The following is a 57,671-nucleotide window of genomic DNA, read 5'->3' on the forward strand; positions in this document are numbered from 1 at the left end:
CAGCATGCTTGAAAAAATCACAGATTATAAAGAGAACTGGATTACTAAGACGATATTAAAGTTGATGAAGTAATACTTCTCAAACTCAAAATAACTAAGCACTGAAATATGTGCTTTTTATTGAATTAAATGTTTCATTATTTTCTGAAAGTATAATATTATGAGAACTATCTACAAAATCAACAAAGTCACTGTAATCATTAATTTGATTCTATTTATTATACCATATTTTGGATTGATATTTATGATGGCTACAGGCGCTGCTCAGATCATTCTTTATTTAATTCACCTGTGCTATTGGAAAAAGATGCCTACCCTATTTAAAAAACATCTTATTCTTTATGGATTACTAGTTACGACTACATTGTCTTTTCTATACTTTGGTGAAGAGTTTGTTTATGCAAAAGACTTTGTTTTTGTAGTCAGTTTAATTTCAGCTGGACTCCTTGCATTTTACTCTCTTTATATCTCAAGGACACTTAGTCTCAATGATGAATTAAAATCTACTTGTCATGTACTATAACATCATCGAATACAGTATTTATGGTCTTCTAATGAGTACAATTATCATAAGAGTAGGTACAATCTGCTATCGCAATGGCAATGTGTTTGTGGCAAGCTTGATGCCAGACAATCTTGAATTATGTTCCTATATCAATAAGGTATTACTAGTAGGTTATTACCTCGTAAATCTAGGCTACTCGGTGTATATGATTTCTACTTGGACTGCAATCACCACTCCTCATGATATTATATCAAACATTGCTTCTCATGCTGGACAAATAATTATGCTTCTTGCAGCGCTTCATTATATAAACATCGCAGGCGTACAATTTCTTTTTAATAAACAATCACTATCTAAATTTTAAATTATGGAAACTTCTAAAATCATCATCGGCTATTTTATTTACTTACCTGTTATTCTATTGTTGACATTTTTTGTCTCGCGCACGCTTTTTAAGAATGGAAAAACATTTATGCTTGACATTTTTAAAGGGAAAGAAGAGATTGCAAATGCTACAAACAAGCTTTTTGAAGTAGGGTTCTACCTCCTTAATCTTGGGTTTGGACTACTTATCTTAAAGATTAGTGATTATCGCTTTGATGAAACTTACCAGAGTCTCATTGAGATTTTAAGTAGTAAAATAGGTGGTTTCTCAATTTACTTAGGAGCTATGCTGTTCCTTAACTTATTGCTATTTTTCAGAGGTCGTAGAAAATCTAGAGCTATACAACCTCAACAAGTGTAAACTATAACATCATGAAAAAATTAATTATATCAGGTGGGAGCGGCTTTTTAGGGTCGCTCTTAACTGATTATTTCGGAAGTAGCTTTGAGGAGATTGTTTTGCTTTCGCGAAAGCAAAAACCACAGCATAACAACGTGAGAACGGTTCTTTGGGATGCAAAAACCTTCTCTGGTTGGGAGCGAGAATTTGAAGATGCAGATGTAGTTATTAATATGGCTGGACGCTCTGTAGACTGCCGCTATACGGATAAAAATAAAGACCTCATCATGAACTCCCGTGTAGACACGACTACGATTATAGGGAAGACAATTGCACAATGTAAAAACCCTCCTTCCACTTGGCTCAACTCATCTACAGCGACTATATATCGTCACTCGCTAGATAAGGAAATGACCGAACGCACTGGAGAAATAGGCACTGGATTTTCTGTAAGCGTGGCAAAAGCATGGGAAGATGCATTGTTCTCAAGCACGACGACGCAAACGCGTAAGATTGCGTTGCGCACATCTATCGTGCTGGGCAAAAATGGCGGAGCCTTGCAACCAATTAAAAAAATCACCCAACTAGGACTAGGAGGAAAACAAGGTGATGGAAAGCAGAAATTCAGTTGGATTCATGAAGAAGACTTTTTACGTAGTCTTGACTTTCTAATCACTAATTCCCATATAAAAGGACCAATTAATATAGTGGCACCTAAGCCCACCACAAATGCACATCTTATGTCATTGATGCGTGATACTCTTAAAATACCTTTTGGCATCCCTTCTCCTAAACCATTATTGGAAGTTGGTGCCTTTGTAATAAGAACAGAAACCGAATTGTTACTCAAAAGCCGCAACGTAATCCCAGAACAATTACTAAAAGAGGGCTTTACATTTAGGTATGAGCAACTAGATAAGGCATTAAAAGATTTGTTACGTTAAATTACATCACTCTAACCTAAAATTTAATTAGTGGATAACCTATAATAACAGAACAGAAACCCTTGATTGCTCTAAAAATCAATATGCTAATCAGTTTTATGTTATTTTTGAAAAAATATACGACAGATTACTTATGTCCACTAACCAAATAGACCCCACAAAATGGGTAGACCAGTACTCGGACTACCTATTTAATTATACCATCGCCCGCGTTAATGATCGCGACATGGCAAGAGACTTAATTTCTGAGACTTTTCTCGCAGGTCTTAAGTCAATGAAAAACTTTAAAGGAGAAGCTACAGAACGTACGTGGCTCATTTCCATTTTAAAGCGTAAAATCATTGACCACTACCGCAAGACAAACTCTAAGAAAGGAAAGGCAGAAGTTCACATCAATTACAAAGATGATGAGAGTGAAGGCGACTGGCTAGAGGAGCGCGTTGCAGACCCCTTTGACAAAACTGCCGAAGATAGCATCGAAAATGAAGAGCTAGGCGAGGCGATTTTTAATTGCTTAAGTAAGTTACCAGAAAAGCAAGCTCGTATTTTTAAGATGAAAACTATAGACGACTTTGATACTGAAGCAATTTGTAATGAATTTGATATTACTCCGTCTAACTTTTGGGTAATTATCCACAGAGCCCGTACAGCCATGGCAAGCTGTATGGAGAAAAATTGGCTATAAGTATCTAGAATAATTAAAAGTAAAAAAATGAAATTAAAAACTGAATGTCAAGAGGCTAACCACATCTGCGACAAGAACCAGTATAACGAGGCTTCATTAATAGATAAAATAAAATTAAGTTTTCACCTTATCTATTGTAGAGCTTGTAGAAAATATTCTTCTCGTAATGGAAAGCTTAGTAAAGCAATAAAAAATCCATCGGTAGAAACAGTTTCTATGTCTGATAAAGAACTCATGAAGCAACGCCTTCAAGAGCAACTCAATCAAGTAAATAATTAAATAACAACGCTAGACTTAACCAAAGTAGTGGGATTCCCTCTACCCAAAAGGATGTAAAATAACTCTTAGCTGAAGCACGCTTTCGCGAAAGCGTGATACAAACCACTACCACTGCTACAATTATTAAGTGTGTAGTTAACATCGGCATAGATAAGTCGTACTTTAAAAAGTCTAGAATTAAAAATAAGAAAAGCCAAATCACACCGATGATTTTGGCTTTTTTTATGCCTACTACTTGAGGCAGCGTACGTAAAGAGGCGAGGTCATAACTCGCATCTCTTATCTCAAATGGAATCATGATAGCGATTACAAAAAGAAAGCGCTGTACACATACAATCCACACATCCCAATACATCGAGAGACCTTGCTCGAGAACTGGTAATAACACCGTCACTCCTGCCCATACAAGACCTATGATGTAGATTTTTACACCAGAGATGCTTCTCAAATTCCCCTTATTATTATCTGTGCTTGTTGCTGGGAGAAAAAATGGAACTGCATACAGTAGCGTGATTAACCCCAAAATACCACAAGCCACCCACACTTCTAGTGGGAGCCAAAATGCCGTTACAATCATCCCAATTCCGCAAAAAACAGAAAAAACTTGTATTGATTTTAATGATTTTGCTAGGCTCCGATGGTGTAAACCAGCTATTTCGGCATATTTAACAAAATTATAGCCAGTCACTGTGCTAAAAAATAAAAACGCAAGCAACTCGTAATTAACGTTTATGTCTAAAGACAAGCAAGTCACCCACCCTAATGCAACCACGGCTAAGCTCACGTGGATACTACTGTTTATATAAAAGTCAAAAACACGTTTAAACAACTGCATTAGACAAAAATACTACAACTGTTAATAAGGTTGCATTTCCGTTGAAAACATTAGCTCGCTATGAGGCAAATAAGTCGTAAAAATCGATTTCGTTGCCTTATTTTTGTGACACCTAAAAATATTCAATACGATGAATACAGATTCGTTTGCATTACGCCATATAGGCCCGCGTAGAAGTGATCTTCCTGAGATGCTTAAAACCGTAGGCGCTGAAACTATCGAGCAACTCATATTTGAGACTATTCCTGATAACATTAGACTTGAGAACAACCTTACGCTAGACCCTGCGCTAAGCGAGCATGAGTTTGCTGCACATATCACAGCACTGTCTAATAAAAACAAAGTTTTTAGATCTTTTATAGGTCTAGGATACAACCAAGCGATTACACCAGCGGTAATACAGCGTAATATTCTAGAAAATCCGGGATGGTACACGGCTTACACGCCTTACCAAGCAGAGATTGCTCAAGGGCGTCTAGAAGCATTGCTTAACTACCAGACCATGATCACAGATCTTACAGGTATGGAGCTTGCAAATGCATCTTTACTTGACGAGTCTACCGCAGCTGCAGAGGCAATGGCATTGCTGTTTTCTGTACGTAGCCGTGATCAGAAAAAGGCAGACGTAAATAAATTCTTTGTATCTGAAGAGATTTTACCTCAAACGCTTTCTTTATTACAAACACGTGCAACCCCAATTGGTGTTGAATTAGTAGTAGGAAATCACGAAGAATTTGATTTTTCTAAAGAGTTCTTTGGAGCCATCTTACAATATCCAGGTGTATCTGGAAAAGTATTTGACTACGCAGATTTTGTAGCAAATGCAAATGCAGCAGATATTAAAGTAGCTGTAGCAGCAGATATATTGAGCCTTGTAAAACTGCGCGCTCCAGGAGAATTTGGAGTAGACGTGGTAGTAGGTACTACGCAACGTTTTGGTATTCCATTAGGATACGGAGGTCCTCACGCAGCATACTTTGCTACTAAGGAAGAATATAAAAGAAGCATCCCAGGACGTATCATTGGAGTAACAAAAGATACTGATGGTAAGCGTGCCCTGCGTATGGCGCTTCAAACGCGTGAGCAACACATCAAACGTGATAAGGCAACTTCAAACATCTGTACTGCTCAGGTATTACTTGCTGTTATGGCGGGAATGTACGGTGTATATCACGGTCCAGAAGGATTAAAAAATATAGCAAATAAGGTTCACAACACTACAGCTACTGTTGCAGATGCACTTGAACAACTAGGATTGTATCAAACAAACGAGAGTTATTTTGATACCATACAAATAAAAGCAGATGCTGCTAAAGTAGCTGCCGTAGCACAAGAAATGGAAATCAACTTCCATTACCCAGATGCAGAGACCGTGGCAATCTCTATACATGAAGCTACCACCTTACAAGATGTAAATGATATCATTTCCGCTTTCGCGAAAGCGTACTCAAAAGAAACTATCGTTATATCTGAAATTGCCGAAGGAAACGCGATTCCTGCAAGTGTAGCTCGTGAGACTTCATTTTTACAACTTCCAGTATTTAACACCTATCATTCTGAAACAGAATTGATGCGTTACATCAAAAAACTAGAGCGTAAAGATTTATCATTAAATCACTCAATGATATCCCTAGGTTCTTGTACAATGAAGCTTAATGCAGCGTCTGAAATGTTACCACTTTCTGATCCGCAATGGGGGAATATGCACCCATTTGCACCATTAGATCAGGCAGAAGGATACCAGACTATGCTTAAAAAACTTGAAGATCAACTTACGGAGATTACAGGTTTTGCAGGTACATCATTACAACCTAACTCTGGCGCTCAAGGAGAGTATGCCGGACTGATGGTAATACGTGCATACCACGAATCTCGTGGAGACAGCCACAGAAACATCTGCCTTATCCCATCATCTGCACACGGAACCAATCCTGCAAGTGCAGTAATGGCTGGTATGAAAGTAGTAGTTACAAAAGCACTAGAAAACGGAAACATCGATGTAGATGATTTACGTGAAAAAGCAGAGAAGCACAAAGACAACCTTGCGGCACTTATGATCACATACCCATCTACGCATGGAGTATATGAAAGCGCTGTAAAAGAAATCACATCACTCATACATGAGCATGGTGGTCAAGTATATATGGATGGTGCAAACATGAATGCACAAGTTGCCCTTACAAATCCAGGAGCAATTGGCGCAGATGTATGTCACTTAAACCTACACAAAACGTTTGCTATTCCTCACGGAGGAGGTGGCCCAGGAGTAGGACCTATATGTGTTGCAAAGCAACTAGTTCCTTTCTTACCTACTAACCCAGTAATTACTACAGGTGGTGAGCAAGCCATTACTGCAATAAGCGCAGCTCCATGGGGATCTGCACTTGCATGTCTTATATCTTACGGATACATCACTATGCTAGGTGAGCCAGGATTACGTCACTCTACTGAGTATGCTATTCTTAATGCAAACTACATCAAAGAGCGTCTTGACGGCGCTTACCAATGTTTATATGTAGGAGAACGCGGTCGTGCTGCACACGAGATGATTATAGACTGTCGTCCATTTAAAGCTCATGGTATCGAAGTAACAGATATCGCAAAGCGTCTTATGGATTATGGTTTCCACGCTCCTACGGTTTCTTTCCCAGTAGCAGGAACTATGATGATAGAACCTACAGAAAGTGAAAGCAAAGAAGAACTAGATCGTTTTTGTGAAGCAATGCTTTCTATTAGAAAGGAAATTGACACAGCAAGTTCTGATGAGCCTAACCACATTATGAAAAATGCACCGCATACACTAGCTATGGTCACTGCAGATACTTGGGAGTTCTCATACTCTAGAGAGAAAGCCGCTTACCCGCTAAGCTATGTTGCAGAAAATAAATTCTGGCCTACTGTGCGTCGTGTAGATGACGCTTATGGTGATCGTAATTTAATATGTACTTGTGCTCCTATTGAGGAATACATGGAAGCATAAATGCACAATAATTGAAACATCTATTATTTTGATAAAAACATCGTCAAAATTGAGATGATCTCATAAGTAAAGGTCAAAATCTAGCATTTTGACCTTTGCTATTTTATACATACATCAAGATTAATTTAATAACGGTAAAGTTCTCGCTGATAAGTAGCTAAAAAGAGCTAATTATTATGGATTTCACAAAATAAATAGGAACAGTTATGACATCGGGCAATCCCATTCTGTTTCATTAACTTTACTTCCTTACAAAATACCCTATATGGCAATTAAGATAACAGGTTTAGGCAGCTACATTCCAGAAGTCGTAACAAAAAATGACAACTTTCAAAAACATCAATTTTTGAATATGGATGGCTCTGCCATTAAATCTAAAAATGGTATCATCATAGAAAAGTTTAAAGCCATTACTGGTATTTCAGAACGACGCTATGCACCTGCTGGTATGCAATCCTCAGACATGGGGACGCAAGCAGCCCTAAAAGCTATTAAAGACTCAGGAGTAGACCCTGAAACACTAGACTATATTATCTGTGCTCACAATTATGGTGATGTGCAAAAGGGATCAAACTTTAGCGATATTGTACCTAGTCTTGCATCACGTATTAAACACAACTTACGTATACAAAACCCAAAGTGTGTTGCTTACGATATTCTTTTTGGGTGTCCTGGATGGATAGAAGGTGTGATTCAAGCACAAGCCTATATCAAGGCAGGAATGGCCAAGAAATGTCTTGTGATTGGTACTGAGATGCTTTCTCGCGTGGTAGATGATCACGACAGAGACAGTATGATTTACAGTGATGGTGCTGGAGCATCTATCATCGAGCAAGATGATAGTGATACTGGAATATTATCTTTTGAGACAGCTACATTTACTTATGATGAGGCATATTTCCTTTTTAACGGATCTTCTTATAACACCGAAGCAGAACAGCAAACTAAGTACATAAAAATGTATGGTCGCAAGATTTATAACTTTGCGCTTACACAAGTACCTCAAGCCATGAAAACATGCCTTGAAAATAGTGGCTGTACAATTGCTGATGTAAAGAAAATATTTATCCATCAAGCAAACGAGAAGATGGATGAGGCAATTGTAAGTCGTTTTTACAAACTTCACGACTTAGAAATGCCTGAGCATATCATGCCTATGAGCATCAACACACTAGGTAACAGCTCTGTTGCTACGGTTCCTACAGTATTTGACTTAGTACGTCAAGGAGCTCTAGAAAATCACGAAATCAACAAAGGTGATGTCGTTATTTTTGCAAGTGTAGGTGCTGGAATGAACATCAACGCTATGGTATATCGCTATTAATTTAGAGACAAGCACCCTCTTTTTTTTAAGTGTTACTAACTGTAAATTATCATTAAACGTGTACGAAAACACTTTTCCAAACAAACGATACAAACACACAATCAATTTTCTCAAGGAAGTAATTCCTGACACAAATGAGCAAATTCTTGATCTCGGTGTGCGTAACCCATTTGTAGATTTTATGGAACGTGAAGGATATACAGTACAAAATACATCGGGAGAAGATCTAGATATAGACACGAGTGCTGTACAACAAGCAGATGCAACGGTGATTACTGCGTTTGAGATTTTTGAACATCTACTCGCACCTTTTAATGTCCTGCAAGATATAAAGGCAGATAAAATAGTAGCGAGTATCCCTTTAAAACTATGGTTCTCCCCTGCCTATCGTTCCAAGACTGATATGTGGGATAGACATTACCATGAGTTTGAAGATTGGCAATTTGACTGGCTTTTTGAAAAAGCAGGATGGGAAATTAAAAAACGTGAGAAGTTTACAAATCCCGTTAAGAAAGTAGGTATTAGACCATTATTGAGAATCTTTACTCCGCGCTACTACCTGATTTACGCCGAACGCAAGTCATAATGAATTTCTACATCGTCATACCTTGTCACAATGAGGCCGAGTTTATAAAACAAATGCTAGACTCCTTAGTTGCACAAACATTGCTTCCTAAAAAGGTAGTTGTGGTCAATGACCAAAGTACAGATAACAGTGAGAAGATAATTTCCGCTTTCGCGAAAGCGCACTCCTTCATAGAACTTCTCAATACAACCAGCAGCGATATACATCTACCCGGCAGTAAAGTAATACAAGCCGTTCAAAAAGGTATAAACACGCTTGATGAAGACTATGATATCTTTTGCAAATTTGATGCAGATCTTATTTTTCCAGTGAATTACCTAGAGACCATTGCTCATGAATTTGAAAAAAATCCTCGCATCGGAATGGCTGGAGGATTTTGCTATGTAGAAAAAGATGAAAATTGGGTTCTTGAAAACCTAACTAACAAAGACCACATACGCGGCGCACTTAAAGCGTATAGAAAAGAATGTTTTAAAGAAATAGGAGGCCTCAAACCAGCAATGGGGTGGGACACCATCGATGAGCTTCTTGCAAAATATTATAACTGGCAGGTTATCACAAACGACACCCTGCATGTAAAACACCTGAAACCAACAGGCAATACCTACAACAAAGCAGCACAATTTAAACAAGGAGAAGCATTCTATGGAATGAGATACGGCTTTTGGCTTACTTTGATAGCGTCAATCAAGTTAGCAAATCGCAAAGGGAACTTGCTTTTAACTAAGGATTATTTGCGTGGATATTTTCGCGCAAAGCGATCTAAAAAAGATCACCTTGTAAGTGCACAAGAAGGCACATTTATAAGAAACTTACGATGGAAAGGAATAAGATCTAAGCTTGGTGTCTAATTCTTAACCTAATCTTTAAAATTGTCATTGAGACATTAATTACTTTTGCTTAAATCTTTACTACAATGAATATACAGTCAATATCAAAATATCTATCGCTATGTGTAATAGGTATGACCATATCTTGTGCATCTGTAAGCAGTACAGCACAAAATAAAAAACCTAAGAACATTATACTTATGATAGCAGATGGTACTGGTTTGAGCCAGATTTCTGCTAGTCAATATTATAATACGCAGCCGTCTAATTATGATCGCTTCAAAACAATAGGACTCATTAAAACTTCTTCGGCAAGTGATTTAATTACAGACTCGGCTAGTGGAGCTACGGCTTTTTCTACAGGTTTAAAAACGTATAACGGAGCCATTGGAGTTAATACAGACACCATCGCTGCACCAACTATTCTTGAAGATTTAGAAAAAAGAGGTTTTGCTACAGGTGTTATCGCAACTTCAACCATCACTCATGCGACTCCTGCTAGTTTTTATGCTCATCAAAAGTTTAGAAAGATGGAGTTAGAAATTGCCGAAGATATCATTAACTCTGGCGTTGACTTTTTTGCTGGTGGAGGACGTAAATTTTTTGAAAATAGAGAAGATGGAAATAATCTCGTAGCAACACTCGAGTCTAAGGGCTATGAAATATACTTAGACAGACTCGATCCTATGCTTTCATTAAAAAAAGATAAAAACTATGGTTTCTTACTAGCAGACAGTGGGATGCCTAAATTTTTAGACGGTCGTGGTTCTTTCTTGTATGACGCTACTAAACTTGGAATCAAGAAACTTTCTCAAAATAAGAAAGGCTTTTTCTTAATGGTAGAAGGTTCTCAAGTAGACTGGGGCGGACATAATAATGATAGTGAGTACTTAATAAGCGAACTTATAGACTTTGACACGGTGATAGGTCAAGTGCTTGATTATGCTGAAAAGGATGGCAACACACTCGTTATTGTAACTGCAGATCATGAAACGGGTGGCTTTACACTTGCATCAAAAGCGGGAGATTATAACACGATAGAACCATCATTTTCTACAGGCGGACACAGTGCTACGATGGTACCAGTTTTTGCTTACGGACCTGGCGCTTCTGAGTTCATGGGAATCTATGAGAATACTGCTATTCATGCCAAAATGAAGAAATTACTAAAACAGCAGTAGTCATAAACCTATCTTAAATACTATTTTAACAATCGTATTAATACCTACATTAGCCACTTAAACATCGTCAATGTCATACCTACACTCTATAGGTGAATATTTCTTAATGATAAAAAATACCTTTGTAAAACCTACAAAGGGCAAGGTTCTTCGTGATCTTATTTTTAAAGAAATTGATGATCTAATCATTGGGTCATTAGGTATTGTTGCATTTATATCCTTCTTTGTAGGTGCTGTTGTTGCCATACAAACGGCACTCAACTTAAACAACCCGCTATTGCCAAAATCGCTAATAGGCTTTGCTGCAAGACAGTCTATTATACTTGAATTTGCTCCTACATTTGTATCTGTTATTATGGCTGGTAAGGTAGGATCATTTATAACTTCAAGCATAGGTACCATGCGTGTTACAGAGCAAATAGATGCACTAGAAGTTATGGGAATCAACTCTCTTAATTACTTAGTATTTCCTAAAATTGTTGCGATGTTAATCTATCCATTCCTTATTGCAATAGGGATGTTTTTAGGAATTATAGGTGCTTATACAGCCGCAGTATATGGAGGCTTTGCCCCTAGTAATGACTTTTTATCTGGACTTCAACAAGACTTTATACCTTTCCAACTATTCTATGCGTTTTTCAAGACATTCTTGTTTGCCTTTTTACTAGCTACTATTCCTGCATACCATGGATATTATATGAGAGGCGGAGCTCTGGAAGTAGGAAAAGCGAGTACAACTTCGTTCGTATGGACAAGTGTGGCGATTATACTAGTGAATTTTATAACCACCCAATTATTACTAAGCTAGATGATTGAAGTAAAAGAAATACGAAAGTCATTTGGTGACAACGAAGTCTTAAAAGGATTCTCAACCAAGTTTGAATCTGGTAAGACTAATCTTATTATAGGCACTTCTGGATCTGGTAAAACGGTATTCTTAAAAACGATGTTAGGCCTTTTTAAGCCCGACAGCGGACAAATAATCTACGATGGTAATCCATACTCAGAACTTGATGATGAGCACCAACGTGATCTTAGAGAGCAGATAGGGATGGTTTTTCAAGGCAGCGCCTTGTTTGACTCCATGACTGTAGAAGAAAACATCGCTTTCCCGCTCAAGATGTTCACAAAGATGAAAAAGAAGGAACGCATAGAAAGAGCAAATGTGGTCATCAACCGCGTTAATCTAGAGAATGCAAACCATAAGTTACCTTCAGAAATATCTGGAGGAATGCAAAAGCGTGTAGCTATCGCTAGATCTATTGTAAACAATCCAAAATACTTGTTTTGTGATGAGCCTAACTCTGGACTAGATCCTAATACTGCTACCGTAATTGATAATCTTATTAGAGAGATTACCATAGAGCAAGATATTACAACCATCATTAATACGCATGACATGAACTCTGTGATGGAAATAGGGGATCATATTGTGTACCTTCAAAAAGGCCACCTAGCCTGGGAAGGAACTAAAAATGAAATCTTTAAAACAGATAATAAAGACGTTACAAATTTTGTGTACTCCTCAAACCTATTTAAAATGGTAAGAGAAGCTCAAAACTCTTAATTGTTACGCTTTCGCGAAAGCGCCATTATAAAGAATTATAGCCCTTTAATATTATACCTAGGTAATTAAGAAACTGTGTTATAGACTAATGAACAGTGATGTTATTTCTTTCTCCAAACATTACCATTTACTACTACGGTATCGAGACTAAAACGCTCTTTTATCCATTGCCCTAGTTTTTCCTGCTGTTTATTTCTTGCGCTTTGGGACAAGCTATCTGCCCATTCTACTCGAACTACCGTTAAGGTATCAATACCACCAGAAAAGTCTGTAGTAATCTCTGTAGCATAACCAAATCTTTTAAGCCCATCATAATTAATTTTTGCCTCATTGCGCATAGATGCAAATGGTAAGGCTGTCCCACGAAGTTGGGTCACCTCATTCTCAAGAAGACGAATTTGCTCATCTTTAGAAGTCATTGCTTCTTGATTTTTTACATATAAATCCTCAAGAATACCAGAGCGCACCTCTGTACTTAATCTTGCTGCAAGTTCGCCACTTTGATCTGCGCCTTGATGTACAACTAGGGTACAATTCTCACAGTCTTCAGTCTTCTTAAATTCATCCTCCCATTGAGCAATGAGATTTTGCGGGACTAGCTTCCCTATAAGATAAAGATCTACACGTCTATTGTCGGCATCATCTGTTTCTTTTACAATCTCTGCACCTTCATATTTAATAGTATTTGTAACAAAAGCCTTTGCTTTAGTTATAAAAATTTGCTGATTAAGCAATCTTAAAAATGTCCAAACACTAGGTACTAAAACTAATACAGCAATAAGAGTTGCCATACGCGTCGTACGCTTTCTAGTCTTTTGGTTTGCATATTTAACTAACGGAAATTTTAGAAGTTTTGATACGGTAAATGTAGCAAGTGCTATAAACACAGCATTAATGGAGAAAAGATATAATGCTCCTAACGCCCAGTAAAGTCCTTCGCTATTTCCTATAATGGATTGAGAAAGACCATAACCTACAGTACATAGTGGTGGCATTAAGGCAGTAGCAATTGCAACACCAAAGATCACACTAGCAATAGTACCTGATTTTGTCTTAGCAACAATAAGCGCAAGACCACCAAAAATTGCAATAAACACATCTAATATAGTAGGCCAAGTACGCGCCATTAATTCTGGTGTGACTTCTTTAACCGGCGATAAACTAAAATATAAGGTAGCCGTAAGCACACTTAGCACTATCATCACTGCAAGGTTTACAAATGATCGCTTCATCATGATAGCGTCATTTATCGCTATAGAAAGCCCAATGCCAACTATAGGTCCCATAAGCGGACTTATAAGCATGGCGCCTATTACTACAGCGGTACTACTTACATTGAGTCCAATACTCGCAACAAAAATGGAAAAAATAAGAATCCACGCGTTATGACCTTTAAAAGGTATGTCTTTACGAATAGCCTCTACCGTAGTAGATCTATCTGTATCTTCTCTAATATCAAGAAGATCACTTAAAAATTCCTTTATACTTTCCCAGAGACCCTTTGCCTCATCTCTCATATTCTCGTTAGGATCAATATTGAGTTCGCTGGGCTTTGGATCTGGATTTGCCCCTATATTATCTTTGTTTTCCACTATCCTAAGTTATTACCAAATTTAGACTGCACCTCATTGCGTATTTCTTTGATGTCTTGCTCCTTGCTTTTAGGTACAATAACGAGAACATCTTCTTTTTCGACGATAATATAATCTTTAAGTCCGTCTACTACTACCACTTTATTACTAGCAGTTCTAATGATGTTTCCTGAAGTATTTGTTGCGATGATACGCGCATTTACAACGGCATCTTTTCCAGAAGCCCCTTCCATTTTATCATAGAGAGATCCCCAAGTACCTAGGTCATTCCAGTCAAAAGTTGCTGGGACTACTTTTACATTTTGATGCTTCTCCATCACTCCAAAATCGATACTTATATTCTCTGCTTTGGGGTACGCCTCATTTATAAAATCTTGTTCTTCTGGGAGATTATACACTGCATTACCCTCATTGAGTAAACCGTACATATCCGGCAAAAAAGACTTAAAACTGTTTACGACAGTTTTTACACTCCATATAAACATACCTGCATTCCAGAGATATTCTCCACTTGCTACAAATTCTTTGGCAGTAGGATAATCGGGTTTTTCTGTAAAACGTTTTACCGCTTTCGCGAAAGCGTTATCACTTTTATCATAATTTATATAACCGTAACCCGTATTTGGAAAGCTAGGCTGTATGCCTAAAGTGACTATAGTTTCTTCTTGTTGAGCTGCATCAAAAGCTTTCTGAAGATCTTCTACAAAGGCGTCTTCATCTTCTATCCACGCATCACTAGGAGCTACGACCATCACCGCATCAGGGTTTTCTTTTTCCACCTTTAATGCAGAAAGAAGGATACAGGGTGCCGTGTTACGCATTGCAGGCTCAAGAACGATGTTTTTTTGTTTGATATTAGGGAGCTGCTCCTTTACGAGATCATTATAATCTGTATTAGTAAGTATGAGAATTTGATCTTCTGGAACAATCTTAGCTAGACGATTGAATGTCTTTTGCAACAAGGTTTCCCCGGTGCCAAGCATATCATGAAACTGTTTTGGAAAAGCCTGAGTACTCACGGGCCAAAATCTAGAGCCTACACCTCCAGCCATTAACAATGCGTAATAATTCTTAGTATTTTCCATAATTTCTAATCTATGATGTCTACCTCTGCGTTAGGCTGAAATAGATATGTTCTACCTGTACTTACCTCTATGCATTCATAACGTTTTACACGTTTTTTACCCTTTTTAAATATCTTCCCATTATAAATCTGGAATGTAGATCCCATGGGTAATTCAAATATATAATTTTTATCACTAGGTGGGTCATAGTTCTTTAGCGCTACAGAAAGATGAGCATCTGTATCACTACTCGCTTTAGGATTTTTAAAATGCCTTGCTAGATAAGGTAATAAATCTGCTGGAAAGATTTCTGGCCTTATAAAGGGTAACATCAAGAATTGAAACGTATGTTTCCATTCTTTACCATGAGGTTTTATCGCTCTCCCATACTTTTTAAAAGCAACTAAGTGCGCTATCTCATGCACTAAAGTGACTAAAAACCTGTATTGATTAAGACTTACGTTTATGGTGATTTGGTGCTGTCCATCTGCCAGTATTCTATAATCTCCATGCCTTGTTACTCGCTCATTTACAATCTTGAGATAAACAGCATGTTCCTTTATTAATGCAAAAACTGGAGCAGCCGCTCTTTCTGGGATATATTTCTTGAGGACTTCTACCACGTCAACTATAAATCGTTTTTAAAATTACTTGCTACTTACGGCGTGCTAGCAGAAACTTGCAATACTTTACCGTTGTAAAATTGATTTCCTGTTAACGCAAAATTAGATAGATAATCTGCCATTTGTATTGCCGTCAATGGCGCTTCATACCCAGGGAATGCTTCTTCTAGCATTTCTGTTTGTACAGCTCCTAAAGCAAGTACATTAAATGCTATGCTCTGTTCCTTGTATTCTTCAGCTAAGAGTTCGCTCCATGTAATAACCGCTCCTTTACTTGAGCTGTAAGCAGCAAGGCCTGGAAACTTCATGCTTCCTTGGATTCCGCCCATACTAGACACCGTTACTACATGTGCACCAGCTGTCATATATGGAAGTACCGTACGCGTTAACTCGGCAACGCCAAACACGTTTACTTTGTATATCATCTCAAAATCTGCAACGGTAGTCTCTGCAAATGGCTTATTAAGTAAAGCGCCCGCATTATTTATGAGCACATCTACTCCTTCCCAATCACTTTCAATAAAATCTATGACTTTTTGAAAATGTGATTGGTCTGTAATATCAAATGGAAAAGCAGTGAGATTCTGTAAATTTAAATCTGCACAAGGAGTATGCTTTCGCGAAAGGGCAAGTACTTGGTGCCCTTCTTTTGCAAACTTCTTAGCAAGCTCAAAACCTATCCCTCTACTCGTACCTGTAATTATGATTCTTTTCATTAGTTCATTTTAATCTCTTTGTTAGGACTATTTGCCATTCCCGTGATCCCTGGGATTAACTTTTTAATAAGTCCTTCCATAAAGTCGATATCCATTTTATCTGCTTCATCACCTACGCCATGATAGTGATCATAATTTGTAAAATCAAACGAAGAAATAGTATGTGCAGGAATATTAAAATCTAAAAAGAAAGGATAGTTATCACTACGCTTGAAAAGATTAAATTCTTTTGCCTTTGGAAGAAAACCAATAACCTTTTCACCTGCATATTGATTAAACTTTTCTGCAAAGTTAGATTTCTCATATCCTGAAGCATATAACGAGTGATCTTTACCTACCATAGGCACTCCTACCATCTCAATACTTATCATCGTATAAAGATCAATACCAGCAGCCTTAAGTCTACTAGACAAATCTTTTGACCCTAAAAGTCCTTTTTCTTCGGCAGAGTATAGTGTAAATATAATAGTACGTTTATTAGTCTTTGCTTTAGTAAAATAATCTGTAAGTGCAAGTACTGTAGTTGTTCCAGCAGCATTGTCATTTGCTCCATTTGCTATGGTATCATCACCATCAGCTTTTGCGGTACCAATATGATCATAATGTGCGCCTATGATAATTACCTCATCTTTGAGCTTAGGATCATTTCCTTCCAGCACGCCTACAATATTAAATGCCTCAACACCATTTGCGTCAAATGGATCACGATAATTCTCAAAATAAGGTTTTATTCCAGCATCTTTAAAGCGCGCTTCTATAAACTGCGCAGCCATCTCAATTCCTTTGCTTCCCGTATCACGACCTTGAAGCTCATCTGAAGCTAGAAACTCCATCGTGCTTTTTACAGACTTCATTTTTTTGATGTCTGGCATCACCATCGTTACTTGGCTCGCTGGTGCAGTACTCACGTTTTCACCTTTTACACCTACTAAAGGAGCGGGTGACCCACAGCCCACTAAGACAAGGGCTCCTACTAATACTAAGATATTTTTCATAAAGCTAAAGATAAAAAAACCCACGCATTTGCGTGGGTTTATCATTCTATATTTATTATTGACTAAGCCAGCATTAATACTGGGTTTTCAATGTACGTTTTAAGCGTTTGTAAAAACTGTGCTCCAGTTGCACCATCTACTGTGCGGTGATCACAAGCAAGCGTAAGCTTCATTGTGTGTCCTACAGCAAGCTTTCCATCTTTTACCACAGGCTTCTCTACAATTGCTCCTACAGATAGGATAGCAGAGTTAGGCTGATTGATAATTGAAGTAAAATCTGTGATACCAAACATTCCTAAATTTGAAATTGTAAAGGTAGAACCTTCCATTTCTGGTAACGTAAGTTTTTTATCACGAGCCTTTCCAGCTAGTACTTTAACCTCAGCATTAATTTGCTGTAATGACTTTTCGTTTGCAAATTCTACTACAGGAACAACAAGACCATCAGGTACTGCTACTGCCACACCAATATGTACATGGTGATTTAGACGCATTTTATCATCAAACCACTGAGAGTTTACTTGAGGATGCTGCTTTAAAGCAATAGACGTTGCCTTAATAATCATATCATTAAAAGAAACTTTTGTGTCTGGTAATGCGTTAAACTGCTTACGGAAGCTCATCATGTTCTCCATATTGAACTCAACGTTCAAGTAGTAATGAGGCGCTGTAAATTTAGATTTACCAAGTCCGCGAGCGATTGCTTTACGCATTTGAGAATTTTCAATTTCCTCAAAGCTTTCTTCTCCTGTTGCAACAAATTGCTGCACCCCAGCTCCCGAAGATTGACTAGCGCTAGGTGTGAAGTTTTCTACATCACTTTTAACGATACGTCCGTTTTCTCCAGATCCTTTTACTTGAGATAGATTAATTCCTTTCTCGTCTGCAATTTTCTTTGCTAGTGGAGACACAAATATGCGTCCTCCAGTAGTATTTGTTGCAGGTTTTGAAGATCCAGAAGCAGAGTTTGTATTATTCTCTTTTTTTGGGGCTGCCTTTGGAGCATCTGCCTTTTTATCAGCTTTTGGGGCTTCTTTCTTTTCTTCCTTCTTTGGAGCCTCTTTTTTATTAGCTCCGCCACTTTTAACCACACTAGAAACATCTGTTCCTTCAGGACCTATAATTGCTAGAAGCGCATCAACATTTGCTGTCTCACCTTCATCAATACCTATATGTAATAATGTGCCAGACTGAAATGATTCAAACTCCATAGTTGCCTTATCGGTTTCTATTTCAGCAAGGATATCTCCTTCTTCTACTTTATCACCTACAGCCTTTAACCAAGTTGCAACTGTTCCTTCCTCCATTGTATCAGAAAGACGTGGCATTGTCACTACGACAACTCCTTCAGGAATATCTGATCCATCATCTGCCGATTCTTCTTCGTCAGAAGATGCGTCATTAGTTTCATCTTGAGATGCAGTCTCTTTTTTCTCATCAGAAGATGATGCTTCGTCTTCTCCACTTTTCGCAGAAGCGTCACCACCATTTAATAATCCAGAAATATCTTCTCCTTCTTCACCTATGATCGCTAAAAGAACATCAACTTTTGCAGTTTGACCTTCTTCAATCCCGATGTGTAATAACACACCTTCATTAAAAGATTCAAACTCCATAGTTGCCTTATCTGTTTCGATTTCGGCAAGGATATCTCCTTCTTCTACTTTGTCTCCTACTTTTTTAAGCCAAGTAGCGACTGTTCCTTCTTCCATCGTGTCGCTTAGACGCGGCATGTTAATTACTTCTGCCATAACTTAAAGTCTATGAGGTATAAATGGATATTCTTCTTGATCGTACACTACATCGTACATCACGTTTACATCTGGGAACGGACTTTCTTCTGCAAATTTTTCACATTCTGCCACACGTGCTTTTACTCGCTTGTCCATAACTTTAATCTCTTCCTCTGTTGCATATTCTTTTTCAAGAATAATTTCTTTAATCTGAGTAATAGGATCTATTTTTTGATACTCTGCTACTTCGTCTTTAGTACGATAGTGCTGAGCGTCAGACATAGAGTGCCCTCTATATCTGTATGTTTTAAGTTCTAAAAATGTAGGTCCATCACCACGGCGAGCACGCTCTATTGCTTCATCCATAGCTTCTGCTACTGCAACTGGATTCATAGCGTCTACAGGACCACAAGGCATTTCATACCCTAATCCAAGTTTCCAGATATCTTCATGGTTTGCAGTACGAGCTACAGATGTTCCCATTGCATACCCGTTATTTTCAACACAAAATACTACTGGAAGTTTCCAAAGCATTGCCATGTTAAACGTTTCATGTAAAGATCCTTGACGAGCTGCACCATCTCCAAAATAACAAAGTGTTACCGCTCCAGTTTTATTATACTTATCTCCAAAAGCCATTCCTGCCCCTAAAGGTATCTGTCCTCCTACAATCCCGTGACCTCCGTAAAATCCTTTCTCACGAGAAAAAATATGCATAGAACCTCCAAGACCTTGTGAAGTACCTGTTGCTTTACCAAAAAGCTCTGCCATCACACGTTTTGGGTCTACCCCCATACCAATAGGTTGTACGTGATTACGATATGCCGTAATCATTTTATCCTTAGATAAATCCATTGCATGCAATGAACCTGCAAGGATTGCTTCTTGACCATTGTATAGGTGAAGAAATCCGCGGACTTTCTGCTGTATATATACTTGAGCTAGCTTATCTTCAAACTTGCGCCAGAAGAGCATTTCCTCGTACCAGTTAAGGTATGTTTCTTTGGTTATCTTTTTCATTTAAAAGCGTATAAATGCCGCACATTTTTGAGCGAATAACAAAAATAACCAATTAAGAAGATATGGTAAAATTGAATGCAAGGAAAAGTTACGCAAACGGTTTCGTAGATTTATAATAGGTTTTTTAAGCTTTCGCGAAAGCGTACTCAACACAAAAACAACAGCTTACTTTAATACTTATACTGGGCCTCACAAGGCTCAATAGATACTATAGATATTTTGCAGTAAACAATAGGGGAAGTATATTTTCTAAAGAATCACTCTTTAAAACCTCTCCCCGCTCACCCATAAAATAGAGTGATATAGGCGACTTCTGCTTTATTTCGTACTCTGCAATTGCTTGCCTACAGATACCACATGGCGGAATAGGCACCGTGGTTTCCTTATCCTTTGCTCTCGCGGTTATTGCCATTGACACCATTACAGCATCAGGATATTGTGAAGATGCATAAAAAATAGCTGTACGCTCAGCACACAAACCGCCAGGATAGCAGGCGTTCTCTTGATTATTACCAGTAACTACGACTCCATTATCTAGAAGCAATGCAGCTCCTACTAAAAAGTCTGAATATGGTGCATATGCCTTTTCTCTTGCTTCAAAGGCAGCATCCATTAATGATGAAATCGCTTCTGGAAGTGCATCTTTTGAAGGGTACACATCTAGAAACGATTCAATTTTTATTTTTTTCATAAGCTTTTTTCGCTTTCGCAAATATCATGTTTTAATACTCGTCGTACTCATCACCAAAATGAAAAGTAAGTCCAAAACGGAGTGTACTTTCTAGAGGACTAATAACAGAAACAGTTGAGAAAAGATAAGAAAGATCTACATCTATCGCATTAAACTCAAAACCTGCTCCTAGTGTTGCAAACTTGCGAGAACCTTTTAACTCACTTTCATTAAAATAACCAGCTCTCAACGCAAAAACTTCATTATAAGTATATTCTGTAGCAAGAGACCAAGTAACCTCCTTAAGCTCTTCACTAAATCCATCTGGCGCATCACCAAAAGATTGAAAGATTCCCGAGAAGAAGTTTACATCATCATCTTGACCCGCTAGGATCACGACGTTGTCATCTTGAGTGATTTCTCCATCACCATTAGTATCTGCTCGACCACGAATAGGCGGTGTAGGCACTAGTAATTTATTAAATTCAAGACCTACAAAAATCTTATTATAGCTATCTAGTATAAAGTCAAATCCACCACCAAGTTTTAAATTGGTTGGTATAAAATTTTCTTGCCCAGCATCGTCATATTTGACCTTAGGCCCTATATTCGAAATATTAAAACCTGCTCTCCATCTACCATCAAAATTACTATACACTTGCTCTTCAGATTGGTAATAACCCGAGATATCTACCCCAAAAGAACTCGCTGGACTTGCATCTGCAAATTGATCTAGTTGTTGCAAACGAAGATTACTTTGCAAGAAACGTCCAGAAACTGCCATAGAGAACTGATCATCAAGTTTTAGCGCGTAGGTTGCATCTATAGAAAATTCGTTAGGCTTTACATCAAGACCAGGATCTTGAGCACTGTTTCTCGTGTTGATTGTACCAAGACTAAAATATCTTACACTAGCCGCAAAAGCACTACGATCATCAATACGATTTGCATAAACCGCCTGCAGTAAACCGATATCGTTTACGAGGTTACCGAGATAAGGCGTATAATTAATACCTACATTATGTTTGTTAGGCAAGAATGCAAGTTTAGCTGGGTTCCACTGTACAGCATATGCATCTGGACTAGTAGCAACACCTTGCTCTCCCATTCCAGCCGCTCGCGCGTCTCCTGCTATTATTAAGAATGGTACTGCCGTTGTAATAGTATTAGGTTGATCTTGCGCTTGAACGCTAGTAGCAAAAACACTACAAAAAGCTACTCCTAATAATGTAAAAACTTTATTCATATGTTGAGGCATTTAAAACAAATATAGACTTTTCTATGATTATGATTAGAGGATCACGAGCTTCTCTATTTTCTCCACTCGCTTGTTAGTTAACGTAGATTTAACAATTATCTTATATACATATACTCCTTTTCCGATTGCTTGACCAAAATCATCAAGACCATCCCACGTAATTGAACGTGACAAGAACCCTTCTGTCACTACCGTTTGATTTATGGTTTTCACCACTTTACCACTGACCGTAAAAATTTGAACCTGCACATCAAGAGGCTCAAAAGGGCGATTATGATTGAACCAAAATTCTGTATAATTTACAAACGGATTAGGATAATTAAGCACATTTTCGAGTTCTAACTCTTCATCCCCCAGCACCACAAACTGCAGCTCTGCCGTAGATGAATTATTGTATACATCCCAAGCCTTGAATGACAAGGTATGTGGTCCAGGCTCTAAATTTCTAATCTTACGAGCAGCAGTCCCTTTCATAAAGTCATCTACCTCTGTCTCATAAAAGTCATTCATTATTATAGGATTCGTCTCGTCACTATCTATTACTGCCACAATATCATGACCTATCCCACTAGCGGTATTAATCCCGTTTTCATCTTCTAGCTTTGCAAGTATAATAGGAGAGTCGTTTGTGATACCTCCATTTACAAAGTTTTCATCATTCATAAATAATTTAATCCTAGGGCCTAAATTATCTTCTGGGGCATTCTCGTTAAGCCCTCCTATAATGATAGTTTCATCTACACCTGTCTGATCTTCTAATACTCCTAATCGTTCTGAATAAAAATTGAGACGACCATTACCTAGCGGTATTGCAGTATCTCTAGGCATTCTAAATGTAAATTCAAAATTACCATTTGTCACCGATGCCTGTCCTCTGTAAAGAATAGCACCCAGTGTTGTAAAATCCATAATTGCGAGCTCTCCACCTATTACCACACCATCATTACCCAGCGTCTGCCTATCTATACGTTTGTCATACAAAGTAACAGCTAGTGTGCCATTATAATCTGTAAGCGTTTGACCTCCTTGTGAGGTTACACGACCATTTATCTTAACAAGGTCAAGCGCCTTTAACACAGGAAGCTCAGCCCCTACTGGCACATCATTAATTGCAGATAGCTGTATGTCTGGCTTAGGGAATGCAAGCTTCATCGCTGGATCACCTACAAAGAAAATCACCCTACGTAGCGGATCTGATATTCCATTTTTTGAAGCTCTAATATTCTCGGCTACACTTTTTACTTCGTTTGTACCAAAGGAAAACAACTGCTCTACTAGTGAGTTATTGAAATTAACTCCGAGGGTTACTGTGATTTCTCTCGTAGTCGTCACCAGACCTACTGCTCCACCATCGGCATTCCAAAACAATGCTTCTCCTCCCGTAGGACGTTCAGGATTGTCAAACTTTCCAAACTCACAGGTAACAGTTACTACAAGTGGTAAACGCCCGCCATTATCTAGGTTGTTAATTTCGTTTTGTGTCACTATAGCTTCGGCTGCGAGAAGTTCTTCACCTCCATGACCTAGATACGTCACCACAAGCGAGCCTACCTCAACGGCATTTTCAATGGCTTCGTTTACTTGAGGATATCTATCTCCACCGGCAGACGATTGCTGCTGGAATGCATCACTATGTATTTTTATAACATTTACAAAAGGCTTCTCTACACTTATTTGATCACCAAGATTATCTAAAGTACCTTGCAACTGAGCAAATTCAAAAACCTCATCTACATCGTCAGATACCAGCACAAAATTATTACGCCAGCGACCATAAGATTCACGAGCATCGTAATTAATAATTTTATCAACAACGGTGGAGGCAAGACTAGGCGAATCGGCAATAATTCTCCCTACAGCCACATCTAACTTATCTGACGCAATCATTGTTCCTTCAGATGGATCTAGTGAACCGTAGAAATCATCACTCATAAAAGAACGCACTAGACTAAAACTATCAAACGTTTGATAAGTAGGCATGACATTATTATTCCCTGAAATACGATTTTTATAGTCAACCGAAGTATCGCCAAAAAGACACACATATTTTAATCTTCCAACCTCTGATGATGCATTATCATAGACATATTTTATAAAGTTTCTAATCGCCCCAATATCTGCTTTACCACCTCCAAATTCATTATAAATTTGCTCAAGTGTAACTGTCTTTACATTGAGTCCTCTAAAATTTCTATTATGTTGCGCTAGTCTTTCCGCTTGAGACAATAATGTATTACCTGTAATCATTAAGTAATCCACATCTTCAAAATCACCACTATTGTTTTGAAAAATAGTCCCTTTCAAATTTTGATTAGATAACTGGGTATTTCCGCTTTCGCGAAAAGGTGTCAAATAATCAGATGGGTGAACTGCCACAAATGATTCTTCTGTACCCAGTAAACTTTTGAATGAGACATTCTGCGCCCCGTCTACTTCCAAAGTTCTTATCGCTGTTTGATCGGTTACATCCCAGATTTGAGTATAGCCTTGCATATTACTTAATGAATACGCACCTACTCCTGACTGCATACCTGCATCTGGATTACTAAAGGTAAATTGATTCCCAGTACCGCTTAACTGTGAGTCTACATCGAGACTTATAAAATCAAGGTATCCCACACTAGATGGATTACCGCTATTATTATAAATGAGTGTCACAACCATTTCACTACCAGATACAGGCACCTCAATATCAAGAGAACCACCTCTAGCAAGCACAATATCACTTATCGCAAGAATATTTACAGATCCCACAGAAGCACCATTAACGAGCACATCAAAAGAGGTTACACTTTCTGATGTAGCTGCCACTTCTACTCTCAAAGTGGCTGTTTGTCCCGGGACTGCATTTTCAAAATTAAAATCAAATGATTGCTCATTCTCAAAACTAAATCGTTCTCCAAACCAGCGTCTACCTATTTTTACTAAGCTATTTTCATCTTCCTCATGAAATTGATAGTCCTTATATGTATCATATGTGATAACCGCAGCTCCAGATGGCTCTACATAAGGACTCACACGCAAACCGTTAACACCAGTAACTGTTACATAGTAATACGATCTATCCTCGTATGGATTAATATGAGTATCTAATTCTTCATGATATTTTCTTGTACTCTCGCCATAAAAGAGAATCCTATCATCATTATCAAAAGTCCCATCACCACCTCCTAGTACTTGAATAGGAATTTCTCTAAGGTCAAAATTCTCATTATCGCTATTAAGCAATGGCAAAGGAGAACCTCCATAACCATACACTTTTATCTGCTCAGGATTAATTCCGTTTACATCAACCCCTAAACTCTGTAAAAAACTTCTATCAATAGCATGTATACCAGACTCTTCAACATAAAATTTATAGTAATCTCCTGTAGCCAATAACGAATTACTTATTACAAGAGACGCTCGTTGTAGTTGTTGCGCTTTCGCGAAAGCGAACATCACATCACCAGAGATCACTCTCATAACCTGACCGTTCTTTATTATAAAAGGTGAGATTTCTAATACAGTATAATATGTATTACGCGCTTTTGATGTATAAAACTGATAGCTAACCTCTGAAGACAATTGCTTTTTATCAATGGCATTGAGCCAAGACTGAGGAACAGTCTCTAATTTCACATTAACAAATTTTGAAGATTGGGGATCAATTGCACTTCTAGCATCCCACTGCATACTAGACGTATACTCACCTTGATCATTTACCACAAGATTCATTACTTCTAGAGCACTACCTCTCTGGGTAATTTTTAAAGCATTTTCCCAGTTTATAACCATTTGCTCTGACTGAGCAGATGTGCAAATCCCTATAAATATTAAAAATAGTGAGAGTAACGTTTTCATTAGTAGGATAACGAAAGCCTGTACGGCTTATTATTAACTTATAATTGTACTGTAGTTTTTTTACTTAAGACAATAATAAAGAATAAATAGCGCCGTTACTAATGAGTTAACCATAACAAACGAATTTTTTTTGGGCTCGACATCGTAAAATGCTTGCACTTTAACGAGTTATTACTATCTTGCAATCCCAAATATATTGAACATTATTACCTATGAAACTACACTTTGCATTAAAAATGCTGGCACTTGCCGTGATTTCGATTACAGTCGCAAGTTGTAGCAAATCAAACGATTACAAAGACAGTTCTAGAGGAACAGGCTGGAAAGTCGACGGTAAAAACGGAGGTTTTAAGCTTAAAACAGACTACGAAGAACAGGCTACTGGACCTGGTCTTGTGTTTGTAGAAGGAGGTACTTTTACTATGGGTAAGGTACAAGATGACGTAATGCATGACTGGAATAACTCCCCAAACCAGCAACACGTTCAATCTTTTTATATAGATGAAACTGAGGTTACTAACGGAATGTATCTAGAATACCTAGATTACTTAAAGAAAGTATTTCCTCCAGAAGAAGAAATTTACCGCAACATTTACAAAGGTGCACTACCTGACACACTTGTATGGAGAAACCGCCTTGGTTTTAATGAAACTATGACAGAAAACTACCTTCGTCACCCAGCATATGCAAACTACCCTGTGGTAGGTGTAAGCTGGATACAAGCTGTAGAATATGCAAACTGGAGATCAAACAGAGTAAATGAACTTATTCTAGAAGAACAAGGTTATACTGCAAGAGGCGCTCGTTTTGATGTGGATGCAAGCTCAACTTTTGACACAGAAACTTATTTAAATGCGCCAACACTCGCTTACGGAGGAAACGATGAGATGTCCCGAGGAGGTAAGGCTAGTGAACGTAGAATGAAGCAAAATACTCCAAAACCTAAAAAAGATGCAGATGGTAATGCTCCCGATCCAGTAGCAGATAGCGATGGCGCTTTAAACCCTAATGCGAAGGACATTTTTGTACAACGCACTGATGGAATACTTCTTCCTAAGTACAGACTACCTACAGAAGCAGAGTGGGAATATGCAGCTCTTGGTCTTACAGAATTAAGAAGCTACAATGTATACCGTGGTCGTAAGAAATATCCTTGGGATGGGTCTTACACAAGATCTTCAGATCGCCGCACACGTGGAGATCATTTAGCAAACTTTAAACAAGCAGATGGAGATTATGGTGGTATCGCTGGATGGTCTGATGATAATGCAGATATTACTGCAGAAGTAAAAAGCTATGAGCCTAACGATTTTGGCGTTTACGACATGGCTGGAAACGTTTCTGAGTGGGTTGCTGATGTTTATCGTCCTATTGTGGATGATGAGTTTAACGACTTTAACTACTACAGAGGTAACGTATATACAAAGAACGCTATCGGAGAAGATGGTAAAGTAAAAATCGTTACTGTAGATTCTATCGTTTATGACACACTTGCAAATGGAAGTATCATTGCTAGAGATTTACCTGGGGAAATACTACAAGTACCTGTAGATGAAGATGAGACTTATTTAAGAACACAATTCTCTACAAGTGACAACCGTAACTTTAGAGATGGTGACAGAAGATCTACAAGATATTTTGAATCTTTTAATGAAGATGTAGATAATCCAGACTCAGGAAAAAACATGTATAATGCTCCACAGCATAAAGTCGAGAGAGATGAAGACGGAAATATGGATCGCCGTTATGACGAGTCTAACAATAGAACATCACTTGTAAATGACGAAGTACGCGTTTACAAAGGAGGTTCATGGAGAGACAGAGCATACTGGCTAGATCCAGCACAAAGAAGATTTCTTCCACAAGGAATGGCAACAGACGATATTGGTTTCCGTTGTGCTATGTCACGTGTAGGATCAAAAGCTAAAACAGGAAAAAGAGCTAGATAAGACTCTCTTTTTACAGTATATTTAAAAGCCCTCTTCCGAGGGCTTTTTTCATATTAAAAATTCACTTCATTATGACCATTGCAGAGCTACACTTCCATTTTTTAAACAGTAACGGAGTTTGTACTGACACAAGATCTCTACAAAAAAATCAGATTTACATTTCCCTTAAAGGAGATAACTTTAATGGTAATAAGTTTGCAAAACAAGCTCTTAAAGATGGCGCTAGGCTCGCAGTGATTGATGAAAAAGAATATGAAGATGATTATACTGTGCTGGTAGATGACGTTCTTAAAACATTGCAACAACTAGCAAACTACCACCGCAATTATCTTAACCTACCTATAATAGGTCTTACTGGAAGCAATGGAAAAACCACTACAAAAGAGCTTATAAACGCAGTGCTTTCCGAGAAGTACGTAACCGTAGCTACTAAAGGAAATCTTAACAATCACATAGGAGTACCACTCACACTCTTATCTATGGACAGCACTACAGAGATAGGCATTGTAGAAATGGGTGCAAACCATCAAGGAGAAATCGCAATGTTATGTGAGATTGCCCAACCTAACTTTGGATATATTACAAACTTTGGAAAAGCACACCTAGAAGGTTTTGGAGGATTTGAAGGTGTTATAAAAGGCAAAAGTGAACTTTATAATTATCTTAGAGATAATGAAGAAATGGCTTTTATAAACGACACAGACAAGCTACAAGTGGAAAAAGCTACTGGCATTACTTTACAAACATTTGGCTCTACAGAAAGTAAATACCCTATCAGCTTAGTAGATGGATCTGAGAGTCTTAAACTATCTTTTAAAAACACCACTATTAATAGCCAACTAATAGGGATCTATAATTATTCAAATATTGCTGTAGCTATTGCGATGGGCACTTATTTTGATGTGTCTATTGACCAAATTAAATCTGGAATTGAAGAATACATACCTGCAAATAATCGCTCTCAAATCATAAAGAAAGATTCTTATCGCATAATTCTAGATGCATATAATGCAAACCCTACGAGCATGGCGGCAGCTCTAGAAAACTTAAAGGCTACAAACACTACGACTATTGCGTTCATAGGTAATATGTTTGAAGTAGGTGTCACCTCAAAAGCAGAACATCAAGCGATGTTAGATTTAGCGCATCACCTTAGTATTGACCAAGTGTATGCAATAGGTCCAGATTTCTGTACTTCGGTACCTCAAGTGAACCAAGAGGTTTATGAAGATTATAATGCTTTCGCGAAAGCGTATTCAAGCAAAATTCCAAACGGCGCAACCGTACTTATAAAGGGTTCTAGAGGAATGAAAATGGAGCGAATATTAAATCTCTTAGAAAATTAACCCCAAAGATTCTCAATAGAGATAACTTTTGATTTTCTAAATATTAACTCTAGATCAATTAAAGATGTAATTCTTAACTTTAGGCGACTTCATTAATGAAGTTTCTCTCTATGGAAAAGAAATATATTATTGCATTTGATCAAGGCACAACGAGTACTAGAGCTATCATATTTGACCATCAAGGCACCATAAAAAACATTGCCCAAAAGGAACTTAAACAACATTACCCGAAACACGGGTGGGTAGAACACGATCCTATAGAGATTTTTGAAGCACAGCAAGCTACCTTCAAAGAGATTATCGAAACGTCTGACATATCTATCGATGAGATTGCTGCGATAGGTATTACTAACCAGAGAGAGACTACCGTAGTCTGGGATAAACATACTGGAAAACCTGTCTACAATGCTATTGTATGGCTGGATAAGCGCACTAAAGAGATTTGTGAACAATTAAAATCTCAAGATCTAGAAGAGTATGTGAATAAGAATACGGGACTCATTATAGACTCCTACTTCTCAGGAACTAAGGTCAAGTGGATCTTAGATAATGTAGATGACGCTTTCGCGAAAGCGCAACAAGGCGATTTACTTTTTGGAACTATAGACACTTGGCTTATTTGGAAATTCACCAATGGTGCTGTACACGCAACAGACCACTCTAATGCCAGCCGAACATTACTTTATAACATTATAGACTTAAAATGGGATGAAAAGATGCTAGAGGCATTAAACATTCCAGAGTCAATGCTACCTAAGGTTCAACATAGCGCCTCAGATTTTGGAAACATCATACTAGACGGCCAAAGCATTCCTATTTGTGGAGTTGCTGGAGATCAACAGGCTTCGCTTTTTGGACAAGGAGGTTACAAATCTGGAATAGCTAAAAACACCTACGGTACCGGTTGCTTCCTACTTATGAATACTGGAAAAAAACCTGTTACCTCAAAAAATGGACTGCTTACTACCCTATGTGCTAGCTTACCAGATGGTAAAGTTAAATATGCACTAGAAGGCTCCATATTTGCAGGAGGCGCATCTGTACAGTGGCTACGGGATAAACTTGACCTCATAGATCATGCAAGAGACACAGAAGATATCTGTATGAATACAGCAGCTACAGATGATTTATACGTAGTTCCTGCTTTTGCAGGACTAGGAGCTCCTTACTGGGACATGGATGCAAAAGGAGCAATTTATGGATTAACACTAGACTCAGGCAAAGAAGATATTATCAAAGCTACGGTAGATGCGATTGCCTATCAAACACGAGATGTTCTAGATGCAATGATTGAAGATTCTGGCAAACAAATGGAAGCGCTACGAGTAGATGGCGGGGCCACTGCAAATAATTACCTTATGCAATTTCAATCAGACATTCTTAACATAGCTGTAGATCGTCCAAAGATGCTAGAAGTTACTGCACTAGGAGCTGCATTTTTAGCTGGAATTCAAGCAGGCATTTGGAACAAAAAAGATATTTCTAAAATACGTCAAGTAGATTCCATTTTTGAACCAACGATCACTGAATATGAGCGTAACAAGAAATATACCGGCTGGAAAAATGCCGTAGCACGCACAAAGAGCACTACAAACCAGATGCTCACAACCCAAGAAGATATCCCAATGCGTTTCTCTGTACTTGACAGACAGCGCCAAATAGCTCGTGCACAAAAAGAAAAATTTGATCTTATTGTTATAGGTGGTGGTGTTACTGGAGCTGGAATTGTACTTGACGCTTCATCTCGTGGTATGAATGTATGTCTTATAGAAAAGAATGATTTTGCTTCTGGAACAAGTAATAAATCTACAAAGCTTATTCATGGTGGACTGCGTTACCTTAAGCAAATGGAGATAGGCTTAGTACAAGAGTCGGGAAGTGAACGAGCAATATTGCATACCCTTGCTCCTCACCTTGTTGTTCCAGAAAAAATGCTACTTCCACTTATAGAAGGTGGCACCTATGGAAAAATGATGACGGCAATAGGCTTAAAAGTTTATGACTTTCTTGCAAATGTAGAGGGTGATGATAAACGTAAAATGTTAAGCGCAGAAGAAACTGCTACCAGAGAACCTTTACTTAATAAAAACCAATTAATAGGTGGTGGTTATTATGCAGAGTATCGCACAGATGATGCACGACTTACCGTAGAGTTATTAAAAAAAGCAGCCAGTTTTGGCGCTACTATTATTAACTACTGCGAGATGAAAACCTTTAAATATGATGAGCAAGGAAAAATAAAAAGCTTACAATGTTTTGACCACAATACACAAAGAAATTTTAAACTTAAATCACAGCACTATGTATCTGCTGCAGGACCTTGGGTTGATCTTTTAAGAAAGAAAGACCACTCCATGAATAACAAGTATTTGCACCTTACAAAAGGGGTGCACATTGTATTCTCTAGAGAGCGTTTTCCATTAACCCAATCTATCTATTTTGATGTGCCGGATGGTCGTATGATTTTTGCCATCCCTCGCGGTAGATCAACATACGTAGGAACGACGGATACGAACTATAGCGGAAACCTCAACCGCGTTGTGGCTACTCAGGATGATGCAACCTACTTACTTGATGCGACTAATAATATGTTTCCTAGTGCTAACCTCACCATAGATGACATAGAGTCTAACTGGGCTGGACTAAGACCACTTATACATGAAGATGGAAAAGACCCTTCTGAATTGAGTCGTAAAGATGAGATTTTTGTGTCTGACACAGGGTTGATCTCTATTGCTGGCGGCAAACTTACTGGATATCGTAAAATGGCACAGCGAGTTATAGATCGCGTTCTTAAAGATGTGCCGGAGAAGAAGAAAGCACACCTCGTAAAATCATACACAGAAAAAATACCGCTTACCTCTGAGCCTTTAAAAAACACGGTAGAAGTAGATATCTACCAACAAGAGATTAAAAAGCGTCTTGAACATGTAGGTATTGTAAATGAATATCAAAGTTGGTACCTAGCAACTACGTATGGGAAGCAAAGCAATACCATCATTGATAAGATGAGTTATTTCTTAAATGAAAATCCAGAGGAGCGCTTAATACGTGCAGAAGTTTGGTACAGCATCCATCACGAGATGACAAACCGCCTTGCTGACTTTTTTGTGCGACGTACGGGTAGATTATATTTTGATATATACTCTGTGCATCAATATCGTGACCTCGTTCAAGAGGATATGATACGATATTTAGGTTGGGATGAAAAGAGAGTATTGCAGGAAAATGAATATCTCCATCTTCTCTTAAAAGATGCTAGTGAATATTATGAGGAAGAATTTGAGTAACACAAACTCTAAAAAAAACATTTCATTCTCTCTCACTAGCGAAAACGTTATCGTAAAAAGGTTCGTAATAGAACTCATAATATTATATTAAAAAGTCATATTTTACACGCTATACTAATAAACACCTAATTACATGGGACTCATTTCATTTCTTGGATTTACATTACTTGTAGCGGGATACGCTTGGTGGAAAACACGTGGTACTGATGAAAAAAGTGCAGACGGTTACTACCTAGGTGGTAGAAGTCTAGGCGCACTCACAATTGCAGGATCATTATTACTTACAAACCTCTCTGCAGAGCAAATTGTTGGACTTAACGGTCAAGCTTTCTCAGAAGGAATACTTGTAATGGCATGGGAAACACTCGCAGCAATTGCAATGGTAATTACAGCAGTTTATTTTCTACCTAAATATATGCACAAAGGAATCACCACGATTCCAGAATTTATAGAAGAACGCTTTGATGAAAACACAAAGGCTATTCTCTCTGTATTATTTCTCATCGCTTTTAGTATCGTCTTATTACCTACTATTCTTTACTCGGGTTCACTTGCCTTTAGCACAATGTTTGACTTACCTAGATTGTTAGGAATGTCTGAAAGTACAGTAATCTGGCTTTGTGTGTGGACAATAGGTGTTATAGGAATTATATATGCGATTTTTGGAGGTCTTAAGGCAGTAGCCGTATCAGACTTAGTAAATGCCGTTGGTCTCTTAATAGGAGGATTACTAATCCCATATTTTGGTCTCAAAATGATAGGTGATGGTAGTGTAGGTGCTGGTCTGAACGAGTTATGGACAGAAAATCAAGATAAATTTGATGTAACTGGAGATGTAACATCATCTATTCCTGTGGGGACTATTTTTACAGGTATGATGATTGCGCAGATGTATTACTGGGGAACAAATCAAGCTATTTTACAACGTGTTTTTGGAGCAAAAAGCCTTAAAGAAGGTCAAAAAGGAATGATGCTAGCTGCCTTTGTGAAATTTTTAATACCTGTGATTGTAGTATTACCAGGTATCATAGCTTGGCACCTGTTTGAAGGAGATTTAAGCTCTGCAGATAAAGCTTATCCAGAACTTGTAAAAGAGGTTCTACCTCCAGCGCTTGTTGGTTTTTTTGCGGCTGTTTTATTTGGAGCTGTACTTAGTTCTTTTAATAGTTTATTAAATAGTAGTGCAACGCTATTTGGGTTTGATCTGTATAAAAAATTCTTTAACCGCGATGCTTCAGAGCATAAAGCGGTAAAGGCTGGAAAGCTTTTTGGAGTTGTTGTTGCTATTATCGCAATGATAATTGCCCCGTTTATTGCAAATGCACCTGCAGGGTTATTTGATTACATCCAGCAAGCCTTGGGAAGTCTTAGTGTTCCTATTCTTGCAGTAGTACTTGTAGGTATTATAACAAAAAAAGTACCCGCCATAGGTGCAAAAATTGTTTTAATAGCTGGTGTAATTATGTACGTATGTACCATATTTATGAGACCTAGCTATCAAGCAACTGCCCTTGCAGAGGCAGATGCAAATGGCATAACAGATGCTGCACAACTCGCAATCATAAAAGCGGAGGCATTCCCTCATTTTTTACATATTATGGGAATTTTATTTGTGGTGAATGTAATTATCATGCTCATAGTAGGGGCTATTAAGCCTAAAACAGATATTTACGTACCTAAGCAAACAGAAGCGATAGATACTACTCCGTGGAAATATGCATACATCGTAGGCGCACTAATCGTATTACTAGTATTAAGTACCTACCTCATTTTTTAAATATGGTAAACATCCGCTTTCGCGAAAATGGAAAGTGGCATCATTAAGTACTTAGTATTAATAGAGGACTGACAAAATCAATTACTTTAGCAGATATCTAAATAGGTTATAGAATGAAAATTTTAGTAACAGGAGGTCTAGGTTTTATAGGGTCACACACAGTTGTTGAACTTCAACAAATTGGACACGATGTGGTAATTATTGACAACTGCTCAAATTCCTCAACAGATGTCTTAAAGGGCATATCAAATATTACAGGTACGACTCCGCTTTTTGAAGAATTTGATCTTCGTGATAAGTCAAAAGTGCAAGACTTCTTTGATCGTCATAATGATATCACGGGTGTCATCCATTTTGCGGCATCAAAAGCGGTGGGTGAAAGCGTAAAGGAACCTTTATTATACTATGAAAATAATCTTGTCACCTTAATTTACATCCTTCAAGAATTACAAAAAAAGGAGAAAGCTTCATTTATTTTCAGCTCTTCTTGCGCTGTATACGGGCAGGCAGATGAGTTACCTATCACAGAAAATGCAGCTGTTAAACCAGCGACATCACCTTATGGAAACACAAAACAAGTAGGTGAAGAAATCATACGTGACACTTGCAGTATACAACCACAACTTAATGCTATCTCCTTAAGATACTTTAATCCCATAGGAGCGCATCCTACTGCAGAGATAGGTGAATTACCACTAGGAGTACCTGCAAATCTGGTTCCTTTTATTACACAAACGGGAATAGGGCTAAGGGAGGAGCTATCTGTTTTTGGTAATGACTACCCTACTCCAGATGGTACTGCTGTACGTGACTACATACATGTGGTAGATCTTGCAAAGGCACATGTAATTGCGCTAGAACGGCTCATTAAAGAGAACAACACGTCTAATTATGAAGTTTTTAATGTGGGAACAGGCACAGGTAGCTCAGTATTAGAAGTGATCAACTCTTATGAAAAAGTAGCCGAAAAATCACTTAAATATAAGATTGTAGATAAACGAGAAGGTGATGTCACAGCTGCTTATGCAGATACAGACAAAGCAAATAATGAACTAGGCTGGAAAGCAGAAAGCTCGCTAGATGAAGCCATGGCTTCTGCCTGGAAATGGGAACAAAAAATTAGACCCTAATAAGGATGATGTGATAATAAAAAAAGCTCTCAGTATTACTGAGAGCTTTTTTATGTGCAGCTTTTAACAAGCACCACTTAAAAAAATTCCTATTTGAGATAGCAAGTACTACCTATTCTTGTTCAAAGTCAATAGTTGCCTCAAAATCCTCTACATATTTAATATCTTCAAACCATCGGTTTGAACTTAGTACATCAAATGTTATAGCCGTTTCTTCTTGTGATACTTTTTTAAGTTGCCAGATAATATTTGCAGCATCAGTTAGGCCTCCGTGTGCTAACTCATCTTTAAAAAGTCTTTTGAGAAGTGTGTTATCTGGCATTCCTTGAGCTAGTATACGTATAACTTGCTCTTCTGTATCTTCATTAAATACATCAAGCATCATACTACTCTTTACACTAAAAGTAACATTAAAATGTATCGCTTTAGGGTGTGGAAACTTTCCGTTGTAGGCTTTGTATAAAATTTGACCTGCATTAAAAAATGCTTCATGCATAGACAGGTCTGAGTATTCTTCCCATGGATGCTCGTTGAGCATCTCATGTGATAGGTTCTCTCTTTGCCCTTTATTGAGCTGGTCTTTAAAAAGGTATTCTAGTATGATTTCGGCAGCATCGTTGGTTTCATTATCAGATAGGGAAAGAAGCGCCATTTCTTCAAGCTCTGCATCCGTCATACCTGTAGTATCGCCATAATCCATTATCTCTAACAGCTTCTTATAGTCATCTATACTCCAAGCGCCCGGAAGCTTTTCTATAGTTTTTACGTGATCTGGTGATACTTTAAAATTAATTTTCATAGTGCATTATTTATTACTTGAAGGTATGCAAATGCTCGTCTCGTTATAGTTAAGAATTATATAATTATTGCACCACGATAAATTACCCAGTAATGCAATGGCAGTAGTATCTAGCCCCGATTGCAATGTAAATCCCGCAGCTGTCTGGCACGGCCAGACGCGAGGAATTGCAATGTAAAGCGGGATACTACAATGCAAATACAAAATATCCAATCGCTCCTAAATAAACTCTTTTAATTCAAGGAAGGGAAAAATATACAATAAGCATATAATCATACACAATAAGGTCGCTTGTAACTGTTTATCTATTGCTGTGTAATAATGAGTAACAAGATTATGAAAACAATCCTATTTTCATTTTATAAAGGTTTTTAGAAAAGCAAGTAGAAAGTCTAATGAACAGTAGAAATTCAATAGTTATTTAGCTGATAGTTAATTGAGTATTTACAGACAACCCATACCAATGGAGCGCAGAGCTTTGTATAATAAATTTAGTGAGAAGAGAGTAGCAACATACTTCTCATCGCTACCTAGTATATATTGATGTTTAGCTTTCGCGAAGGCGCTCTCTTTTAAAACATAAATGCCGTTAAAAAAAATATGTACATCTGATAGTCATATTTTCACAATAAATAGTTAAACTTTTTATTATAATAGTATTACTATCATATCTTTGTAAAATGGAACAACTTCATATACAGATTACTATTGATCCAGCGTTGTATACACGTAATCCCGAGACAACAGAGCTTGGTAGAAATATTGTGTGCAAGAGTATAGAAATGATTGATGAGCTAGGCTTTGAAAAGTTTACATTTAAAAAACTGGGTATTGCAATTAACTCAAATGAAAGTTCAATTTATAGATATTTTGATAGTAAACACACCTTGCTAGTTTATCTTACTAGCTGGTACTGGAGCTGGGTAGAATATAAACTTGTATTCTCTACCACAAACGTTCCAGACCCAGATATAAAGCTTAAAAATGCTCTTGCACTCATTACCAAAAATGTCACACAGGACAATTCGGTCTCATATGTAAATGAAATACTCTTACATCGTATAATCATTTCCGAGAGTGCTAAAGCATATCACACAAAAGATGTAGATAAAGAAAATGCAAAAGGATTTTACAAAACATATAAACGTGTAGTGCAACGCATAAGTGATATTGTTCTTGAGATTAACCCAAATTATGCGTTTCCTCATATGCTTATCTCAACGGTCATAGAAGGAGCACACCATCAACGTTATTTCTCTAAACATCTTCCTGCTCTTACAAATGTAGAGGAAGGGCAGAACACAATAGAAAAGTTTTATACCGATATGGTTTTTAAAGCCATTAACTAAGATATTATTTAAACAAAAATCTCTGTTATGGAGATGAAAAACACCGTTTTTCAATGAAAGAAATGACACCTTGGCAACGATTTGTAAATATGCTCGAACTAGATAGACGAGATATCAAACAAATTTTATTTTACGCAATTTTCGCCGGACTTGTAGCGCTTACATTACCACTAGGTATCCAAGCTATTATTAACCTCATTCAAGGTGCTCAAGTGAGTACTTCTTGGATTGTACTCGTTATTCTAGTAACGCTAGGAGTAGCCTTTCAAGGGATCTTGCAATTAATGCAAGTACGTATCCTTGAAAACATACAGCAGAAAATATTTACCCGTTCTTCTTTTGAGTTTGCTTATCGCTTCCCTAAATTAAAAATGAGCGAACTAGACAATTATTATCCGCCAGAGCTGGCAAATCGTTTTTTTGATACGCTTACGGTTCAAAAAGGATTATCAAAAATTTTATTAGACTTTCCTGCGGCTATACTACAAATACTCTTTGGGTTAATATTGCTTTCTTTTTACCACCCATTTTTCATCATATATGGTTTTCTACTCGTAATACTCGTGTACTTGGTATTCAAGTTTACAGCAAAAAAGGGTCTTGAAACTAGTCTTGCAGAGTCTAAGAGTAAATATAAAGTAGCACACTGGTTACAAGAAATAGCACGATCACTTATAAGCTTTAAGCTTTCTGGACGTACTTCACTCGCGATGAATCGTAATAATAAGCTCACACAATCATATCTAGAGGCCCGTGAAGGTCACTTTAGAGTATTGATGTTACAGTTTATACAGATGATAGGTTTTAAGGTACTCGTTACAGCAGGGCTTCTTGTTATAGGTGGACTCTTAGTTCTTAATCAGCAAATGAATATAGGACAGTTTGTAGCGGCTGAGATCATCATCTTATTAGTCATAAGTTCTGTCGAGAAGCTTATTTCCGGATTAGAAAGTTTTTATGATGTACTTACTTCCCTGGAAAAAATAGGGCAAGTGGTTGATAAAAAACTAGAGCCACAAGAAGGTACAGACCCTTTTGAAATTAATGAGGATATGGATATCTACATGGATAGTGTGAGCTATAGCACTCCAGAAACCGGTACTATACTTAATAATATTACCTTGAATTTAAAAACTAGTGATCGCATTTTAATAACAGGCTTATCTGGATCTGGAAAAACTACTTTATTAAAATTACTATCAGGTGTTATACAACCATCTTCTGGAGGTATCTATGTTAATAATTTCTCTTTTAAAGGGATGCGACCAAATGCTTATCGCTCTAAGATAGGCCAGGTACTCCCAGAACAAAATCCTTTTGAGGGGAGCATTTTAGAGAATATTAGTTTTGGTAACCCAGAAGTGTCATCGGCTAGGGTCAATGAGGTTATTAGAATAGTAGGCTTACAAGAATTTGTGCGCACACAACCTAATGGATTACAAACGAAATTGTTTCCAGAAGGGCAAAAAATACCGCACACAATCTCAAAACGAATACTTTTAGCAAGATCATTTGTTCATGAACCTAAGGTACTATTACTTAAAGACGCACTCGAGCATTTTGAAGAAACTCAAGCTCGAGAGATCATGGCTTATCTCGCTAGTCCAGAGAGACCGTGGGCACTTATAGTCGCAAGTAATAACAAAGACTGGAGAGCTATGTGTAATCAACATATAGAACTCGAAGAAGGTAATATCATTTTAAAATCATAATAAAGCGATGCTTAATATATCAAACAATCAACTTAATAAGAAGATAGATGTAGGTGGCTATTCGGCTTTTGCTAAGGCGCACAAGACAAGGCACTATAAATACTTCAATAGATTCTTACTAGCCTTTGCTATCATAGGTGTAATTGTACTCTTTTTACCATGGACTCAAAACGTTAATGGCAAAGGTTATGTCACTACATTAACTCCAGATCAAAGACCGCAAACTATACAATCTCCTATTCCTGGACGTGTAGAACAGTGGTACGTACTAGAAGGCGACTATGTAGCAAAAGGAGATACTATTTTGCGCATTTCTGAAATCAAGAATGAGTATCAAGATCCTCTCCTTGCAGAACGTACGAGACAACAACGCGATGCAAAAAGTAATGCTGTTGGTTCTTATAAATCTAAGGTAGTAGCTCTTGAAAATCAATTAGGCGCTTTACAACGTGAACGTGCACTAAAACTAGAACAAGCAGAAAACAAATTAAAGCAAGCTCGTTTTAAAGTACAAAGCGATAGTATTGATCTTGTTGCGGCGACTACTAATCGAGATATTGCTTTAAAACAATATGAACGTACTGCTACGCTAGAGGCAGAAGGTTTAAAATCTACAGCAGATGTAGAAGACAAGAGACTTAAACTACAAGAGACAGAGGCTAAGCTTATTTCTCAAAACAATAAATTACTAGCGAGCAAGAACAATGTTCTTAATGCTTCTATTGATATATCGAGAACTAGTGCGGAATATGCTGAAAAAATAAGCAAAGCGCAAAGTGATAAGTTTAGCGCATCCAGTGCGCAATATGATACAGAAGCGCAAGTGAGTAAACTAGCGAATGCAAGTACCAACTACGAGATGCGTAGTGCACTGCAGTATATTACAGCTCCTCAAAATGGATTTATAAATAAAGCTATTAAATCAGGTATAGGTGAGACTTTTAAAGAAGGAGAGCAACTAGTAGGCATTATGCCTGCAGACTATGACCTCGCCGTGGAGACTTTTGTGAGACCTATAGACTTACCGCTTATACATGCTGGGGAAAAAATACGTGTTCAGTTTGACGGGTGGCCGGCAATCGTTTTTAGTGGATGGCCAGATGCCTCTTTCGGGACCTATGGAGGAACCGTAGTTGCTGTCGAAACATTCATAAGTACAAATGGAAAATTTAGAGTACTTATTGCACCAGATAAAGAAGCAGAGGATTGGCCAAAAAATGTACGCGTAGGCTCTGGAGCACAAACTATCGCCTTACTACAAGATGTTCCTATCTGGTACGAGTTATGGAGACAGCTTAACGGGTTTCCACCAGATTACTATTTGCCAGAAGGTACTTTAACGCCTAGAAAAGAGAAAAAATGAGGTTACTTATAAAATATACAGTACTTGTGTTGTGTTACGCTTTCGCGAAAGCGGGACTAGCTCAAACACCTGTACTTTCTCCACAAAGTATTTCTTTTGAGGAATACTTAGGGTATGTAAAGCAACATCATCCATTAATCAAGCAAGCCGAATTAGTGTTAAGCACAGGAGAAGCAAATCTGCTCAAAGCAAGAGGAGGTTTTGATCCCAAAATTGAGGTAGACTATGACCGTAAAAAGTTTAAAGACACCGAATATTTTGATCAGCTTAACGCTACTTTTAAAATCCCTACATGGTACGGAATTGAGCTAAAAGGAAGTTTTGAAGAAAACACAGGTGAGTTTCTCAATCCTAATCTTACAGTTCCCGAAGATGGATTATATAGCGCCGGAGTTTCCTTTGCACTAGCACAAGGGCTACTTATTAATGAACGTATGGCTACGTTAAAGAAAGCACGCTTTTTTGAACAGCAAACCATTGCAGATCGTGACTTACTCGTAAACAACTTAATTTATGAGGCGAGCTTGGCTTATTTTGACTGGGTAGAAGCAGAAAATGAAAAAGCTATTTACGGTACTTTTTTAGAGAATGCCACCACCAGACTAGACGCCGTAACAAGAAGCGTAGCAGAAGGTGACAAAGCGGCCATAGACATTACAGAAGCTAGAATCACTGCTCAAACAAGACGTCTTGATCTAGAAGCTGCCTCGCTTAAGGCTCAAAAGGCACGCCTAGTTGCGAGTAATTTTTTATGGATAGATGGTATTCCATTAGAAATACAAGAAACGGTGTATCCAGAAAAACCTGAGCTTGCAGTACTGGACGCCTCTCTATTATTAGTAGGAATCACAGATACCTCGGTTTTTTTAAATAATCACCCTAAGCTTAAAAGTCTAGACGCAAAAATTGATGGCTTAGAAGTAGATCGATTTTTAAAGAAAAACAAGTTGCTTCCTAAGGTAAACTTGCAATACAATTTTCTATCACCAGATGCAGATCGCTTAGATGGTTTTAATACGGCAAATTACAAGGCTTTTGTAGATGTGAGCTTTCCTATTTTCTTGCGTAAGGAACGCGGAGATTTAAATCTCGCTAAGCTTAAAGTTCAAGACGCCGAGTTTGAACGTACAGCAACTTCCCTGGCTATCAAAAACAAGCTTGACGCCACAGAGGCAGAGATTACATCCCTTTTAGAACAAAATAACCTCATCACTGAGATTGTGGTAGATTATGAAGCCCTTGTAAAAGCTGAGGAGCGTAAATTTTTTCTAGGAGAAAGTTCACTATTCCTCATTAATTCCCGCGAGCAAAAGTTAATAGACGCAAGACTTAAAGCAAATGCCCTTTCTGTAAAGGAACTTACGGCAAAGGCAAAGTTGTATAATGCGGCAGGGCTATAAATCCATCATGACATTGCGATAGCAACTTATTATTAAGCATAAAAAAGCCGTAATTCTATATAAGAATTACGGCTTTTACTTTTAAAAATCATCAGAAGTTATTCTTTCTTGTCGCTACCGCTTTCTTTTACTTTCTTACGGTTATCACTACCACGACGGTCTATCAATTTATTAAAAGGATCTATTCCAGCTTCTACTGGTTTCTCATCAACTATCACATCAAAACCATTGTTGATGTCGCTCACTTTCACTTTCTTTAGATACAGTACATTCACTGCTCCTGTTTCCTTATCCTCTTCGCCAAAAACCCCTAGCTCAATATAATCTGCTAGTGGTAAGGATGCAATGGCATCCTCCTCACCTTCTGGAGTAAATGAAAGACTATCGCCTGTGATGGACTTATATTCTTTTTTACCCTTCTTTTTTGAACGATACTTACTTATAATCGCATCTATATGTACAGCATAACTACCATCTGGCAATTCTGTATAAGTGGCATCTTCTACTTTGTTATCATAAAGCGTGATGGTCTCAAACATATCTGTAACTAGATATTTAAGCGAGTCTGGTGTTACCGCTTTTATATCTGCCACAAACTCTGTAGCTACTGGATAAGGACGTCCTTTAAATTGATATTTCTCGGCAAAGCGTTTTGCCACACCGTTAAAGACATCTTCTCCTAAGTAATCACTCATAGCATATAATACTAATGATCCCTTCTGATAATGAATATACTGTTGGTTCTCATTATACATTAACGGCTGCTCCTTAATCTGCTCGCCAGTTCTACCAGTAAGATATCCATCCATCGCGTCTTTTAAGAAACGACGCATCTGGTTTTTACCATAGGTTTTCTCAAGCACCTTGAGCGAACTATACTCAGACATACTTTCTGACAGTAATGTTGCTCCTTTAGCCTGTGCTCCTATTACTTGGTGAGCCCACCACTGGTGTGCTAGCTCATGAGCAGTTATTGCCAGCGGATAATCTACTGCATCTTGATCATCATCATCTACATCTGCTACAAAACCTACCCCTTCGCTAAAAGGGATTGTGTTTGCAAAGGCCTGTGCAAAGCTTCCATAAGCCTTAGGAAACTCTATAATTCGAACTTGCTTATGCTGGTAAGGTGTATAATTCTCGTTATAATAAGCGAGACCCTTTTTCATACCATTCATCATACGATCAAGGTTATACGTATGACCAGGATTGTAATAAATCTCTAGATTAATTCCTTGGTATTCTTCTCGCATCACTTCATATTCTGCACTTAAGAAAGAATAGAAATTGAGCATTTTTGAATCCATTTTGTAATGAAAATACTTTCTTCCATCCTCTTCCCACTCCTTTATAAGGTATCCAGGCGCAATCGCTATTTGCTTTGGGGAAGTACTCAACGTAGCCTCAAAGTCTATCCAGTCACTATAACCTCCTATATAACTACGATCTCTTGCTCCAGGAGCATCTGGATCTGGTAAGCGGTCCTTAGGTGCAAGATCATACTTTTCACGTAGTTGTGTGTTTCTTAATTCAAAATTATCATTGTAACCTATAGAAGGAAACATGCCATAGTTGACAAAGGTTCCATTAGTAGAAATAGGCGATTTATCATCTAGAAATTTGTTCTCCTCATTATGCATGGTAAACTTAAACACTAAAGTATCTCCAGGCTTCATAGGCTTACTAAAAGCATACATTTTATAGTTGTAGTCTTCATTATCATAAACCACTTCTGCATCTCTATCTAGCGTGATTTCTGTAGGATAATCTGTGAGGTTCACATGTAAAGTATCTATGGCTACACTATCCTTATTAACCATTGTAAAGGTCGCTCCTGCTTTAAAATCTCTCGTTTTTGGATACATATCCATAAACGTATTTACTGCAATAAGCCTAGGTTGTGGTATTCCTGCATACTTTCCTAAATCTCTTTCGGCTTGCACACGTAGTTCTTCACGTTCTTTTCCTGTGAGTAATTCATTCTCTACATTATTGACGTACCAAGAGTAACTACCTATCCCTAAAAATATCACTAGAGAAACTGCTGCTGTTGCTATGATGGGTGTAGATAATCTCGCTTTCGCGAAAGCGATACGACCTTTTACATTGGTCCCCACACCGCGTCTGTAGAATAAGATAGCTGCCATTAAAAGAATAACGCCAAATGAAATCCAATACACTCTAAACGTATAAAAACGAGGTAACACCGTACCATAACCATCAAAATCTGAAGGGCTAGGTGTACCACCCGAATTGAAATCATAAATAGCTTGCTCTACTCCAATTGCATTTTGCAATAACGGAATCGCGACAGCAAGCACTAATAAAGTTACTAGGCCAAGCCATTTATTTTTAATCAATGTATGCACGAAAAGCGCCATCAAAATCCACGGAATATACTTCCAGATATTGATAAAAAAAGCTTGAAATACATAAAGGTCTATCTGGTAATCATAAAAGCCATTTGCCGTTTGAAATGCTAGACCACAAAGAATAAGTACTACTTGTAAAAAGCCTGTCATAAGAAATAGCGATATCCCTTTTGACACTAGAAATACCCAGTCTTTTGTAGGCGTTACATCGACTATCTGGTTGAGATGAGCTGCCCTAGAGCGATCCATCAAGAATCCAGCATACAGATGAATAAGTAAAAATGAAAATATGATAATGTATGCAGATGGCTCTGCAAGCATGGTCCACGTTTTTGGTAGTATAGCCGTGTTAAAAATGAGCTGAGAAAAACTCATCATTACAATGGTAAGTACAATGGCTAGAAAACTGATAATAATAAACGGCCAGCCTGTAATTATATATTTAGTATCACTTTTTACCAATAGCCATAGGGTTTTTAATTGCCCAACAAGAGAGAAATCTGTAGATACTGCTGGCATTTCAATGTTTCTTACTTCACTAAAGTTTTTCTTAGTTGCTCTTACCGTCTTTTTCTTGAAAAGACGAATGGTCATTGCATGTTGAGAAAAATTAAAGCGTGCAATAATCCCAAATAAAATTGCAAATGAAATGAGTGCCCATAATAAACGGTTATACAGCAATGCTCCCACCATAGGTATAGAACGATTATTTTGTTCAATAGGAGTCCAGTACTCTGTCGCATTTGCCAGTGCCACATTTGCCATAGGGTCTAATAATGAGAACCAAAATTTGTCATCTGCATTATCAGCCATGCTTGTAGCGATAAGCTGTATGATAATCATGGTGAGTATGGCCATGAAACCTATATTCATGTTACGTGTGAACACCACAATAGCAAAAACTATAGCACTATAAAAAAGTACGTTAGGGAAAATTATGAACGCAAATGGCTGTATATAGTTCCATAATCCAAAAGGCCCCAAAAGTTCTTCATTTGTTCCAGGCAATATAGAACCTATCAATAACCCTAAAATAGTCGCAGCGGCAATACAAAGATTTACCGTTATTGCTGCAGAGAATTTTGCTAGAAGGTACTGCACCTTTGTAAGGGGATAAGAATACAATACATTATGCATATTATTTTTAAAATCTCTATCTATAGTTCCTCCAGTAATTGATGGAATTAACAAATAAGATAGCAATGCCAGCTGGGATAAAATACCCGTTATTGCCAGCGGACTATTAAGATATACATTGCTAGTTACAGTGACATTATCACTACTAAACACGCCTAACCCAGCTGCCATAATCAAGACACCTAGTAAAAACATGATTGCTGCAAAAATGTAAAAAAGTGGCTTCTTAAACCACGTTCTTATTTCGTGTAGATATATTGTGCTGAACATATTACTGTACGTTTTCAGGTTGGTTCTGATTTAACGTAGTAAAATATACGTCCTCTAGAGTTGCTACAGCAGATTCAAAACCTTCTCTTGGCGTGGTTGTACTATAGACTCTCACATCTAAATCATTGGTATCATTAAAGCTCGATGAAATCACATTGTACTGCTTTTGTAGCTCATCTATTTTATCTCTAGAAGCACTTATCTTCCAGATATGACCAGATAGACTTTGCACAAGCTCTTTTGGTGTACTTTGCGATAAGATTCTTCCTCCATTGAGAATTGCCATATCAGTACATAGTTCCTTAACATCATCCACAATATGCGTAGAGAAAATAACAATGTGATTAGTCCCTATCTCACGTAATACATTTAAAAACCGGTGTCTCTCTGCAGGATCTAAACCAGCAGTAGGCTCATCTACAATAATAAGTTTAGGATTATTAAGTAAGAGTTGTGCAATACCAAAACGTTGCTTCATTCCTCCAGAGTAGCCAGCAACGTGCTTATCCCGCACATCACTAAGGTTTGTAACCTCAAGTGCTTTATCTACAATTGCGTTGCGCTCTGCTTTATTTGTAATCCCCTTCAAACTTGCAAAATAATGTAAGAGGTCGCTTGCGCTCATTTTTGGGTACACCCCAAATTCTTGTGGTAAATAGCCCAAGGTTTTTCTAAACTCAATTTTATTGTTAAGAATATCAAGTCCATTAAACTCTATGCTTCCTGTATCTGGTTCTTGAAGCGTGGCTATGGTTCTCATAAGAGATGATTTTCCTGCACCGTTAGGCCCTAAAAGTCCAAACATTCCTGCCTTAATATCTATAGTTACATCATCTAAGGCTTTTACACCATTGCTATATGTTTTTGAAACATTCTTTAAACTGAGAATCATACCTGTTGCTTTTTAGTTGTAGCATAGGTATGACTTATATAGCGTTTGTTACAAGTAATTATATAAATAAAGAAGAAATAGCTAAAGACAGCCTATTTGAGTGCACATAGCTTTGAGAAAAGCTCGCCCTTTAATTTAATTTTATAAAAGAATGCCTTTTGAGACGTTCATCTACATCATTTGCTAAACCAATGTAATTCAAAGAGGATATGAGTTTCATATTGCTCAAAAAGCATTAGCAATAAATAGCATACGAACCTTAGTTGGAAAAACCTTTTATGATAGCCAATCTTGCGCCTAAGTCTAAACATTCTAAAAAAGCTTCTTGTCTTTCAAATAAAAATCCATTTGCATTAAAGACCATTTCATAACTATCAGTTTTTAAACTCATCTCCATTGGATCTATAGAATACTGTTGTTTTGTCAGCCCCAAATAGCGTGATTGTAATACTGAAAAACCAAGCTTTAATAAAATCCACATGGGAGAGAAAGGAATTGGATTAATCTTCTCTTCACCTCGTATTAACTTTATCTCTATAATATCTGATTTGACAATCGGCACTAATGACCGTTTTCCTGAAAAATTTGAGTGAAGTAGCAGCCCTTTACCTCTAATTTCTAAATTGCATTTAGAGTTAACTTTCAATTTTTCTGAACTACTCGTTTTATTCTCAAAAGAACTGAGAAACATTCCAACACCACCTACTACCCTGCGGTTCTTCCAATTAAACTTAAGTGCTTTACCTATAAGTTTATCAATATTCTTGCTATCAATATTCCCGTCAGTTAAAATCATTTTACAATTTCTAAATAATTTCTTTATGATTTGTCGAACCAATATAATATCGATTGAGACTAGAAGAAAATAATATGTAGATGTAGAAACTCATACAAACCAAAAAAGGCTCCCATTTCTGGAAGCCTTTGTGGGCGCAGAGGGATTCGAACCCCCGACCCCTTGGGTGTAAACCAAGTGCTCTGAACCAACTGAGCTATGCGCCCCGATATTTTATAATCAGGTAACAATAAAATCTTGACTACTGCCTTTCTCTTATTGCGGGTGCAAATATAGAATTAAAGTTTAATAGTTTGAAATCTTTTTGAAGAAAAATTAAATAATTTCTGCTACCACAAAAGTACTACCGCCTATAAATATAAGATCACTTGCGCCAGCTGTCTTTTTTGCAGCACTAAAAGCTTCTTTTACATTAGGATACGCTTTTCCATTCAATCGGTGAGTCTCTGCAGTTTTTCTTAACAATTGCACCTCCATTCCTCTCGGCACATCTGGTTTACAAAAATAATAAGTTGCATAACTTGGAAAAAGAGGCAAAATGCTCCCAAGATCCTTATCAGATACTACACCCAATACAATATGTAATTTTTTATATTTCTCCTTACTTAGCTGCTCAATGACATAAGTCAGCCCCTCTTTATTGTGCCCCGTATCACAAATCACCCTTGGCAATTCTTGTAGTATTTGCCATCGACCTAGAAGTCCTGTATTCTTAACTACATTTTTAAGTCCTTTTGCAATGTGCTGTATTCCCACATGGAAATCTGCGCCTTGCAATACTGAAAATGCTACTTGAACGGTTCTAATATTGTGTTTCTGGTATGAACCTATCAAATCTGATTGCATAGGCATTAAATCAAAATCATAAGCTTTGTATAGTGTTGCGTTACGCTTTTGCGAAAGCGTACTAAAAACATCTTCTGTCTCCTCATGATACTCTCCTATCACTACTGGCACATTTTCTTTTATAATTCCTGCTTTTTCGGCGGCAATACGTGGTAATGTATCTCCTAGAAATTGAGTGTGATCAATACCTATATTAGTAATAACAGACAATACAGGCGTTATAATATTAGTAGCATCTAGTCTACCTCCTAGACCTACTTCAATAATAGCAATATCTACTTTTTTGGTTGCGAAATAAGCGAAAGCCATTCCTACCGTCATCTCAAAAAATGACAGTTGGTGCTCCTCAAAAAAGGCTTTGTGCTTTTTTACAAACCCCATGACAAATTGCTTACTTGCCATCTCTCCATTAATCTTGATACGCTCTCTAAAGTCTTTGAGATGTGGAGACGTATATAAACCTACAGTGTATCCAGCTTCTTGCAACACAGACGCCATCATATGACTTGTAGAACCTTTACCATTAGTTCCCGCTACATGTACCGCTTTAAACTGAGTGTGTGGATTGCCGAGGTATTCTGATAATAATTTAATATTATCTAAATCTGCTTTATAAGCAGCTGCTCCTTTGCGTTGATACATTGGTAATTGAGCAAATAGCCAATCTAAAGTTTCTTGGTAAGTGATAGTGGGTCGCTTTTAAGTGTATGTAAAGATAGGTAGATATTACCTAGGTAATTAACGTGAAAAACTGAGAGTTATATAAATCACTCCATTAATGAGTAAACCTATTAGTCTGAGAGACTAAAACGATATACTATTTTTCCTATTTGCTTAGACGGCGCTCCGGAGTCTGCATTGAACTTTGTTGCTAGCGCTGCGGCTTTTGCTGGCTCAAGAAGACAGCGAGTATTATTAGTAGTTCCACGTACTCCAGGAGTTGCTTTAATAACTTTTCCATTACGATCTACCTCGATACTTACAACTACAGTACCTGCTTCGTTACACTCTTGCTGGCGCTTAGGCTTCCCAAGTGCTTTACGACCTCCTAGTTGGTAATTACCATCTCCATCAAGCCCCTTTCCGGTTCCGTAGTAACTTGAGGCATTAGGGTCGCCATTAGGATCACCTTTATCGCCCGCTTTGCCATCATCACCTTCTCCTGCTTGTGAAGCTCCGTCGCTTTTTGGCCCATTAATTAATGCATCTAAAGCACTCGTAGTAGATTTATCTGGTTTTGGATCTGGCTTTGCCTCCTCTACTGGTTTTTCAATAGGCTTTTCTTTTGGCTTTTCAACCTTAGGCGTAGGCTTCTCTTTTGGCTTTTCTTCTATAACGGGAGCATCTTCAATATCTTGAGTTACTACCTCATCCTTTATCTCTGGCTCTTGCACTGTAGGCTTAGGCTGTGGAGCCGTATTTTTAGGTGCTGAAGCCACCGGTTTTGTAGGTTGCACATTACCAGAACCTACATCGGACGTACCAAAGTTTACAGCAATTCCTCCTTCTTCAGGTGGATCGAGGTATTTCATCCCCACTACAAACATGAGCAATAGTATGATAGCCATCACAATAGTGCTTATGGTAAAGGATTTACGTTTATGTATGGTATCTAAGAATGCCAATTGATGAATAGAAAAAATTAAAAATTAAGCTTTCGCGAAAGCGTATAAAAAAGAAATATGAACTAATTAATTAGGACGTACCGCAAGGACAATTTTGTATTTATTGCGGTTTGCAATATCCATTATCTTAACTGCATTCTCGATAGGAACTCCCTCCTCTGCTCTTAAAATAATGGTAGGATCTTCTACTCCTACAAGTTGGCTTGTAATAAACCCTTCAATACTATTTTCACTTACACGTTCTTTATTAACGTAGTAATCTAAGTCTTTTGTAATACTTACAGAGAGGTTCTGTTTATTACTGGTTTTCCCTTTTGCTTTAGGCAAAATTAGGTCTAGAGCGTCTGGCGTAATGGCAGGTGATGTTAAGAGAAAGAACACAAGTAATAGAAAGACAATATCTGTCATACTACTCATACTAAACTCTGGACTCACTTTATTTCTTCCGCGCAGGTTCATACTAGCTTGGCTCGTTTAGAAGATCTAAGAAATCTACAGCATTTGCTTCCATAGAGTGCACTACTTTATCTGTGCGCACTACTAAGTGGTTGTAACCCATATAAGCAATAATACCTACGATAAGACCCGCTACGGTTGTGGTCATTGCCGTATAGATACCTTCGGCTAGTGTTCCCATTTCTGCTTGTCCTGAGCTAGTAGCTAGTGTATGAAAGGCAAGCACCATCCCAATTACAGTTCCTAAAAATCCAATCATAGGTGCAGCTCCTGCTATTGTAGCAAGTACACTTACATTGCGTTCTAGCTTATACACCTCAAGTTTACCCTGATTCTCTATGGCTGTATTGATATCCTCTAGAGGGCTACCTATACGTGAGATTCCTTTTGCCGTAAGTCTTGAAACTGGAGAATTTGCCTGAGCGCAATATATTTTTGCTCCTTCTATATTCCCAGATTGGACATTATCGCGTATTTGATTCATAAAGTTGCTATCAACTTTAGACGCTGCTTTGATTGCAAATAGGCGTTCAAAATAAATATAAATAGCAACAAATAGCAGTACAAAAAGTACTGCTATTATGATGATTCCTGCTGTACCACCTGTGATAAGCAAGTCTATTATTGATAAAGTCTGCTCTACAGGCTCATCTGTTGTAAGAACGTCTGCTGCATCTTGAGCGCCGTCTTGTAATAAGGTATAAATCATAAATTAGGTCGTTGTGACTTTAATATGAAACGATGGTTATGATATTAAATTGTACGAGATTAAGATCCCATTGTTCCTCCCGTAAGAAGAACAAAAGCAATTGCACCTGCTGCAAATCCAATAAATGCTAACCATGTTATTTTCTTAAGGTACCAGATAAAATCGATACGCTCCATTCCCATTGCTGCAACACCAGCTGCAGATCCTATAATAAGCATACTTCCACCTGTTCCAGCAGAATATGCGATAAAGTGCCATAATAAACTATCTGTAGGCGCTTCATACATACCCATTGATGCCGCTACTAAAGGAACATTATCAATAATTGCAGATAATATACCAAGAAGTACTACTACCACATCTTGATTAGGTACTGCTCCGTTTAAGATTTCGGCTACGTAACGTAAAGTTCCCACTGGATCTCCAGATTCTGAAACTCCGTATACTAGACTTTCAAGTCCAGCAACAGCCATTAAGATTCCTAAGAAAAATAGGATACTTGAAATCTCAATACGAGATAATGCTTTATGAGCACTGTATAAATGCTTACGTTCTTTTGTAAAATCTTCTTCTGGGTGAATATATTCTGATACTAACCACACTACTCCTAGTGCAAGCATCATTCCCATATAAGGAGGAAGGTGTGTTATAGTTTTAAAAATAGGTACAGATACAATCATACCTAGACCTAAGAACAGCATGGTCTTACTACTAAGTAGTCTACCTGCTTCTTCGTCTTCTGTGGTGTCCACAATAATCTCGCCTTTAAATGCTGGCAAATAAGAAGCAATTATAAATGGAAGTACAAAACAAATTACAGAAGGTACTATTACATACTTCACTAGTCCCATTGCAGTAACATTATCAGCAATCCAAAGCATTGTCGTTGTAACATCTCCAATAGGAGACCATGCACCACCGGCATTTGCTGCGATTACCACCATTGCTGCAAACCATAAACGCTGCTCTCTATTTACAATAAGCTTACGTAATAATGTAATAAGTACAATGGTTGCAGTAAGGTTATCAATAATAGCAGAAAGTATGAATGCTAGTATCCCTATAATCCATAATAGTTTTTTCTTACTCTTGGTGCGTACAGCGCCCTTAAGCACCTCAAAACCACGGTGTAGATCTATAATCTCAACAATAGTCATCGCCCCAATAAGGAAGATAAGTATCTCTGCCGTTTTACCTAAGTGGTGTAAAAGCGTGTTATCAAAACCATGCTCTGCTTCGTGCAGTGCATCTCCCGTGAGGGCGGTTCCATTAGGGAAAATGCTATATGCATTTTCATACGTATCAATTACGTCAAACCAGCCCAAATGGAAACCTACCGCTAGGAAAGCCCATATAAGCGATGCCATAATTAAAGCAGGTACCGTTTTGTCTAGTTTAAGAGGATGTTCAAGGGTTATAGAAAGATACCCAATAATAAAAATGAGAATAATTACTGATTCCATAAGTTGTCTGGTTAATTGTAAATATTAAAGTAATTCTTTTAGCGCAATCTCAAAAGCAGTTTTGCTAATATTTTGTTTGCTGCTATTGTTGCTAAAGGTATTTTCGATAGCGTTTCTGATGGTTTGAGACGTATCGTTAAAGATTGCATCATCTGTCATTTGTACACGACGCTCCATGAAGTATGCAAATACACGAGCCATACCACAGTTTGATATAAAATCTGGTATTAAACTCACCTTTGCGTCTGTATGCTCCATTATAGGGCCAAAGAAAATTTCTTTATCTGCAAATGGAACGTTTGCACCACAAGATATAACCTCTAGTCCAGTTCCAATCATGTTATTAATTTGATCTTCTGTAATAAGTCTAGAAGCCGCACATGGAGCAAAAATCTCTGTCTCAAGATTCCATATTTGCTCATTCATCTCTGTAAAAGGGATTAACCCTTCTGAGTTTGCATTAAGTGTATTTCCAGTTTTATTAAGGTACATATCACGTATTTCCTCAAAAGAAAAACCGTCTTTATTAATAAAACCTCCTACTATATCAATGATTCCTACCACCTTTGCTCCCATTTGAGCAAGGTAATAAGCTGCTGCTGCTCCTACGTTTCCAAAACCTTGTACAACCGCTCTTTTTCCTTTTACATCACCACCATAAATCTCATAATAATGACGTACGGCCTCTGCAACTCCATACCCAGTAATCATATCTGCGACCGTATATTTACGTGTTACATCTGGAGAATACACTGGATTTTCAATCACTTTTATCACACCTTGACGTAGTTGCCCGATGCGGTTAATTTTATCTGCCTCTGTAGGCTGGAAGTGACCTGTAAAGACTCCTTCTTGAGGATGCCACACTCCACTTTCTTCGGTGATTGGGATTACTTCATGTATTTCATCTACATTAAGATCACCTCCCGTACCGTAATAACTTTTTAATAATGGTGACACTGCTTTATACCAGCGCTCTAAAACTCCTTTTTTACGTGGATCTTTAGGATCAAAATTAATCCCAGATTTTGCTCCACCTATCGCAGGTCCCGAGACGGTAAACTTCACTTCCATTGTTTTGGCTAGTGACAATACTTCATTCATATCCAGACCCGTACGCATACGTGTTCCTCCACCTGCAGCACCGCCACGTAATGAATTGATTACAACCCAGCCTTCTGCTTCTGTTTCTGGGTCATTCCAATGGAAAACTATTTCTGGTAATTTATCTTCGTAACGCTGTAAAAGAGCTCTCATACTTTCTGATTAGGTAAGCCCAAATATACAATTTAGAAACACCTTGTAGAAGAAGTGTTAATAATTTAAGATTCATATAACATTCCGCTGGCGTGATCCTGCCTTGCACCCGTCACGCTCGCTAGACAGTTCGGGAGGTTTTCAAGTTTTAACACTCCTAACAATCCAAAAATAAGCGCTTCTTTAAATTCAACCAACTTTGCGTCTGGCACAACGAGCTTTACGCTTTCGCGAAAGCGGACACGTTCCAATAAATATGTATTATAAGCACCTCCACCGGTAACAAGTACAGTAGCTCCTTCTTTAAACTGCGCCGCAAGCTGAATAGCGACATGCTCTGTAAATGTAGCCAGCACATCTACTGGAGAAAGTTGAAGAGCCTCAATAAGTGGAAAAATATGCGCGTGTACCCATTCTATCCCGAGAGATTTGGGAGCTGGAAGGCTATAAAACACAATGTCATTTAGTTTATCAAGAAGAGGTTGATGTACGGTTCCTGTTTTCGCGAAAGCGCCACCATCATCATAATCCTCACCCAGTTCTTGCGCATATTTATTAAGAACCACGTTTACAGGAGAGATATCATAAGCGATTCTTACTCCGTTTTCATCTTTAGAAACATTTGCAAATCCACCGAGATTAAGGCAATAATCGTAATTACCAAATAACACTTGGTCGCCTATAGGCACCAATGGCGCCCCTTGACCACCCATTTCTACATCTTGCACTCTAAAATCACAAACTACTCGATGTTTAATTAACTCAGCGATTTCTGGCAGGTTTCCTATTTGCAAAGTAACGCCCTCATCTGGCTGGTGGAGCACCGTATGACCGTGAGAACAGACAACATCAATATCCGTAAGGTCATTAGTAGTAATAAAATTCTTAATCACTTGCGCTAGGTGAGCGGTATAATCTACGTTAAGCGCATCTAGCTCTTCTCTACTAAGCAAATGAGCCGTAGAAAGTATTTCTTTCCACTTTTTAGGATAGGGAATAGTTTTCGCAACAATAATATCACTAGTAAATGATGGATATATTAAGTCATCTTTTGATGAAGAAAGACCGATTTTTGCGTAGGCACAATCAATACCGTCTAAGCTTGTCCCGCTCATCACTCCTATAACGTTATAGTTTTTTTCTCCCATAGCACTAAATCTATTGAGAAAAAGGCAAGAAACAAGTATCTTTGTATAGATTTTTTAGATAATTCTTAATAATTCAAACACGATGGATTTTAGCTTAACAGAAGAACACATAATGATACGCGATGCGGCTCGCGATTTTGCCCGTACAGAATTACTTCCTGGCGTTATTGAACGTGATAACATCCAGCAGTTTCCTGATGAACTTGTTAAAAAAATGGGTGACTTAGGTTTTATGGGTATTATGACAGATCCTAAATATGGTGGAGCTGGTATGGATGCTACTTCGTACGTACTTGTTATGGAGGAATTATCTAAAATTGACGCCTCTGCCTCTGTTATAGTTTCTGTAAACAACTCTTTAGTTTGTTACGGTCTTGAAGCTTACGGAAGTGAAGAGCAAAAACAAAAATACTTAACTAAACTTGCTACTGGTGAGATGGTGGGTGCTTTTTGCCTTTCTGAGCCAGAAGCTGGATCTGATGCAACATCACAAGCAACTACAGCAATAGATAAAGGAGATCACTACGTGATTAACGGAACAAAAAACTGGATTACAAATGGCGGTCGTTCTGATGTATATTTAGTTATTGCACAAACCGACAGAGAAAAAGGTCACCGAGGAATCAATGCTTTTATCGTAGAGAAAGGCATGGAAGGTTTTGAGGTAGGACCTAAAGAAGATAAATTAGGAATACGCGGTAGTGATACACACACACTACAGTTTAACGACGTGAAAGTTCCTAAAGAAAATAGAATAGGAGAAGATGGTTTTGGATTCAAGTTTGCGATGAAAACTCTTTCTGGTGGACGTATCGGTATTGCTGCACAAGCATTAGGTATTGCATCTGGAGCATATGAGCTTGCTCTTAAATACTCTAAGGAACGTAAAGCCTTTGGTACAGAAATCTGCAATCACCAAGCAATCGCTTTTAAACTAGCAGATATGTATGTGGAGATTGAAGCTGCACGTCATCTAGTAATGAAAGCAGCATGGGATAAAGACCAAGGAAATAACTACGATATGTCGAGTGCAATGGCTAAGCTTTATGCTTCAAAAGTTGCAATGGAACAATCTGTAGAAGCTGTGCAAATACACGGTGGTAACGGATTTGTAAAAGAATACCACGTAGAGCGTCTTATGCGTGATGCTAAAATCACTCAGATTTACGAAGGAACTAGTGAGATCCAGAAAATCGTAATCTCAAGAGGTGTAATTAAAGGATAAAATTCCTTCTATATAGATCAACAAAAAATGCGGCAATTGCCGCATTTTTTATTTTATATAATATCACTTTACTATCTAAGCTTCCAGCCACTAGTGCTTGTAATCGCTTCAAGCCTATCTTCTACTCCATCCTCTAGCTCAGGAAAGAAATCAATACCCGTAAGTTTCTCAATCTGATCTACAGAGGTTACAAATGTTTTTAATGACTTCTTTGATGCCGAGTGATTCATTAAAAAAGCAATCATTTTTACATCACCTCCTGATTGGTCATAGATAATTTTATAAAATGATTCTGGGACAGTTACTCCTTCTGTACCTATTGCTCCCATTTTATCTTTGAGAACACCTCCTGTTACCACATATACACCATCATACTTTTTTGCCCAATAGCGTACCTGTTGTTCTAGTTCGTTCCAAATACCAGCATTAAAATCATGCCGCTGCGGACTAATATTACTTGTCAAGAACGTCTCGTCATAAGCCGCCTTGCTAAACTCTCTATCTCCAGCCGGACACAGATGCCCTCTGTCATAGCCAGATTTCTTGTAGTTACGCCAGTGAGCAGACTTTGTTCCAACTTTAGGATCTACTTCAAAGTAAGGGCGTTTAAAATCGGCATTAACGATGTGCTCTTTTTTAAGCTCGTACGCAACCCACTCTGCTTGTTCATCTTTCTCACTATAACTAAGCGAGTAATAATTATGATGTACAATCTGACCCGTAGTTGACGTAGGCAAAAAGTAAGTGTTAGTAGTAGATTTAGGCTGCTTTCCTTCCTCTACAACTGGTGCATCAATAGCTTGATGAGCATAATTTTCAAATATGTACCACCCCAATGTAAATAATAGCACTAGTAACGGATAGGTGTATTTTCTTTTCATGTATAAGTTAACTTTTCACATCCAGCGCATCTCTCAGCGCATTTCCCACAAGCATAAAAGCCATTACGAGTAACATGATTGCTATACCGGGAATGAGCGCAAGATAAGGTTTCCCAAGAATGATATAGCTATAGTGGTCTTTAATCATCGCTCCCCAGCTAGGCGTAGGCGGCTGAGCGCCTATCCCGAGGAAACTTAGTCCGCTTTCTATTAAGATGGCTCCAGCAAAATTTGCTGCAGAGATCACGATAAGCGGCGCAATCACATTAGGCAATATATGTTTGATAATGATTCGCCCATCTGTATAACCTAGCGCTCTCGCTGCGGTAACATATTGCATTTGTTTTACTCCCATCACTTGACCTCGTACTACACGAGCTACCTCAACCCACATGGTTAAACCTACAGCAATAAACACCTGCCAGTATCCTTTTCCTAAAGCAAGGGTTATAGCAATTACAAGTAATAATGTAGGTATAGACCAAGTCACGTTAATCACCCACATGATTGCAGCGTCAATTTTCC

48 protein-coding genes and 1 tRNA gene (2 of these 49 cut by a window edge) are annotated in these 57,671 nt (G+C 37.9%); 24 read left to right on the forward strand and 25 right to left on the reverse strand.

Annotated elements, in window-relative coordinates; translation table 11 throughout:
- The 7 genes from KRODI_RS02760 to KRODI_RS02790 all read left to right on the forward strand — a co-directional run.
- Positions 1-73 carry the 3' portion of a GbsR/MarR family transcriptional regulator gene (locus KRODI_RS02760; protein ID WP_013750048.1) on the forward strand. It extends 431 nt beyond the left edge of the window, so 73 of the gene's 504 nt are visible here — the last part of the coding sequence; its start codon lies beyond the left edge, outside the window; the stop codon is at positions 71-73.
- A gap of 87 nt (positions 74-160) precedes the next feature.
- The gene (locus KRODI_RS02765; protein WP_013750049.1) at positions 161-523 is read left to right on the forward strand and encodes a hypothetical protein; all 363 of its coding nucleotides are present in this window, start codon (positions 161-163) and stop codon (positions 521-523) included.
- Positions 513-869 (forward strand): hypothetical protein, encoded by a 357-nt coding sequence (locus tag KRODI_RS02770; protein ID WP_013750050.1) that lies wholly within the window; start codon positions 513-515, stop codon positions 867-869. The genes KRODI_RS02765 and KRODI_RS02770 overlap by 11 nt, the downstream gene beginning before the upstream one ends.
- Positions 870-872: 3 nt before the next feature.
- The gene (locus KRODI_RS02775) at positions 873-1,250 is read left to right on the forward strand and encodes a hypothetical protein (protein WP_013750051.1); all 378 of its coding nucleotides are present in this window, start codon (positions 873-875) and stop codon (positions 1,248-1,250) included.
- Between the two features lie 11 nt (positions 1,251-1,261).
- Positions 1,262-2,173, forward strand: a complete 912-nt coding sequence (locus KRODI_RS02780; RefSeq protein WP_013750052.1) for a TIGR01777 family oxidoreductase — start codon at positions 1,262-1,264, stop codon at positions 2,171-2,173.
- Between the two features lie 133 nt (positions 2,174-2,306).
- A complete protein-coding gene (locus KRODI_RS02785; protein ID WP_013750053.1) occupies positions 2,307-2,858 on the forward strand; it encodes a sigma-70 family RNA polymerase sigma factor in 552 nt (183 codons plus the stop codon).
- 27 nt (positions 2,859-2,885) lie between these two features.
- Complete coding sequence (locus tag KRODI_RS02790) at positions 2,886-3,137, forward strand: hypothetical protein (RefSeq protein ID WP_013750054.1); 252 nt, start codon at positions 2,886-2,888, stop codon at positions 3,135-3,137.
- On the opposite strand, the gene KRODI_RS02795 is transcribed toward KRODI_RS02790, so the two are convergent.
- A complete protein-coding gene (locus tag KRODI_RS02795) occupies positions 3,118-3,972 on the reverse strand; it encodes a membrane protein (protein ID WP_013750055.1) in 855 nt (284 codons plus the stop codon). The genes KRODI_RS02790 and KRODI_RS02795 overlap by 20 nt on opposite strands.
- Before the next feature lie 130 nt (positions 3,973-4,102).
- Between KRODI_RS02795 and gcvP the strand changes: the two genes are divergently transcribed.
- The 7 genes from gcvP (at position 4,103) to KRODI_RS02830 (ending at position 12,440) form a co-directional block, all read left to right on the forward strand.
- Positions 4,103-6,952 carry an aminomethyl-transferring glycine dehydrogenase gene (gene gcvP, locus KRODI_RS02800; RefSeq protein ID WP_013750056.1) on the forward strand — a complete coding sequence of 950 codons (2,850 nt, stop codon included), beginning with the start codon at positions 4,103-4,105 and terminating at the stop codon, positions 6,950-6,952.
- 265 nt (positions 6,953-7,217) lie between these two features.
- Positions 7,218-8,276, forward strand: coding sequence for a 3-oxoacyl-ACP synthase III family protein (locus KRODI_RS02805; RefSeq protein ID WP_013750057.1), 1,059 nt, complete (start codon positions 7,218-7,220; stop codon positions 8,274-8,276).
- A gap of 58 nt (positions 8,277-8,334) precedes the next feature.
- Positions 8,335-8,862, forward strand: a complete 528-nt coding sequence (locus KRODI_RS02810) for a methyltransferase (protein WP_013750058.1) — start codon at positions 8,335-8,337, stop codon at positions 8,860-8,862.
- Entirely contained in the window at positions 8,862-9,713 is an 852-nt protein-coding gene (locus KRODI_RS02815) for a glycosyltransferase family 2 protein (protein WP_013750059.1), read from the forward strand. The genes KRODI_RS02810 and KRODI_RS02815 overlap by 1 nt, the downstream gene beginning before the upstream one ends.
- A gap of 65 nt (positions 9,714-9,778) precedes the next feature.
- Positions 9,779-10,873: an alkaline phosphatase gene (locus tag KRODI_RS02820; protein WP_013750060.1), complete on the forward strand. Its 1,095-nt coding sequence runs from the start codon at positions 9,779-9,781 to the stop codon at positions 10,871-10,873.
- Between the two features lie 70 nt (positions 10,874-10,943).
- Positions 10,944-11,681, forward strand: coding sequence for an MlaE family ABC transporter permease (locus KRODI_RS02825; protein ID WP_013750061.1), 738 nt, complete (start codon positions 10,944-10,946; stop codon positions 11,679-11,681).
- The gene (locus tag KRODI_RS02830; RefSeq protein WP_013750062.1) at positions 11,682-12,440 is read left to right on the forward strand and encodes an ABC transporter ATP-binding protein; all 759 of its coding nucleotides are present in this window, start codon (positions 11,682-11,684) and stop codon (positions 12,438-12,440) included. It begins immediately after the preceding gene.
- A 101-nt stretch (positions 12,441-12,541) separates the two neighbouring features.
- Here the strand turns inward: KRODI_RS02830 and KRODI_RS02835 are convergent, their stop codons facing one another.
- The 10 genes from KRODI_RS02835 to porU form a co-directional block, all read right to left on the reverse strand.
- A complete protein-coding gene (locus tag KRODI_RS02835) occupies positions 12,542-14,032 on the reverse strand; it encodes a DUF389 domain-containing protein (protein ID WP_013750063.1) in 1,491 nt (496 codons plus the stop codon).
- On the reverse strand, positions 14,032-15,117 hold the full coding sequence (locus KRODI_RS02840) for a mannose-1-phosphate guanylyltransferase (RefSeq protein ID WP_013750064.1): 1,086 nt from the start codon (positions 15,115-15,117) through the stop codon (positions 14,032-14,034). The genes KRODI_RS02835 and KRODI_RS02840 overlap by 1 nt, the downstream gene beginning before the upstream one ends.
- 5 nt (positions 15,118-15,122) lie before the next feature.
- Positions 15,123-15,719, reverse strand: a complete 597-nt coding sequence (locus KRODI_RS02845) for a SprT-like domain-containing protein (protein ID WP_013750065.1) — start codon at positions 15,717-15,719, stop codon at positions 15,123-15,125.
- 35 nt (positions 15,720-15,754) lie between these two features.
- Positions 15,755-16,435, reverse strand: coding sequence for an SDR family NAD(P)-dependent oxidoreductase (locus tag KRODI_RS02850; RefSeq protein WP_013750066.1), 681 nt, complete (start codon positions 16,433-16,435; stop codon positions 15,755-15,757).
- Positions 16,435-17,430: a M28 family peptidase gene (locus KRODI_RS02855; protein WP_041295776.1), complete on the reverse strand. Its 996-nt coding sequence runs from the start codon at positions 17,428-17,430 to the stop codon at positions 16,435-16,437. The genes KRODI_RS02850 and KRODI_RS02855 overlap by 1 nt, the downstream gene beginning before the upstream one ends.
- A gap of 62 nt (positions 17,431-17,492) precedes the next feature.
- Positions 17,493-19,181, reverse strand: a complete 1,689-nt coding sequence (locus tag KRODI_RS02860) for a pyruvate dehydrogenase complex dihydrolipoamide acetyltransferase (RefSeq protein WP_013750068.1) — start codon at positions 19,179-19,181, stop codon at positions 17,493-17,495.
- Positions 19,182-19,184: 3 nt separating this feature from the next.
- A complete protein-coding gene (gene pdhA, locus KRODI_RS02865) occupies positions 19,185-20,183 on the reverse strand; it encodes a pyruvate dehydrogenase (acetyl-transferring) E1 component subunit alpha (protein WP_013750069.1) in 999 nt (332 codons plus the stop codon).
- Positions 20,184-20,391: 208 nt separating this feature from the next.
- Complete coding sequence (locus KRODI_RS02870; RefSeq protein ID WP_013750070.1) at positions 20,392-20,874, reverse strand: cytidine deaminase; 483 nt, start codon at positions 20,872-20,874, stop codon at positions 20,392-20,394.
- Between the two features lie 31 nt (positions 20,875-20,905).
- Positions 20,906-22,099: a type IX secretion system outer membrane channel protein PorV gene (gene porV / locus KRODI_RS02875; RefSeq protein ID WP_013750071.1), complete on the reverse strand. Its 1,194-nt coding sequence runs from the start codon at positions 22,097-22,099 to the stop codon at positions 20,906-20,908.
- Between the two features lie 45 nt (positions 22,100-22,144).
- Complete coding sequence (gene porU / locus KRODI_RS02880) at positions 22,145-25,954, reverse strand: type IX secretion system sortase PorU (protein WP_013750072.1); 3,810 nt, start codon at positions 25,952-25,954, stop codon at positions 22,145-22,147.
- Positions 25,955-26,166: 212 nt separating this feature from the next.
- Between porU and gldJ the strand changes: the two genes are divergently transcribed.
- The 5 genes from gldJ to galE all read left to right on the forward strand — a co-directional run bounded on the left by gldJ (position 26,167) and on the right by galE (position 35,446).
- Positions 26,167-27,903 carry a gliding motility lipoprotein GldJ gene (gldJ, locus tag KRODI_RS02885; protein WP_013750073.1) on the forward strand — a complete coding sequence of 579 codons (1,737 nt, stop codon included), beginning with the start codon at positions 26,167-26,169 and terminating at the stop codon, positions 27,901-27,903.
- Between the two features lie 71 nt (positions 27,904-27,974).
- Entirely contained in the window at positions 27,975-29,249 is a 1,275-nt protein-coding gene (locus tag KRODI_RS02890) for a UDP-N-acetylmuramoyl-tripeptide--D-alanyl-D-alanine ligase (RefSeq protein WP_013750074.1), read from the forward strand.
- Between the two features lie 110 nt (positions 29,250-29,359).
- Entirely contained in the window at positions 29,360-32,539 is a 3,180-nt protein-coding gene (gene glpK, locus KRODI_RS02895) for a glycerol kinase GlpK (RefSeq protein WP_041295777.1), read from the forward strand.
- 133 nt (positions 32,540-32,672) lie between these two features.
- Entirely contained in the window at positions 32,673-34,316 is a 1,644-nt protein-coding gene (locus KRODI_RS02900; RefSeq protein WP_013750076.1) for a solute:sodium symporter family transporter, read from the forward strand.
- A gap of 113 nt (positions 34,317-34,429) precedes the next feature.
- On the forward strand, positions 34,430-35,446 hold the full coding sequence (gene galE, locus KRODI_RS02905) for a UDP-glucose 4-epimerase GalE (RefSeq protein ID WP_013750077.1): 1,017 nt from the start codon (positions 34,430-34,432) through the stop codon (positions 35,444-35,446).
- A 112-nt stretch (positions 35,447-35,558) separates the two neighbouring features.
- On the opposite strand, the gene KRODI_RS02910 is transcribed toward galE, so the two are convergent.
- Positions 35,559-36,245 carry a hypothetical protein gene (locus KRODI_RS02910; RefSeq protein ID WP_013750078.1) on the reverse strand — a complete coding sequence of 229 codons (687 nt, stop codon included), beginning with the start codon at positions 36,243-36,245 and terminating at the stop codon, positions 35,559-35,561.
- A gap of 680 nt (positions 36,246-36,925) precedes the next feature.
- Here KRODI_RS02910 and KRODI_RS02915 point away from each other — a divergent pair.
- From KRODI_RS02915 to KRODI_RS02930, 4 genes are read left to right on the forward strand one after another with little or no spacing between them, the layout of a single operon-like run.
- Complete coding sequence (locus tag KRODI_RS02915; RefSeq protein WP_013750079.1) at positions 36,926-37,594, forward strand: TetR/AcrR family transcriptional regulator; 669 nt, start codon at positions 36,926-36,928, stop codon at positions 37,592-37,594.
- 53 nt (positions 37,595-37,647) lie between these two features.
- Positions 37,648-39,306: a peptidase domain-containing ABC transporter gene (locus tag KRODI_RS02920; RefSeq protein ID WP_013750080.1), complete on the forward strand. Its 1,659-nt coding sequence runs from the start codon at positions 37,648-37,650 to the stop codon at positions 39,304-39,306.
- A 7-nt stretch (positions 39,307-39,313) separates the two neighbouring features.
- A complete protein-coding gene (locus KRODI_RS02925) occupies positions 39,314-40,669 on the forward strand; it encodes an HlyD family secretion protein (protein ID WP_013750081.1) in 1,356 nt (451 codons plus the stop codon).
- Positions 40,666-42,069: a TolC family protein gene (locus tag KRODI_RS02930; protein ID WP_013750082.1), complete on the forward strand. Its 1,404-nt coding sequence runs from the start codon at positions 40,666-40,668 to the stop codon at positions 42,067-42,069. The genes KRODI_RS02925 and KRODI_RS02930 overlap by 4 nt, the downstream gene beginning before the upstream one ends.
- Positions 42,070-42,167: 98 nt before the next feature.
- Here the strand turns inward: KRODI_RS02930 and KRODI_RS02935 are convergent, their stop codons facing one another.
- The 11 genes from KRODI_RS02935 to KRODI_RS02985 form a co-directional block, all read right to left on the reverse strand.
- Complete coding sequence (locus KRODI_RS02935) at positions 42,168-45,848, reverse strand: ABC transporter permease/M1 family aminopeptidase (RefSeq protein ID WP_013750083.1); 3,681 nt, start codon at positions 45,846-45,848, stop codon at positions 42,168-42,170.
- A gap of 1 nt (position 45,849) precedes the next feature.
- Positions 45,850-46,740, reverse strand: coding sequence for an ABC transporter ATP-binding protein (locus KRODI_RS02940; RefSeq protein WP_013750084.1), 891 nt, complete (start codon positions 46,738-46,740; stop codon positions 45,850-45,852).
- A gap of 259 nt (positions 46,741-46,999) precedes the next feature.
- A complete protein-coding gene (locus KRODI_RS02945; protein WP_013750085.1) occupies positions 47,000-47,536 on the reverse strand; it encodes a hypothetical protein in 537 nt (178 codons plus the stop codon).
- A gap of 131 nt (positions 47,537-47,667) precedes the next feature.
- Positions 47,668-47,742, reverse strand: a tRNA-Val gene (locus KRODI_RS02950).
- A gap of 109 nt (positions 47,743-47,851) precedes the next feature.
- Entirely contained in the window at positions 47,852-49,069 is a 1,218-nt protein-coding gene (locus tag KRODI_RS02955) for a bifunctional folylpolyglutamate synthase/dihydrofolate synthase (protein WP_013750086.1), read from the reverse strand.
- A gap of 104 nt (positions 49,070-49,173) precedes the next feature.
- On the reverse strand, positions 49,174-50,007 hold the full coding sequence (locus KRODI_RS02960; protein WP_013750087.1) for a hypothetical protein: 834 nt from the start codon (positions 50,005-50,007) through the stop codon (positions 49,174-49,176).
- 66 nt (positions 50,008-50,073) lie between these two features.
- Positions 50,074-50,466: an ExbD/TolR family protein gene (locus KRODI_RS02965; RefSeq protein ID WP_013750088.1), complete on the reverse strand. Its 393-nt coding sequence runs from the start codon at positions 50,464-50,466 to the stop codon at positions 50,074-50,076.
- Between the two features lies 1 nt (position 50,467).
- Positions 50,468-51,172, reverse strand: a complete 705-nt coding sequence (locus KRODI_RS02970; RefSeq protein WP_013750089.1) for a MotA/TolQ/ExbB proton channel family protein — start codon at positions 51,170-51,172, stop codon at positions 50,468-50,470.
- A gap of 59 nt (positions 51,173-51,231) precedes the next feature.
- Entirely contained in the window at positions 51,232-52,635 is a 1,404-nt protein-coding gene (gene nhaD / locus KRODI_RS02975; protein WP_013750090.1) for a sodium:proton antiporter NhaD, read from the reverse strand.
- A gap of 24 nt (positions 52,636-52,659) precedes the next feature.
- Positions 52,660-53,892, reverse strand: a complete 1,233-nt coding sequence (locus KRODI_RS02980) for a Glu/Leu/Phe/Val dehydrogenase dimerization domain-containing protein (RefSeq protein ID WP_013750091.1) — start codon at positions 53,890-53,892, stop codon at positions 52,660-52,662.
- 65 nt (positions 53,893-53,957) lie between these two features.
- Positions 53,958-55,040: an anhydro-N-acetylmuramic acid kinase gene (locus KRODI_RS02985; protein ID WP_013750092.1), complete on the reverse strand. Its 1,083-nt coding sequence runs from the start codon at positions 55,038-55,040 to the stop codon at positions 53,958-53,960.
- 82 nt (positions 55,041-55,122) lie between these two features.
- Between KRODI_RS02985 and KRODI_RS02990 the strand changes: the two genes are divergently transcribed.
- A complete protein-coding gene (locus KRODI_RS02990; RefSeq protein WP_013750093.1) occupies positions 55,123-56,265 on the forward strand; it encodes an acyl-CoA dehydrogenase in 1,143 nt (380 codons plus the stop codon).
- Positions 56,266-56,336: 71 nt separating this feature from the next.
- On the opposite strand, the gene KRODI_RS02995 is transcribed toward KRODI_RS02990, so the two are convergent.
- Positions 56,337-57,146, reverse strand: coding sequence for a DNA/RNA non-specific endonuclease (locus KRODI_RS02995; protein ID WP_013750094.1), 810 nt, complete (start codon positions 57,144-57,146; stop codon positions 56,337-56,339).
- A gap of 7 nt (positions 57,147-57,153) precedes the next feature.
- Positions 57,154-57,671 carry the 3' end of an ABC transporter permease gene (locus KRODI_RS03000; RefSeq protein WP_013750095.1) on the reverse strand. 583 nt of this gene lie beyond the right edge of the window, so the window shows 518 of its 1,101 coding nt (coding positions 584-1,101); the start codon falls outside the window, past its right edge; the stop codon is at positions 57,154-57,156.

The sequence above is a fragment of the Dokdonia sp. 4H-3-7-5 genome (genome assembly GCF_000212355.1).
In the GTDB taxonomy this organism is placed as follows: domain Bacteria; phylum Bacteroidota; class Bacteroidia; order Flavobacteriales; family Flavobacteriaceae; genus Dokdonia.

What these genes read in the sequence shown, in the direction of transcription:
- KRODI_RS02775 (WP_013750051.1), top strand. Translation starts at nt 873, where the DNA reads ATGGAAACTTCTAAAATCATCATCGGCTATTTTATTTACTTACCTGTT.
- KRODI_RS02915 (WP_013750079.1), top strand. Translation starts at nt 36,926, where the DNA reads ATGGAACAACTTCATATACAGATTACTATTGATCCAGCGTTGTATACA.
- gldJ (WP_013750073.1), top strand. Translation starts at nt 26,167, where the DNA reads ATGAAACTACACTTTGCATTAAAAATGCTGGCACTTGCCGTGATTTCG.
- KRODI_RS02815 (WP_013750059.1), top strand. Translation starts at nt 8,862, where the DNA reads ATGAATTTCTACATCGTCATACCTTGTCACAATGAGGCCGAGTTTATA.
- KRODI_RS02920 (WP_013750080.1), top strand. Translation starts at nt 37,648, where the DNA reads ATGAAAGAAATGACACCTTGGCAACGATTTGTAAATATGCTCGAACTA.
- KRODI_RS02820 (WP_013750060.1), top strand. Translation starts at nt 9,779, where the DNA reads ATGAATATACAGTCAATATCAAAATATCTATCGCTATGTGTAATAGGT.
- KRODI_RS02965 (WP_013750088.1), bottom strand. Translation starts at nt 50,466, where the DNA reads ATGAACCTGCGCGGAAGAAATAAAGTGAGTCCAGAGTTTAGTATGAGT.
- KRODI_RS02940 (WP_013750084.1), bottom strand. Translation starts at nt 46,740, where the DNA reads ATGATTCTCAGTTTAAAGAATGTTTCAAAAACATATAGCAATGGTGTA.
- porU (WP_013750072.1), bottom strand. Translation starts at nt 25,954, where the DNA reads ATGAAAACGTTACTCTCACTATTTTTAATATTTATAGGGATTTGCACA.
- KRODI_RS02850 (WP_013750066.1), bottom strand. Translation starts at nt 16,435, where the DNA reads ATGAAAAGAATCATAATTACAGGTACGAGTAGAGGGATAGGTTTTGAG.
- KRODI_RS02980 (WP_013750091.1), bottom strand. Translation starts at nt 53,892, where the DNA reads ATGAGAGCTCTTTTACAGCGTTACGAAGATAAATTACCAGAAATAGTT.
- KRODI_RS02770 (WP_013750050.1), top strand. Translation starts at nt 513, where the DNA reads ATGTACTATAACATCATCGAATACAGTATTTATGGTCTTCTAATGAGT.
- KRODI_RS02925 (WP_013750081.1), top strand. Translation starts at nt 39,314, where the DNA reads ATGCTTAATATATCAAACAATCAACTTAATAAGAAGATAGATGTAGGT.
- KRODI_RS02785 (WP_013750053.1), top strand. Translation starts at nt 2,307, where the DNA reads ATGTCCACTAACCAAATAGACCCCACAAAATGGGTAGACCAGTACTCG.
- glpK (WP_041295777.1), top strand. Translation starts at nt 29,360, where the DNA reads ATGGAAAAGAAATATATTATTGCATTTGATCAAGGCACAACGAGTACT.
- KRODI_RS02870 (WP_013750070.1), bottom strand. Translation starts at nt 20,874, where the DNA reads ATGAAAAAAATAAAAATTGAATCGTTTCTAGATGTGTACCCTTCAAAA.
- KRODI_RS02995 (WP_013750094.1), bottom strand. Translation starts at nt 57,146, where the DNA reads ATGAAAAGAAAATACACCTATCCGTTACTAGTGCTATTATTTACATTG.
- KRODI_RS02970 (WP_013750089.1), bottom strand. Translation starts at nt 51,172, where the DNA reads ATGATTTATACCTTATTACAAGACGGCGCTCAAGATGCAGCAGACGTT.
- KRODI_RS02780 (WP_013750052.1), top strand. Translation starts at nt 1,262, where the DNA reads ATGAAAAAATTAATTATATCAGGTGGGAGCGGCTTTTTAGGGTCGCTC.
- porV (WP_013750071.1), bottom strand. Translation starts at nt 22,099, where the DNA reads ATGAATAAAGTTTTTACATTATTAGGAGTAGCTTTTTGTAGTGTTTTT.
- KRODI_RS02830 (WP_013750062.1), top strand. Translation starts at nt 11,682, where the DNA reads ATGATTGAAGTAAAAGAAATACGAAAGTCATTTGGTGACAACGAAGTC.
- KRODI_RS02825 (WP_013750061.1), top strand. Translation starts at nt 10,944, where the DNA reads ATGTCATACCTACACTCTATAGGTGAATATTTCTTAATGATAAAAAAT.
- KRODI_RS02860 (WP_013750068.1), bottom strand. Translation starts at nt 19,181, where the DNA reads ATGGCAGAAGTAATTAACATGCCGCGTCTAAGCGACACGATGGAAGAA.
- KRODI_RS02855 (WP_041295776.1), bottom strand. Translation starts at nt 17,430, where the DNA reads ATGAAAAATATCTTAGTATTAGTAGGAGCCCTTGTCTTAGTGGGCTGT.
- KRODI_RS02985 (WP_013750092.1), bottom strand. Translation starts at nt 55,040, where the DNA reads ATGGGAGAAAAAAACTATAACGTTATAGGAGTGATGAGCGGGACAAGC.
- KRODI_RS02890 (WP_013750074.1), top strand. Translation starts at nt 27,975, where the DNA reads ATGACCATTGCAGAGCTACACTTCCATTTTTTAAACAGTAACGGAGTT.
- KRODI_RS02935 (WP_013750083.1), bottom strand. Translation starts at nt 45,848, where the DNA reads ATGTTCAGCACAATATATCTACACGAAATAAGAACGTGGTTTAAGAAG.
- KRODI_RS02900 (WP_013750076.1), top strand. Translation starts at nt 32,673, where the DNA reads ATGGGACTCATTTCATTTCTTGGATTTACATTACTTGTAGCGGGATAC.
- KRODI_RS02990 (WP_013750093.1), top strand. Translation starts at nt 55,123, where the DNA reads ATGGATTTTAGCTTAACAGAAGAACACATAATGATACGCGATGCGGCT.
- KRODI_RS02765 (WP_013750049.1), top strand. Translation starts at nt 161, where the DNA reads ATGAGAACTATCTACAAAATCAACAAAGTCACTGTAATCATTAATTTG.
- KRODI_RS02945 (WP_013750085.1), bottom strand. Translation starts at nt 47,536, where the DNA reads ATGATTTTAACTGACGGGAATATTGATAGCAAGAATATTGATAAACTT.
- nhaD (WP_013750090.1), bottom strand. Translation starts at nt 52,635, where the DNA reads ATGGAATCAGTAATTATTCTCATTTTTATTATTGGGTATCTTTCTATA.
- KRODI_RS02805 (WP_013750057.1), top strand. Translation starts at nt 7,218, where the DNA reads ATGGCAATTAAGATAACAGGTTTAGGCAGCTACATTCCAGAAGTCGTA.
- KRODI_RS02910 (WP_013750078.1), bottom strand. Translation starts at nt 36,245, where the DNA reads ATGAAAATTAATTTTAAAGTATCACCAGATCACGTAAAAACTATAGAA.
- KRODI_RS02930 (WP_013750082.1), top strand. Translation starts at nt 40,666, where the DNA reads ATGAGGTTACTTATAAAATATACAGTACTTGTGTTGTGTTACGCTTTC.
- galE (WP_013750077.1), top strand. Translation starts at nt 34,430, where the DNA reads ATGAAAATTTTAGTAACAGGAGGTCTAGGTTTTATAGGGTCACACACA.
- gcvP (WP_013750056.1), top strand. Translation starts at nt 4,103, where the DNA reads ATGAATACAGATTCGTTTGCATTACGCCATATAGGCCCGCGTAGAAGT.
- KRODI_RS02795 (WP_013750055.1), bottom strand. Translation starts at nt 3,972, where the DNA reads ATGCAGTTGTTTAAACGTGTTTTTGACTTTTATATAAACAGTAGTATC.
- KRODI_RS02790 (WP_013750054.1), top strand. Translation starts at nt 2,886, where the DNA reads ATGAAATTAAAAACTGAATGTCAAGAGGCTAACCACATCTGCGACAAG.
- pdhA (WP_013750069.1), bottom strand. Translation starts at nt 20,183, where the DNA reads ATGAAAAAGATAACCAAAGAAACATACCTTAACTGGTACGAGGAAATG.
- KRODI_RS02840 (WP_013750064.1), bottom strand. Translation starts at nt 15,117, where the DNA reads ATGGAAAATACTAAGAATTATTACGCATTGTTAATGGCTGGAGGTGTA.